The following is a 57,671-nucleotide window of genomic DNA, read 5'->3' as shown; positions in this document are numbered from 1 at the left end:
ATGCTGCTCATGGACGAGCCCACCCGCGGAATCGATATCGGCGCCAAGTCGGACATTTTCTCCACCATGGCCGAGGTGGCGGGAACCAAGGTCGGCGTCCTCTTCGCCACCTCCGAACTGTCCGAGGCGCTGGGCGCCTCCACCCGCCTGATCGTCATGGCCCGCGGACGCATCGTGGCCGACTTCGACCCGCGCACCACCACCCGCGACCAGGTCATGGCCGCGACCGGCGAACAGATCACAGCTACCGACGACGACGCCGCGAGCGCAGACAACGCCGCGACGAGTGACACAAAGGACGAGGACCAAGCATGACACCCGCATCCACCCACAAGTCCGGCCTGCGCATAGGCAATCGGAGCATCGGCGAGTTTCTGATGGCGCAGCGCGCCTTCATCGCCCTGCTCGTGCTGATCGTCATCTTCGCCTCGCTGTCCAACTCCTTCCTGACGGCCACCAACCTGGTGACCATGACCAAGCACGTGGCTTACAACGCGCTGCTCAGCCTGGGCATGCTGCTGGTCATCCTTACCGGCGGCATCGACCTGTCCATCGGATCGATCGTCGGCCTGTCCGGCGTTATCGCCGGCGTCATGCTCAAGGGCATGCACCTGTCGGTCTTTGACATCAACGCCTACCCGTCGGTGCTGGTGGTCGTCATTGTCGCCTTGGTGGTGGGCACCTTCGTCGGTGCGATCAACGGGCTGCTGATCACCAGATTCAACGTTGCCCCCTTCATCGCCACCCTGGGCACCATGTATATGGCGCGCGGCGCGGCGCTGCTCATCTCCAAGGGAGCCACCTACCCGGACCTGGCGGGCGAGGAGGCCTTCGGCAACACGGGATTCTCCTTCCTGGGGGTGTCCCGGCCGCTCGGATTGCCCACCAGCGTCTGGCTGATGATCATCTTCGCGATCGTCGTCGCCCTGGTGGTCGCCCGCGCCCCCTTCGGCCGCTGGCTCTACGCCGTGGGCGGCAATGAGCGTGCCGCCGAGCTCTCCGGTGTGCCCGTCAAGCGGGTCAAGATGCGGGTGTACATGGTCTCCGGCTGCATGGCCGCCCTGGCCGGACTCATCATCGCCTCCGAACTCACCGCCGCCGCACCGGCTGCCGGTGAGACCTATGAGATGAACGCGATCGCCGCCGTCGTCATCGGCGGGGCTTCGCTTGCGGGCGGGCGCGGGGACGTCAAGGGCGCCCTCATCGGCGCCTTCGTCATCGGCTTCCTGAACGACGGCCTGGTCCTCGTGGGCGTGTCCTCGTTCTGGCAGACCTTCCTCAAGGGCCTGGTCATCGTCCTGGCCGTGATGCTCGACCAGGGGCAGCAGCGCCTCGAGCGTTCTCGTGCCGCCGCCCAGGCCGCACAAGAAGTCAAACGGGAGGCCGCCCGCATTCAGCGGGCCGAGGTCAGTCCCGGCGACGCCTCCGCCTGATCCCGTCGAACTGTGAAACAAGCAGAGAAGAAGCGGAACCCATCATGACATCTACCATCACCTCCATCAGCTCGTCCATGAGCCCGATCCCTCGCCGCACCGTATTGCGCGCAGGCGCATTCGGAGCGCTCACGATCCCCCTCCTGCCCGGCCTGGCCGCCTGTTCCGCGGGCGGTGACTCCAACTACTTCGCGGTCATCACGCCTTCGCATGACAATCCGTTCTTCAAAACGGAGGCCGAGGCGGCCGTTGCCGCCGCTCGGAAGCTCGGCTACACCGCCGACGCCTTCTCCCACGACGACGACGTAAACAAGCAGTCCGAGCTGTTCGACTCCGCGATCTCCCGGAATGCCGCGGCGATCATCGTGGACAACGCGGGCGCCGACTCCACCGAGGGGGCGGTCCGCAAGGCCGTTGAGGCGGGCATCCCGGTCTTCTTGATCGACCGGGAGATCAATACCTCCGGCCTTGCCGCCGCACAGATCGTGGCCAACAACTCCCAGGGTGCAGCGCTCGTTGCGGAAAAGCTCGCGGACACCCTCCAGGGGGCGGGTCGCTACTACGAGCTCTTCGGACGGGAGACGGACACCAACGCCCAGGTCAGGTCCACGGCCTTCCATTCCGTGCTCGACCAATATCCGGACATGGAACTGGTCGGTACCGAGACGGCCGACTGGGACCAGCAGCTCGGTTATCAGAAGGTCGAGACGCTGCTCCAGCGCGACGCCGACGTCCAGGCGATCATCTGCGGCAACGACACCATGGCGGTGGGCGCCGTCGCCGCGGTGCAGCAGGCCGGTAAGACCGACGACATCCTGGTGATCGGCTTCGACGGCTCTCCGGATGCTGTCAAGGCGATCAAGGAGGGCACGATGCTCGCCACCGGTATGCAGCCGGCTGTGCACATCTCCGAGATGGCCGTGGAGCAGGCGGACGCTTTCATTAAGAACGGCGAGACCGGGAAGAAGGAGAAGCAGCTCGTGGACTGCATCCTGATCGACGGGTCGAACGCTGATCGCTACACGCTCTTCGAACTTGAAGAGGAGTGAGTGTCGGTAGCTCGCGCCGCGGTCAGGGGAGGTCCCGGGCCGAATCGGCTTCGGCCCGGGGCTTCCCAACCACGGCGGCACCTGCTAGGCTCACATCTAGATTCAACGAGGAATAAAAATGCCAAGCGCTGGTCGCGCTCGGCACGCAGGAAAGGAGGCGCTGCATGAGCGATGCGGCTCGACATGCGCCCGGGGGAACGGCAGGTCCCTACGTCCTCGCCCTCGACGAGGGCACTACCAACGCCAAGGCCTTCGCCATCGCCCCAGACGGCGCGATCCTGTCCTCCGGCTCGGCTCCGGTCGCCGTCTCCTACCCACGCCCCGGCTGGGTGGAGCAGGATGCGGACGCCGTATGGGCCGCCCAGTGCGCCGCCATCCGGGAGTGCCTGGCCGGGGTCGTGGGCACGCCGGTCGGCATCACCATCTCCAACCAGCGTGAGTCCGTGGTCGCCTGGGATGGCGTCACCGGCCGGGCGTTGGCCCCGATGCTCGGTTGGCAGGACTCTCGCACCGCCGAGTTCTGCGACTGGTTGCGTTCCCCGGAGCGTGAATTCGCCGTCGCCTCCACCACCGGCCTGAGCCTGGATCCCATGTTCTCGGCGCCCAAGATGCGCTACCTGCTTGATCAGGTCGGTTCGGGGCCGGTGCGCATCGGCACCGTGGATGCATGGCTGGTAAGCCGCCTGACCGGTCAGTCCGCTTACGTCATTGAGGCCGGCAACGCCTCCCGGACGCTTCTGTTGGACCTCGCCGCGCTCGACTGGTCGCCCGCCATGTGCGGGCTGTTCGGCATCGATCGTGCCGCGCTGCCCGACGTCGTCGCCTCCAACGCCGATTTCGGCGTCACCGCCGGGCTGGACTTCCTGCCCGACGGCGTGCCGATCGTGGGTGTGCTCGGGGACTCCCATGCCGCCCTGTTCGGCCACGGCTGCCGCAACACCGCCGAGGGCAAGGCCACCTATGGCACGGGCTCATCGGTGATGATTCCCTCCGGCACGGACCGCTCCGTCCGCACCGGGGTATCCACCACCTTGGCCTGGCTCACCGACGCCCCCATGTACGGGCACGAGGGCAATATCGTCGCCTCCGGCACCGCCATGGACTGGACCGCCCGCCTGCTGGGCGTGAAGCCCGGCCGCGAGTTGGATGAGCTGGCCGCCACCGTGCCCGACTCCGGCGGCGTCAGTCTGGTGCCCGCCTTTACCGGACTGGGGGCTCCTTGGTGGGACCGTCAGGCCGTTGGCATCATCTCCGGGCTCACCGCCGGCACGAGCCGTGGCCACGTCGCACGCGCCGCCCTTGAGGCCGTCGCCCACCAGATCGCCGACGTCGTGGACGCCCTGGACACCTCCGACCTGCAGGTTCTCCACGCCGACGGCGGCGCCACCGCCTCCCGCCTGCTCATGCAGTGCCAGGCGGACCTGCTCGGCCGCGACGTGGTCGTGGCCGCCAACGCGGAGGTTTCCGCCCTCGGTGCCGCCCTCATGGGCTTCACCCGACTGGGTTGGGAGCTGCCGGCGGTCGCGCAGCAGGAGGGCAGTCGCTACCGCCCGGCCTTCGAGGACGGTGCCCGCGCGGCCGCACGCTCACAATGGCGCGACGCGCTGGCTCGCTCCCGGGCCGTGTCCGCCTGACCGGCGGTCATCAACCAACCATCCGACAAGATCACCAACACCGATACACCGACACAACAACGACTGGAGTTGAACAAACAATGTCTGACACCCCCGTTTTCGGCGCAGGCCTGTGGAACTTCGCCACCTACGTGGACCGTTACGCCACCGACGGCTACGGCGACTCCCGCTCCACCATCGAGCAGATCGAACTGGCCGCCGAGGTCGGCGACATCAGCTACGTGGATCTGAACTACCCCTTCACGGCCGGCGTGAGCCTCGACGACGTCAAGGCGGCCCTGGAGCGCACCGGCCTGAGGGCCATCGGCGTCACCCCGGACATCTACCTGCGTGAGCACCAAATGGGCGCCTTCACCAACCCCGACCCGGACAAGCGGGCCTCAGCCATGGCGATCATGCAGGGCGCCGCCGACGCCGTGCGCGAACTCGGCGCCCGCTATGTCAAGATCTGGCCCGGGCAGGACGGCTTCGACTATCCCTTCCAGGTGGACTACCGGGAACTGAACCGGCTGGCCGTGGAGGGCATGCGCGATCTGGCCAAGGCCAATCCCGACCTGAAGTTCGTCATCGAGTACAAGCCCCGCGAGCCCCGCACCCACATGTTCTGGTCTTCGGCGGCCAAGACCGTGCTCGGCATCCAGCAGATGGGCGTGGACAACGTCGGCGTCCTGCTCGACTTCGGACACGCCCTGTTCGGCGGCGAGGCCCCGGCCGAGGCCGCCCAGCTGCTCATCGACCACGGCCTGCTGTGGGGCATGGATGTCAACGACAACTACCGCGGCTGGGACGACGACATGGTCGTCGGCACCGTCCACATCACCGAGATCTTCGAGTTCTTCTACACGCTGAAGAAGAACGGTTGGGAGGGGGTCTGGCAGCTCGACCAGTTCCCCTTCCGGGAGGACGTGGTGGACAACGCCCGCACCTCCATCCGCTTCCTCAAGGCCCTGCACCGCGCCCTGGACAACCTCGACGAGGCCGCCCTCGCCGACGCCCAGGCCCGCCAGGATCCGCTCGCCGCGCAGCGGGTCGTGCAGGACGCGCTGTTGACCTGCATGGCCTGAGGCTCCGGGCCGCCCCATCACGCCCAATGCTCTAGGAGTAAAGAACCATGACAGTTTCTGTTGAACTGCCCGTAGTCGGGCGCACCACGCCCGACATGAGCCGGGAGGAGGTGATCGCGCACATCAAGGAGGGAGCGCGCCTCATCCGCCGCAAGGACCTCACACTGGTGGCGAATGCTCGCATGGGCCACCTCGGCGGTGAATTCTCCATCACCGACGTACTGGCAACCCTCTACCTCCACGTCCTGAATGTGACCCCGGAGAACCTGCACGACCCCGAGCGCGACCGTCTGATCCTTTCCAAGGGACACGCGGCCTGCGCCCTGTACACCACGCTCGCCGCAGCCGGCCTGCTGGATGTGGCCGAATTGGAGACCTTCGTGCAGCCCGAGTCCCGACTCAACGGCCACCCCAACCGGCTGTACGTGGATGCCGTGGAGGCCAACACCGGGCCGCTGGGGCACGGTCTGCCGATCGCCGTCGGCCAGGCCATCGCCGCCCAGCTGGACGGCTCTCCCCGCCGTGTATTCGTCCTGACCGGTGACGGCGAGCTGCAGGAGGGCTCCAACTGGGAGGCACTCATGTTCGCCGCCCAGCGCGGCCTGGCGAACCTCTGCGTGGTCGCCGATCGCAACCACCTCCAGCAGGGCGCTACCACGGAAGACACCAACGATCTGACTCCGCTGGATGACAAGGCCCGCGCCTTCGGTATGGAGGTGGTGGATGTTGACGCGCACGACATCGGCGCCCTGCTGGATGCCTTCGCCGCCGTACCAGCCGCCTCCGGCAAACCCACCTTCATCATCGCCCACTCTCACAAGGGACACCCGATCTCCTTCATGTCCGACGCCGTCGCCTGGCACCACAAGCTGCCCACCGACGCCGAGGTGGAGCAGGCACTAGCAGAACTGGAGGCACTGGCATGACCGCCATCGCCGAAGCGAACGCCCTGTACGACTGCCGTGACGCCTTCGCCGACGTCCTGACGGAACTGGGGGAAGCGGACGAGCGCGTCGTCGCCGTCGTCAACGACTCCGTGGGCTCCTCCAAGCTCGGGGGGTTCGCCAAACGCTTCCCCGAGCGCATTATCAATGTGGGCATCGCCGAGCAGAACCAGGTGGGCGTGGCCGCGGGACTCGAGGGCGGCGGCCGGCTACCGATCGTCTCATGCGCCGGCTCCTTCCTGTCCGCCCGGGCGATGGAGCAGGTCAAGATCGACGCCGCCTACTCATACCGGCACATGGTGCTCACCGCCCAGAGCCCGGGCCTGGCCTATGGACAACTCGGCAGTACCCACCACAGTGCGGAGGACGTGGCGTGGATGCGGGTCATCCCCAACATGACGGTGATCGTTCCCGCCGATCCGGTCGAGACCGCTGCCGCCGTCCGCTGGGCGGTTACCGAGCACGACGGCCCCGTCTACATCCGCATCTCACGGATGAAGGTGCCCGCCGTACACGCCGATGACTATGTGTTCACCCCGGGACGGGCAACCACGCTGCGCGATGGTGACGACCTGACCATCATCACCAATGGCACCGTGCTGCACCGGGCACTCGCCGCTGCGGACGCACTTGCCCAGGAGGGAATCCGTGCGCGCGTGCTGTCCATGGCCTGCGTCAAGCCGCTCGATGAGGACGCGGTGCTGTCCGCCGCTCGTGAGACGGGCCGGATCATAACCGCCGAGGAGGGACTCACCGCCGGTGGGCTCGGGGGCGCGGTCGCCGAACTGGTAACCGCCAACCAGCCCGTGCCGGTGAAGCGAATCGGCATCCCAGACACCTTCGCGCCCACCGGCTCGGAGGGCTGGCTCATGGACCACTGGGGGATCAGCGCCGACGGCATCACGGCCGCCGCCAAGGAGCTGCTCGCCTAGCGGATACCCGGCGTGACCTGAACGCGGCCGGGACCAGGCGAAAAACCTGGTCCCGGCCGCAACCCTTTCCCCGAAATGCCCTTAATCGCGATAAGTTTAGGCTCTAAGCCCTGCTGCGGGGAAAGGAACCACTCCGGTGAACGATGATGCCCAACTGCGGCTGATGGCCCGCATAGCACGCATGTATCACGAGCGCGGCATCAAGCAATCAGAAATCGCGGCCGAGCTGCACGTCTCCCAACCGCGCGTCTCCCGGCTGCTGAAACGTGCCGCCGACGAGGGCATTGTGCGCACCGTTGTCACTTTGCCCGCCGGCACCTTCACCACCTTGGAGGAGGAGATCGAGGCCCGCTACGGGCTGGACGAGTGCGTGGTGGTGGACGCCGGCGAGGACGAGACCACGGTCGAGAACGCGCTCGCGGCGGCCGCAGCCACCTACCTGGAGACCACGCTCACCGGCGGCGATGTCATCGGATTGTCGTCCTGGAGCGCCACCTGGCTGGCGGCGATAGAGAGGCTGCAGCCCTTCCGAACCCAGGTTGCCTCCGCCGTCGTACAGCTATTCGGCGGAATCGGTAACCCCACCGTGCAGGTAAAGGCCACCCGCATGATCGACCTGCTCGCCCGGGCCACCGGTGCCGCGCCCGAGTTCTTCCCCTCGCCGGCCGTGCTGGGTACGCCGGCCGCGGCCGCCGAACTGCGCAACGATCCCTCCGTCATTCACATTCTCGAACTACTGCCGCGGGTCACCATTGCGCTGGTGGGCATCGGTAGCCTCGAGCCCTCCGCGCTGCTGCGCCAGTCCGGCAACATCTTCTCCGACGCCGACCATGAGGAACTGCGCGCGGCAGGCGCCGTTGGAGACGTGTGTCTGCGCTACTTCGACGCCGACGGCGCCCACGTGGACTCCGACTTTGACCGCCGCCTAGTGGGAGCCGACGCCGATCAGCTACGCGTCATCCCGCGCAGGGTGGCGGCGGCCGGCGGGAAGCGCAAACACTCCGCCATCCACGCCGCCCTACGCGGCGGCTGGGTGAACGTGCTTATCACCGACGCCGCAACGGCACGCGCACTGCTGGAGGAATGACGCGACTGACGACGGGCGGCGGGGCGAGAACACACCATCGCACCCTTCCCACACACGGGAAAGGTACAGCGCACATGTCCCGACAAACGAGCCGATTCTCGACCTACCCAGCCAGGGCAACAGCCTCTTCGATGAGATCGGGAGTCTTCTTGATGGCCACGCTCGGGTCTACCTCGAGGAGCCTGCCCGCGTCGCGCTTCTCGTCAAAGCGTTCCTCCATCTCGATGCCAACGGCAACGGCCAGGATGGCGACATCCGCCTCGTCTACCTCGTCCTGTTCAATCTCATTGTCAATGCCCATGCCCCCCTGGGTCTCGACCTTGCATTCGATGCCACGCTTGGCGCACTCCTGCTCGATGGCTTCCTGGGCCATGTAGGTGTGGGCGATGCCGGCCGTGCAAGCGCAAACTGCGACGATCTTCATGGCATAATTCCTTTCTGTTCTCGTGATTGTTCTGGAAGTTCTACGTACTGTTCTTCACTGCGTGCCCTCCAGATGGTGAGCACGTGTCATCGACTCTATTGCTGTTCCTAGGCGCCGGCCTCTGCCACGAGGCGTAGCGTCCTTCTGACCTCCTCCACGCTCTTAGATGCGATGAGACGCTCGACATACGGCCTGCTGCCGACGAGGCTGTTCATCATGCGATAGAAACTCGCCAAGCCTCGTGACTTCTTCTGTCCTATCGAAAGAAGGAAGACTAGCTGGGCGTCTTCGCCGCCCCAGTCGATCGGGTGTCTGAGGACGGCCAGGGCGAGAATGTCCTCGGCTCCCACGGCCCGAATCGGGTGCGCGATGGCAACCAGGTTGCCGAAGGCCGTCGTGCCGGCTTCCTCGCGTTCCAATACGAGCTGCTCGAAATCATCGGGCAGGTCGGCACAGTCCTTCATCTTGCGACACAGGAAGGAGATGACTGCTTCCTTGCTCTCAAAACTCCCCCAGAAGACCAGGTTGGGATTAATGAGTTCCGTCGCGAGGCGACTCATTCTTCCTTCGGAGAGTGCGCGCGTAATGTTGCTGACGTCGCGATCGGCGAGAAATGTGGAGACTTCGACGATTGGCACCGGGATCGGATGCTCGATGGTCACGGTACTGAATGCATAGTCGATATCGCTGAAGTCGACCCGGCCGAGTTCGTGTGCACTCGTCGTCCCGACGATGTTGAGATATCTGCCGAAGAGATCGCGAATCCTGTGCGCGAGCATCTCGGAGGATGCCCTTCCGCTCCCGCACACGACCAGCACGTTGTCCTTCTCATCGGTTTTGTCGCGATGACGGTCGAGAGCGACCGACAGGTACATGGCCACATAGGCGACCTCGTCCGCGGGCACGTCGTATCCCAATTCCCCCTCGAGAACGCTGCAAGCAACGGTCGCCATGCTGAATGCCAGCACATAACTGTGGCGGATCTCATCAAGTAGCGGATTCACGGAAGGCAGTCCGTACTTCATGCGCGTTCTCAGGGGTGCCAGATGCATTGCGAGGGTGGTGACCAACTCAATGTCGTAGCGCAAGTCGATTTGATAGCTCTCGCGCACTCTCTCGAGCATGCTGAACGCCAGGCGCGTATTCTCCTCGGTCACTATCGTGTTCGCCGTCGCGTCGTCGAGGCTCACGATCTGTTTGCCGGAGAGGCGTGCCAGAAAGTTATACGCCTCGCCCTGGGGAAAGCTGACGTCATATGCGTGTTCGACCTGTTCCAATATCTCGGTCGCTACGTCCATACTGCCGCCCTTGGTCTCCCGTGCCAGCTCGGAGATCATCTGCGGGTCCAGTTCGATGCGATTGCCCATGCGTACGCGTTTGATCGCGATGTACAGGTGCACGGCAAGATTCTCGACGGCAATGTCCGAGATTTGGAAATGATGGTCGGTCACTTGCCTAGTGACAATCGCGCGCAGGGCTGCTAGCTCGTCTCCTTCGGCGCTGTCGTTATTGAGGCAGACTACTCTCTTGAGGTGGGCAAGACAGTTGCGGATGCCCACTTCCTCGCCGTGGACTCTCATCCCGTGATATGCGCGGTTGTCGATGGTTAGATCGAATTCGCCCAGAAGTTGGCGTACCTCCCGCATATCCCGCTTGAGAGTGGAGCGGCTGAAATGCAGCATGTCCGCAAGGTCGTCCAGCAAGACCGGCTTCTCGACGGTCAGAAGGTACTCCGCTATCTGGCGAGTCCGTTCGTCCTGGGTTAGGTCCGACTGCTCGTACTCGGGACGATAGAGGGAATACCTCTGCCTGTTGCATACGACCAGCGTCACGCCCTTTCGCGGGGTGGAGGTTACTCTCGCTCCCCATGTGCGGAGCTCATCGTTGAGTTGTGCAATGTCGGACCGGATGGTTCGCGAGCTCACGCCCAGCACTTGGGCAAGGTGCGAGGTGGTTACGTACGAATCTTCACGTATGAGGCCGAGTAATTCCAAATAGCGCCTCACGGCTCAGTTCACCTCCTGTATTGGTCTAGTCCATGATGCGGGCGGCCTACGTCTCGACCCGTCTTTCGCTACTTCCCGTCGGTGTCCAGCTTGGGCTTGATGAGGAAGAGGATTCCGACTATGGCCAGAGCGCCGATGAGCATGTCGACCACATACCAGAGCTGTCCCTCGTAAACGCCGGGGATGGCCACGATGCCGCCAAAGGCCACGACGGATGAAATGCCGTGCACCATGCCGATGCCGCCGGCGATGGCCGTTCCGATCGCGCAAGCAATCCAGGTGCGCTTAAAGTCTTTGCCGGCAAAGGGTATGGCGCCCTCGGTTATACCGGAGGAGGAAAGGAACAGGGCGGAGATGCCCAGGTTGCGATCCGCCTTGTCATAGCGGTCGCGAAGGATAAACGAGGCGAGTGCCATGCCTAGGGGCGGGATGGCGCAGCACATGCGGAAGACGCCGTTGGGGCCATAGAATCCCTCGGCCATGAGAGCGATGGTGAAGGCAGTGGCAGCCTTGGAGCAGGGGCCGCCGAAGTCTGCTGCGGCAAGCACGCCGATGGCAATGCCCAGAGGTACAGCGCTCACCCCGTTCAGCTTGTACATGACGTCTACGATGACTTGTACGAATGCGTTCAGTGGGTAGGTGAGGCAGTAGGTGTAAACGACGCCACATATAAAGGTCGTGACCAGTGGGACGAGGAAGGTGGGCATCATGGGCTTGAGCACATCTGGGACCTTCCAGCTCTTCGTCCATTTTACGAAGTAGCCCACCATGAAACCTAAGATGAGGGCGCCGAGGAAGCCAGTGGAAATTTGGCGGGAACCGATGGGGTTGTTTGCCACGTATCCTAGGATGAAACCGGGCGCGAGTGCGGGCTTGCTGCCCACGCCGTATGCTATGTAGGCGCAGAGGACCGGTACCATCATGGAGAAGCCGGCTTGGCCCAGGTCGTAAACGTTTTGCCAGAACTGGTTGGAGGGGACAATGGCGCCGTCTTCGATGCGACCGGTGATGAGTGTTAGCGAGAACAGCATGCCGCCCGCGATAATTACGGGTAGAAAGTACGAGATGCCCGTGTTGAAGTATTTGAAGAGCTGAGCGCCCAGGCTTGCCTTCTTTTTGGTCTGTCCCAAGCTCATTTGACGATCTCCTTCTCTACGTCCTTGAGAATCTCAAAGACCTCTTCCTTTGAATCGGTGCCGAGCAGCCTGTCGCGGAAAGCTTCGCGTACGAGTCCCTTGCTAAGCTCCGCAAGTATCCTCAGGTGCAAGTTCCCCGCCGCCGCCTCCGGGACGCCGATCATGAAGACGTGGGTGGCGACCTCGCCATCCTCGCCCCAGGTGACGCCCTTCCCGAGACGCTGGTAGATGACGAACGGACTCTTTACGATGTCGGTCTTGCCGTGGGGTATGGCTACGCCGTGGTCGATGTAGGTGCAGAATGCCGCCTCGCGCTCCTTGACCGCGTTGGCAAACCCCTCGACGCTATCGACCTTGTTGGCGACGAGCTCGGCCATCCCCTCAATGACGGCGTCTTTCGACGCGTACTCGGTGTCGCTGAAGACGATGAGTTCCTTTTCGAACACTATACCAAACCTCCTTGTCTGGTCTTCGGCTGCGCCTGATGTGCTGGCTCCGGGCGCCGCTTAAATTGTTCGCGGTGACCGTGGTTGCGTCGATGCTACGTGGTCAAGCGGGAGATGAACAGCTCGAGTGTTTCCACATTGAATGTGGAAGTCGTAAGCCTGGTGTGGCGATACAGGTTCTCGGTGCTGGCCTATTGGTTCGATCCGACGGTTCTGGTGGCTGTCAGAATTTGCTGGTGTTAGCGTTATATCCGCTGAGAGGCGATACAGCTTTTCGTGCTCGAGGAGTCGCGTGGCTGCCGGTATCGCGGCGCCCGGGGCGGTTGCCGGTATCGCCGTGCCGGGAGACGGTTGCCGGTATCGCCGTGCCGGGAGACGGTTGCCATCTGCTACGTCGCTTCACCGTCTGCAACGCCACTTCGGGGTTAACAACGCCGGTTAACGGTCTACTGAAGGGCTCCGAGGTATACAGCAGACCGTTAAGTAGCGTTGTTAACGTCGGACCCGCGTAGCAGACGCCCCAGTCCACTCGCACACCCGACCCAGACTCCCGACCGGCCCGTGGACACCACACCCCTAGGCCGGCAGAGCCCGTTAGTTGGCGTGGTACTCCCGAACCGGCGTGGTGGGATGACGCCTGATCATCGCGCGCGCACCGCCTCCAGCCAATTCACCTCGCCATGCACTGTCGCCGTGATTGCGTCAAGCTCGGCCGCGTCCACGTCCCCGGCGGACTGGGGCGTTGGCGTGAGCAGAAGCGTATGGGCAACGGCTGACTCACAAGCGGGCCAAGAGGCTACGGAGCCGGTTCCCTGGCGGCCGCACGGTTCGCCGTCGGCGGCGAAGTTCGCCCAGGTCGAGCCGATCGTGCGGGATAGAGCCCGGGCCTCGTCACCTCCACCATTGAGGCCCCGAGCCGCCTCCACATTGCCGAATGCGAGTGCGACGTCTAGCTCGTGCGTAGACATATAAACGCCGTCGTCCACCGGGGTCCGCCAAGTTATGCGGTAGCGCCATGTGGGCGCACCGCCGTGTGCCTGTGCCCAGGCGACCCGTCGCTGGACCGCGGTGCGCGTGTGGACGCAGAAGGCCAGGTCGGAGGAGGCCCTCAGCGCCAGTTCGTAGGGGGACGCGCTCGGATGGGAGTCTTGCAGGGCGGCAAGGAATTTGTCCGCCACCTGCGTGCCCAATTCACCTGTCAATGCCCGATGCAGTCCGTCGAGCCCCTGGGTCGCGAGCTCGTCGTGACTTCCTGCGAGGAACAACGCCGCCTCGGTGTCGAGATCACCGATGATTGCAGGCACATGGGCGGACAATGCCAACGCGCTAGGCGCGAATGGTGCGCAGGGCAGTGTGCTTCCGTCGATGACAGGGGAGAAAGTGGTCATGGAGGTGCCCGCGGCGGCGAGCGACGCACGCATGAAGTCTTGGATCGGGAGCTTAGCCAGCTCGGTGACAGCGGCGTCCCCGGGAAGTCCGGCGCAGACACGCAGATGGCGCCCGGTCCGCAGGGCATCGTCGAGCGGACGCGCCAGCGTGGTGGCACCAGAACACAATACGGCGCGGTGAAACAGCCCGGCCGCGGACGGCATAGCCATAAGAATGGAGATTTTCATGGCCCCGCCGCTCTGACCGGCCACGGTAATCCGTGAGGGATCGCCGCCGAAGGCGGCGATGTTGTCTCGTACCCAGGCCAGCATCGCCACAATGTCGAGCATGCCGACGTTGCCGGATTCGGCATAGGGGGAGTTCGGCTCCGTCGTTGGATCAACTACCTGCGTGTAGCCGAGCGCGCCGAGTCGATGATTGAAGGTGACGACCACCAGGTTGTGCTCACGGGCAAGATGAGTGCCGTCGATGGAGGGCGAGGAGCCCGAGTTCGAGGAGTATGCGCCCGAATGTACCCAAACCAGTACTGGCCTGCCGGGGTGGTCGGGTTGGTCCGTGCGGGCGCCGTCAGTTCCGTCGCCAGAAACTGAAGCTTCCTGAGACAAGCGTGCAGGTGTCCACACGTTCAGGAATAGGCAGTCCTCGTCCTCCGGCAGATTGTCGGTGAGTCCGATCTTCTGCAGGAAGGGATTCAGGGCGCGATCGACACCGGTGTCCGGGTGATCCTGTGGGCAGGTGGGACCGAACTCGAAGGCATTGGCGACATCTGTCCAAGGCTGTGGCGGCCGGGGTGGTTGGAAGCGGTAGGTTCCGGTGTCGGCGCCGTAGCGGATGCCCTTGAACGCGGCGACGCCGTCCACCACCCGTCCACGGACCGGACCATGGACGGTGGAGATGACTATGGAGTTGTACACGCTGCCTCTTCCTTTCAGTTCTCCAGCCACTCGGCCAGGACGGCCAGGGAGTCGAACATGTCGTCGAAAAGGAGTCGGTTGTCGATGCGCTGGTAGCGGCGCATCGGCCGGACGTCTTGCGGGTAGCGGTAGGTGCCGTCCTGCGCAATGCGGGGCGTGGGGATGACGTCGTAGTAGGAGGAGGCGGCGTCGGGCTCGAAGGTGGTCTGCAGCGAGGACAGCAGCACCAGCGGCTGGTCTCCGAGCACGTAGGTGGCGCCGGGATGCGTCATGCCCGAAACCATCTCGCGCACCTGGTTCAACTCACCGAGCAGGTAGGCGCCAACCGTTCCCGCGCGAGCGCAGCCGCGGCGGATGGTCGGCATGGAGACGGTGGCGGAGCGGTAGACGTCGCGCGGAATCTGCCAGATGCGCGCCTCGGTCTCATTGAAGACGTAGCGGGCGCTCGCGGGATCGAGTGCCAGGTTGTATTCCATGTCCGTGCCGCCCTCGGGCACGTACGCCAGTCCGGCGTGTTCCCCGCCGCCGATCCAGACGAGCGTTAGGCGCTCGGCAATGGCCGGCTCCGCCTTGAAGGCCCGGGCGACGTCGCCCAGCGAGCCGCCGGCCACGAGGAACAGCGGGCGGTCGTCGTCGCGCAGCGCCTCATCAATGATGAAGCGGGAGGCAGCGGTCTGGTCGGCGTAGGCGTCGAAGCCGCGGTCGTCGCCGTCGTACAGGTCGACGCCGGTCACCCCCATGGTCGCCAGCAGCGTCTCGACGCGCTCGTGGCCTGCGCGCACGGAGGAGTCGGTGCGATTCCACGGGTCGTCCTCGCGCAGTCGGGAGATGACGACGCCGCGTACCTCGGTGCCCTCGACCAGCAGGTGGTGGGCCAGCGCGAAGAGGTCGTCGGGATCGCCGGCGAAGTCGTTATCGATGATGACGCGGGTGCGGGGAGCCACGCCGGGGAGCCGGTCGGACTCGGAAAGCCAGGGGAATGAGCCATAGGCCCAGGTCTTGGGGGCGGGGTTCATGTCTTGCTCCTTTGCAAGCGATTCTGGGTCAAGCGGCAGTGAGTTACCGGTTGGGATGGTGGCGGCACCGGACCGGCTGGGACCGATGCCGCCACCAAGTGTTTCAGACGCTACTTCACCTTCCGGACCGGGATGATGGCTGCGGCGCTAATAGCGACGGCGATTACAGCGGTAATGAAGATCGCCGAGTAGCCGCCGGTGTGGGCGACCAGCTTGCCGGCGACGAAGGGCGCCAGCATCTGGCCGATGTTGGAGGCCACGTTGGCCACGCCCAGGTCACGGCCGGCGGCGTTCGGGTCGGGCAGGACGTCGATGAACAGGGCCACGTCCACCGCCATGTACATGCCGTAGGCGGCCGCCAGCAGGATGTAGAAGAAGAAGTACATCGGGAGCGTCGGAACCAGCAGTGGCACCAGCATGTCCAGGGCAATCACCAAGGAGGCGCCGATGACGAAGGGCTTGCGCCGCTTGACCTTGTCCGAGAGCTTGCCGGCGAAGGCCAGCATGAGCAGCTGCACCGGCAGAGCCGCCGCCGACAGGGTGGCAACGATCGTGTTCGCCTCGGCCGCGGTGTGAGCGGGCCGCAGGTGGGACTGAATGATGTACAGGTTGTAGTTGCTGACGGCCGTGTAGCCGAAGAACATCATGAAGCGGGCGATCCAAACCCAGCGGAAGTCATGGTCGAACAGTGGGACGAAGAAGCCCTTGAAGAAGGCGATCCAGTCGAATTCGCGCAGCTCCAGGTCCTTGGAGGAGCGGTCCTTGGCAAAGGTGACGAAGATCAGGGCGCCGACGACGACGGCGATGGCGAACACGAAGTAGGCATCCAGCCCCATGGAGTTCATCAGAATGCCGGCCACCACGGAGCCGCCGGTGAAGCCGGCCATCATCCCGATGCCGGACAGGCCGGAGACCGTGCCGGTCTTCTCGGCGGGAACCCGGTCCGCCACCGTCGTCGACAGCGGCCCCTGCATGAAGTTCAGCGAGACCTGCGCGGTGGTCCAGAAGACGGTGAGCATGAGAATCGTGGTGGAGTAGCGCAGGCCGATCATGAAGGCGGCCCCGGCGACGGCGCCGGCCACGATCCAGAAGGCGCGCCGGCCCCAGCGGGAGCGCCAGCGGTCGGAGAGGACACCGACGATCGGCTGGGCGAACAGCGTGAAGAACGAGCCGACGATCATCATGTTGGAGATCGAGGAGGCCCGAGCGGCCTCGTACTGCTTCAGCAGGTCCAGCAGGTGCGCCTGCTCGGACGTCGCGGTGACCGTGCCGGCGTTGACGTCATTGGCCAGGTTGGTGAGCTCGGTGAGCTGGTCCAGGGTGGTGACGGTGGTGCCGGAGAAGTAGTGCTGGAACTCGATCGTCTGCACGGTGTTGGGCAGCAGGATCGCCGTCAGCGCCGAGTAGCAGGCGTACAGGAAGACGCCCGCGATGACGAAGGAGATCAGGTACTGGTAGTACGGGCGTCCGCCCAGATACTTGGCGGAGGTGCCCGGACGGGTGGGCTCCTCCAGACGGGGATCGGCGGTATTGGACATGTGGCTCCTTTGCATCGATGTCCGGGCGCTGAACGCACGCGAATCCTCCGCGAGGTTCCGACCGGTTGGTTCATTTAACGCTGAATGGATTCATCCTGTCAAGGCGCTGTCAAGGCGTCCGGTCTCAGGAGTCGTCGTCTACGACGTAGCGCCTCGGGTTGCGCAGTTCCGCCGCCTCCCGGATGCGCTGCAATCTGCGCATCCGTGCCGCCCTGCCGCCGGTTCGGCGCTCGGAGCCGCGCGAACCCAGCGATTCGACCTCGGGGCTGAGGAAGCTGACGTAAATGGCGGCCATCTCCTCCGGGGCCTGCCGGTAACCGTGGCGGATCCAGGCGTCAATGAGCCCGAACAGGGCATAGGCCTTGAAGCGGTGCAGGAAGCCGGCTCGATCGCTGGCGTCCGTGGCCCCGGCATCGGAGGCAGGGGTCGTCGCCGGGTCCGGAGCCCGGCCCTCCAGCGACTCCACAATGACTCCCAGCAGGATGCTCCCAAGCTCCGCCCCATAGACGGCGTCGTTGAGCGTACGCACCTGCAGACAGAAGTGGAACCGGGCTATGGCATTCGCGCGGTCGTCGGACTCGTCGTACCAGTGCCGGGCGGCGAAGTCCCTCCAGGCGGTTCGATACTTATAGGCGAGCACCTCCTCCTTGGAGGAGAAGTGCCGGAAATAGGTCACTCTCCCCAGGCCGGCACGCGAGGCGATCTCACTGGCGCTTATCTTTCGCAGGGGCTTTTCGTGCATGAGCTCGAGCAGGGCATCACCCATGGCGTCCTTGAGCGGCGCCGCGGAGTCCTCGAGTCGTGCCATGTTGACCTCCAGGGATTGGTCGAATCGGCAACGTGCGGGGCCCGCCTTCCGAGGTCTAAGTCGGCTGGCGGGTACCCCCATTTCGCAATATAGCGATACCGCCGGGGCGGACACGCCCACACGCCGTAGCCCACTTGGGGTGAAGTATGCCGCCCGCGTCGCGGCGGTAGCCCTGCTAAAGGGGTGGAATTCGTGTCGGTGCCGCGCGATACCGTGTATTCATGTTCGGGAGCAGGGGGAGCGAGGGTGGACCCGCCGGGACCGGTACGGCGGGCCGAGTTGCGCTTCCTGCCGCCAAGAACGGGATGCCGACGACGGCGACGGAGCCGACGACGGCGCGGGCCGCTTTGGCTGGTGACACCCCGGATCCTGGCGCCCTGGTTGATCGCCTGGCTGGGATGTCGGCGGGAGCCGGCTTGGCGGGCCTGGTTGAGGACTTATTGGCCGGGCTTCTAGTACCTGCGCGTTCCGAAGGTGAGGCAGACGGCTGTGGCGCCACCGTTGCCGACGCCGGCGGTGTTGTTGACTCCGCCGAAGTTGCAGAGGTCCTGGGCGTTCCTGAGATGGACGAGGTGCTGGGCGCGATCACCAGTCCGGCTGACCGTGACCTGGCGCAGACGGCTGCGCGGCTGGGCGTGGATTGGGGCGAGGGAACCGGTATCGACGCCCTGGCCTCCCTGGGAGGGCAGGTGCTCAGTGAGCTGGTGGCGGCTTGTCATCGGCTGGAGGCTTGGGTGTCATGGGCGGAGGCAGTCGCGGCAGCCTGCCTGGCAAGAACCGCGGAGATGAACCGTGGGGCGGCCCCGTGGGGGCCCGGTGGAGAGCCCGCGCAGCTGGTTACCGAAGAGGAATCGCGGTTCACCACCAGCAACGAGATCGCCTGCCGCCTGGGAGTGCCGCGCGCGACCGCCTCGCGGATACTTGACCGCGGGTGGGCTCTGTTGCAGCCCGAGTTCGCGCTCACGGAGGTGTTGCACCGTGCGGGCCTGGTGGATCAGTCCAAGACTGCGCTGATTGTTGCGCGGCTCGAGGGGACGGGGTCCGCGACTACCGCTGCGGTCCAGGAACGGGTGCTCGCCCGCGCTCCACGTAGAACGGCCGCGCAGCTCGGGCGGGATGTCGACCGCGCTCTGGCCGCCCTGGATCCCCAGGGAGCGAGCAGCCGCCGCACAAGGAATGTTGCCGATCGTCACGTGAGCCATCCCCGTCAGGCGGGTGAGGGCACCCATGAGATGCTGCTGCTGCCCAGCCTGGATGCCTTCCTAGTCGACGCGACCCTGGACGCCATCGCCGCCAGCGCCCGCGCCGCCGGCGATGGGCGCAGCCTGGGCCAGCTGCGGGCCGACGCTCTCACCGGTATGGCCCTGCGCACCCTTCAAGGCAGCCAACACGTCGCCTGCCGAAGCACGCGCACGAGCGATGCGTCGGATTTTGTCGACGCCGGTTGCCGTTCCGGCGGTCCAGTCGGAGAGGCCGCCGCCGAGATACCCATCGCCGCGATACCCGCCGAGATACCCGTCGCCGTGATCCCCACAGCGGAGAACTCCAGCGCCGGCGACGCGACCGGCGTAGCACATGGCACCTTCGGAGCCGGCCGCGGTGGCTGCTTGTTGCCGGATGGGGTTCCGCTGGAGGGGCTGCTCGGCGCTCTAAGCGGTTTGGTGGAGCCCTCTCGTCCCTGGTGGACGCCGTCCGGCATCGACCCGGTCTTCCCGCCACCCGGAATTGGAATCAATGTTGATGTCACGGTCCCGCTGACCCTGCTGGTACCCGATGACGACCACACCGGCGGCGCGCCGCCGGGTGGCGAAGACGGCTCACGCGGCGCGAGTGGGATGAGTCTGCCTACCGGCAGTGGGGGAAGTGCGCCCACTGCCGTCGATGGGATCGAGACGCCCGTAGTTGTCGACGGGAGCAGTGCGCCTGCAGCCCATGGGAGGAGTCAGAGCACCACCAACGGCGCAGGTCTGTACGCGGGCGGTGGGGATGCGCTGCCGCTGGGGACGGCACCGACGGCCGAGGTCGTAATCGGCCGCAATCGGGCGCCCATCCCCGCCGCCACTGCGCGTGCCCTGGCTCTGGGCGGTGTCTGGCGTCGGCTGGTCACCGATCCCCTTTCAGGCGCCGTAGTGGACGTGGGGCGGTCGCACTACCGGCCTCCGGCCGCCTTGCGTGACCTGGTGCAGGCCCGTGATCAGGCGTGCACCTTCCCCGGGTGCACGGTGCCGGCCGCGCGTTGCGACATCGACCATGTCATTTCCTGGGCGGAGGGCGGGACCACCAGCCTGAACAACCTCACCTGCCTGTGTCAGGCCCACCATCGCCTCAAGCACACTCCCGGATGGACCCTCACCCGGCAGGATGATGACGCCCTCCTGTGGACTACGCCCTCCGGGGCCCGCTACCGCAGAGCCCCGGAGGGGACCGTAACCCTCCTGCCGCGTCGCGTGGGCCCCCGCCAACTCCAGGTTTCTGCTCGAATCATCCCCGAGCGAGAGGCGCGGGCCGTCGACGGCGCGGTCGTGGAGCGGCTTCGCCGCGGTTTGGAGATGGCATCCCGCCGGGGCGGGCCCGGTCATCCGCCGCAGGTAACCAGTCGAGGACCCCGTCCCGGCCAGCCCGTCGGCGCCTTTGAAGCCCACCCCTACCCGGCGGCTCTGCATGACCTGGGTCTGGCCCCTTTGCTCGACAAGATCCCGCCCTTCTAGGGCGGGTCCTAGAGGCGGGGCTCAGAGGCGGGCCCTAGGTCGTGTTGTGTAAGTCGTTTGTGCTGGCGGGTCGGTGTTGGCGATGTGGGTGGTGGTCTGGTAGCGGATGGCGAGTTCGCCGTGTCTGCTGGCTACGGGGCCCCAGCTTGAGTGGGCTGTGTGCGCCCGTCGAAGGGGGCGAGTGGGTCTTGCACCGCCCCGGTTGGACCGCCCACGCCCCGTTGGACCGCCCACGCCCCGTTGGACCGCCCACGCCCCGTTGGACCGCCCACGCCCCGTTGGACCGCTGTAACCGGCGGCTACGGCGGTCCAACCGGGGAACAGGGGTCCAACCGGGGAACAGGGGTCCAACAGACAGGCTCAAAAACCACACACCGCCACCCAACCGCGCACCGCCACCCAAGCACTTACACAACAGGACCTAGATGCGGGCACGGAGCGGGCCGGCGACCGAGTCTCGTGCACAGACCGCGTGCGGCGGCGCGTTCCATGAGCGGCCGCAGCAGGCGAGTGGTGGCGGGAGCCGAGTGGTCGCGGGAGCCGAGTGGTCGCAGCAGGCGAGTGGTGGCGGGAGCCGAGTGGTCGCGGGAGCCGAGTCGCCGCAGCCGAGCGTGGCGGGAGTCTTGCGCCGTCGCGGCTCCGCACTCAGTTCGTCGTCGGCTCTAGTCCCAAGGACACCGTCACGTAGGCGGCACGTGGGATAACCAGTTCCAGCACGCCGTCCGCCAGCGACCAGTCCGAGAACGCAGCCGGTGATACGGCGTCGGGGGCCTCTGGCGTGTTGCAGGCGTCGAGCGCGGCCGCGGTCAGCACGCGCGCACCGTCCACCGCCGCCGCGGCACCGCGCAAGTCCAGACGGATCGTGTGGGGCGCCGCGGGGTCGAGGTTGGTTGCGGAGATGAGCGCCGTGTCGCCCTTACGGGAGGCGGAGACGGAGACCAGCGGGAAGGGACGGGCGCCGTCGTCGGCATGGGCGGGAAGATCATCCACCCAACGCATGTCGAGCCGAGTGGCGTCGTGGTGGCCCAGGTTCATCGCCAGCACGTGGTAGGTGGGAGTGAGCACCATGGCGCCGCTGGTCGGGTCGGTGAGGATCGGGGCCTGGAGCACGTTGACCGTCTGGGCCAGGTTGGCCATGATGACGCGCTCGGCGTGGCGGTGGAAGATGTCGAAGTGCAGCGAGGCGATGAGCGCGTCCCGCAGGGTGTTGTCCTGCTGCAGGAAGTGGGGGTTGGTGCCCGGCTTTGCATCCCACCAGGCGCCCCACTCGTCGACGACGAGCCCCACCTTGCGGTGGGGGTCGTAGCGGTCCATCACCGTGGAGTGCCGGGTGATCAGTTCCTCCATCCACCAGGCGTTGGCGAAGGTGGCGTACCAGTCCTCGGTGCTGAAACCGCGGGCCTGACCCTTGGCCTCGAAGGAGTCGCGGAAGGTGTAGGAGTGCAGGCTGATTGCCTGGTAGGGGCCGGGCTCGGAGCGCGGGCAGGTGTCGCAGACGAGGTCGCGCATCAGTGCGTCGGTCCACGCGTAGTCGTCGACGTTCGCCCCGCCGGCGATGCGCACCATCTCGTTCTCGCCGTGGCTGCGCACGAAGGTGGCATAGCGGCGGGCCTGGGCGGCGTAGACCGGCGCGCTCATGTTCCCGCCGCAGCCCCAGGGCTCGTTGCCGATGCCGAAGAACGGCACCCGCCACGGCTTCTCGCGGCCATTGGCCCGGCGTAGGCGCGCCATGGGGGAGTCCCCCTCGCGGGTCAGGTAGTCGACCCATTCGCTCATCTCCCGCACCGTGCCCGAGCCGACGTTGCCCGTGATGTAGGCGTCGGCCCCAAGCAACTCGCACAGTTCCATGAACTCGTGCGTGCCGAAGGAGTTGTCCTCCACAACGTCACCCCAGTTGGTGTTGACCATGGTGGGGCGTTGATCCTTGGGGCCGATCCCGTCGCGCCAGTGGTACTCGTCGGCGAAGCAGCCGCCGGGCCAGCGCAGGTTGGGGATGGCGATCGCCCTCAGCGCTTCAATGACGTCGGTGCGCAGACCGTGGACGTTGGGGATGGGGGAGTCCTCGCCCACGTAAAAGCCGCCGTAGATGCAGCGGCCCAGGTGCTCCGCGAAGTGCCCATAGATGTGACGGGAGATGGTGGGGCCGGGTACATCGAGGTCGACGACGGCGCGGGGGACAGGAGAGCTGGACATCATGGAACTTCCTTGGTCTGTGTGTCTGAGCATGCGGGAGTAAGGAGTGACGGGGCGGGTAAACCGGTCCCATGGATGTAACGTTACATGTCAGGGTGTGGTCGTTCAACCGCGGCTTGGATGGGCTCAGCGCGAGGATTCCCTCTCGATGAGCGTGTAGGCGGGGGTGAACCGGCGTCCGGGCAGTTCCGACGCGGGTGCCTCAATGCGCGTCAGGAGCATGTCGACCGCTGTGCGTGCCAGCTGGGTTATCCCAATGTCCACGGTTGACAGTGAGGGAACGGATATGGCTCCCTCGCGGATGCCGTCGAAGCCGATGATGCGCACATCCTCGGGGCAGCGAAGGTCTCGGTCGGACAGAGCGCGTATGGCTCCCAGTGCGACGGAGTCCGTCATGGCGAAGATGCCGTCGACGGGTGTGCCCACGGCCAAGGCGGAAAGCATGGCGGCGTACGCGGGCTCGCAGTCCCATGCGCAGGGGATGGGGGTCAGATCGACCTGTGGGTTGTCCTCGGCTGCACTCAAGGCGCCGGCCCAGCGCAGGTCCTGGCCATCGGCGCCGGCGCGGCCGTGAGGGGCGCTGTGTGTGCCCAAGACGGCGATGCGGCGGCAGCCCTTGGTGATGAGGTGCTCGACCGCGGCCCTCCCGCCCGCCTGATTGGGGCTGGAAATAAGGTCCAGTTGAGTGTTCTGGATGCGCTCGTCGTACAGGACGACGGCGTGGCTGCTCGCGGCGTCCTCGATTTCGCGGGCGCTTGCGCCGACCGCGGAGACGATTGTGCCGTCTACCAGGGAGGCTGTAGCTCCGCGCAGGATCTCGAGCTCCCGCTCGGGGTCGGAAAGCGTCTGCTGGACCATCACCCTGACGCCGTGTTCCTCCGCCGCTGACGTGGCGGCCGCGGCAAAGGCGGCGTTGAAGGGCATGTCGAGGCGGGGAACGCAGAGGGCGATGATGCCGCTGCGACCGGACCGCAGGCTCTTGGCGGCCATGTTGGCCCGGTAGTCGAGCTTGGTCGCGGCGGCGAGCACACGCTCGCGGATTGATGCGGAGACGTTGGGCTTACCGCGCAGCACGTTGGAGGCGCTCATAACCGACACGCCTGCCTCCTTGGCGACGTCCGCCAGAGTTGTCATTGGCTCCTCCTCGCTATGTGCCGCAGCCTACCGGGTTGCGGCGGTCGCTCTGTTGACAACTGCGGAAACTGCGCTATGGTACCGATGTAACGTTAAATCGAGCGGGCGCCGCTCGTCACGTGCAAAGGAGCACCGATCATGATCTCCAACATCGCCAGCACCGCCGTCTCTCGTCGTCAGGCCCTCGCCGGCCTCGGGATGGCCTCGATTGCGGCAACCCTCGCCGCATGCGGCGGGGGCGGGAACTCAGGCAAGACCACGATCACCTACCTGTCATGGGAGACCGAGGAGGTGGCACGGCCACTTATCGATGCCTTTGAGGACGCCAACCCAGACATCGCGATCGACTTCTCCTACTCCGCTCCCACCGCCGGCTACTTTCAGACGCTCCAGACCCGTATCGCCGGCAACCAGCAGCCCACGGTTCATCGCATCAACCCGGAGACCAAGGAGAAACTCATCGGTGAGGGCCTGGTTGCGGACCTGACCGACGAGCCGTTCATGGGTGCGATTGCGGACGCGAACCTGCGCGCGTATGAGGACGACGGCAAAATCTACGGCGCCTCGTTCGGCGCATGGGCGGCCGGCGTCGTCTACAACCGGGACCTGTTGGCCCAGGCGGGCGCGGATGACGTCCCGCAGGCCTGGGATGAGTTCCTTGACCTGTGCAAGCAGCTCAAGGGTGCGGGCGTAACCCCCTACCGCGAAAGTGTCCAGGACATTCCCTCGATGTTCCAAGCATTCCTGGGGGCCGGCTACGACCTCGCGGGCGACGAGCGGGGGGAGAAGAAGATCTTCACCGGCGAGTCCACCTTCGCCGAGGAGTGGCCGGAGCCGATGAAGCAATGGTATCGCCTCTACGACGAGGGCATCGTCGGAGCTGAGTCCGTCTCGCTGACCGGAACGCAGCTCAAGGAGGACTTCATCGCCGGCAACCTCGCCATGTTCATTACCGGCCCCTGGGACTTGGCGGACATCGCCGCGTCCGGCCTCAACTGGGGTATCTCGCCGATGCCGGCTGCACCTGGCGGCGAGCCCTTTGCAACTGGTGCCCCGGATCCGGGCTTTGCGATCTCGGCCTCCGCACAGGGGGAGGAACTCGAAGCGGCCAAGAAGTTCATCACCTTCCTGGCGTCGCAAGAAGGCCTCAGGCTCGCCAACGAGCACATCGGCACCCTGGTGAACACCTCGGACTTCACGGTTGAGGTGGCCCCGGAGTATCAGGGCCTCTACGACGATTACCTCAAGACTTCGAAGATCTACCTGCCCATGAACTACTGGGACCACGCCTCGGACGCTCTCCAACTCGAAGGCATCGCGCTGTGCCAGCAGTTGGTGCAGGGGCAGATCACCGTGGAACAAGTCGCCGCCGGGATGGACACCAAGCTGGCCTCCTTGTGAGGCGCTTTTGCAGAATCACTTAGGAGAATCTGATGTCCCGTCCGGATCGTGTCAATTCCAGGGGTAGGGCCCGACGCCCGCGTGGGCGCCAGGCCTCGGAGAGCTTGGCCAGCTCCGCATTTCTTCTGCCCGTCATCGCCGTCTTCGTCCTTTTATTCGCCGTCCCATTGGCGCAGACCTTCTACTTCAGCCTCACGAACTTCTCCGGCTACTCCACCGATGTGGAGTTCGTGGGCCTGAAAAACTACGCGACGGTGTTCTCCGACCCCTCGCTGCTTCAGGGACTGGTGTTCACCATCATGTTCGCCCTGGCCACCACGGTGCTCATCACCGTGCTCGCGATTCCGCTGGCGGTGGTGCTCAACAAGCGCTTCCTCGGGCGCAACTTGGTGCGTTCCCTGTTCTTCTTCCTGTCCGTACCCTCCATGGCCATTCTCGGACTGGTCTGGCAGTACATCCTCTCGCCCCTGGATACCGGCGTGGTCAACAGCATCCTGCACTCGTTGTTCGGTGCGGACGCGGTGGCATGGCTCGCTCAGTCGACGTCGGCACGCGTGTGCGTCATTCTGGTGGCCGTCTGGGCCGGAGTAGGCTGGCACGCCACTCTCTACCTGGCCTACCTGCAGGCGATTCCTGCCGACCTGTACGAGCAGGCCGAGCTCGACGGCGCCGGTCAGCTCCAGCAGTTCCGCCACATCACGCTGCCACAGCTGGCCCCCGGCATTGTGGTCTCCACCTTCCTGCTGATGTCCGGAGGGTTGAAGGTCTACGACCTGCCGTTCACCCTGACAAAGGGTGGCCCCGGGTTTGCCACCAACACGCTCACCCAGTCGATCATCGTCCAGGGCATTGCGCAGGGTCGCGCCGACGTCGGCTCCGCACTGGCTGTCATCTTCACCGCCGCGGTCGCGCTCATAGTGCTGGCGCAGCTCGCGGTCTCCAACCGGATCGAGAGGAACCTGTCATGAGCCCCGCCGCTCGCCGTCGCCTGTGGTACTGGATTCGGAGCGTCGTCATGATCCTCCTGGCCCTGATCGCGGCAATCCCCCTCTACTACATCGTGGTCAACACCTTTAAGACCAGCCAGGACATGGCCGTCTCGCCGCTGGGACTGCCCTCCACCCCCACGCTGGAGAATTACTCCAAGGTCTTCGCGACCACGCCGGTCCTCCGGTCGTTCCTCAACACCGTTTACGTCACGGTGGTGGGTGTTGCCGGTCAGGTGTTCATCGGGTCGCTGGCCGCCTACGGCATTGTCATGCGCAGAAGTCGGTTCACTGCGGTGGTCGGACTTGTGCTCATGATCGCCTTCGTCATCCCGGCGCAGGCCACGCTCATTCCTCTGTACCGGCTGGAGGCCCAGGCCGGTTTGGTGAATACCCTTAACGGGCTGGTGGTCATGTATCTGGCCGGGGCGGTCTTCTGCTACTTCCTGATTGTCGGCTACATGCGCAAACTCCCTTGGGAGATCATCGAGGCCGCCCGACTCGATGGCGCCGGCCCCTTCACCATCTACTGGCGTATCGTGCTGCCGCTCATCCGCCCGATCCTGGCCACGGTCATCGTCTTCCAGACCATGAGCACCTGGAACGACTTCATGACCCCGAACGTGTTCATCTCTTCCACCGCCAAGCGCACGGTAGTGCTCCAGGTCTACAACGCGGTCGGGCAGTTCGCCACCGACTGGCCGTCCTTCATGACCATGACGGTCATCGCGCTCATCCCGGTGTTCATCTTCTTCATCTTCTGCCAGCGCTGGATCGTTTCCGGATTGGCTGCAGGTAGCGTCAAGGGATGAGTGAGTCGGTGCTGCCGACGACGACTACGGGTGCGCCCAGCTACAGCGGGGCGCACCCGTGCGTTCCTCCTGGAGACCGCGACGCTGTTGATGTGGGACGCGGAGTCTCCCGGCACAGGCCTCCTCCAGCTCTACCCGGCACCCGTAGCGTCCGGGTGCTGCTGGTCTCTCACCCCAATGGAAGTGTTTCGGCTACCCCGAGCGCGTCGATGATCAGCCTTATCGCGAACCGGTCGTCCTGGTGCGCTGCGGCCCCGGGATCCGACGGCGCTCAGATGGTCCCAATCAGATGTGACAGCGCGCCGTCACGCAGAAGAACCGGGATGGAGCCGAGCGGGGCGTCAAGGTTGACCCACTGCCCGCCGTCGTGGATCTGTCCGGTGTGGGCGTGGGTCCACGACGCCCCGGCTGGGAGGTAGACCTCGCGGCTCGTCGCCCCGGGCGTCAGTACAGGGGCCACGAGGACGTCCGGGCCGAACATGTACTGATCAGCCAAGTCCCGGCAGGCGTCATCGTGGGGGAATTCGTAGAACATGCCGCGCATGACCGGCTGGCCGCCGATATGCGCCTCGCGCATGAGTGAGCGCGTGTACGGCCGTAGGTGCTCGCGCACCCAGACGAAGCGAGTGAGGATTTCTTCGACCTTCTCCCCGAAGCTCCACAGCTCGTTCGCAGCGCCGCTGTGTTCACGGGGCGTACCGTCGGCGGCGGTGACCTTCTCGAAGGGCAGGCGGTCGCCGTGCATGCGCATCACGGGGAAGAACGTGGACAGCTGGAACCACCGTACGAGCAGCTCGTGGAAGGCGGGGTCGCGGGCATCGCCGCCGTGGAAGCCGCCGATGTCGGTTGTGAACCAGGGGATGCCGGCGACGCCCATGTGCAGACCCGCGATAAGCTGGCGGCGCAGGCTTGTCCAGTTGGAGGGGATGTCCCCGGACCACACGAGGGCGCCGTAGCGTTGGGAGCCCGCCCACGCGCAGCGCACGAGATTGACGATGTCCTCCTGCCCGGCCGAGACCTGCCCCTCGTAGAAGAGCCGGGAGAACGCCTGTGGGTAGATGTTTCCGACCTCGGATACCGGTCCGGCGTGGTAGCGGTAGGCCTCGAAGTCATACGTGCCGTATTCGGGCTCCGCCTCGTCGAGCCAGAAGAGCCTGATGCCCAGGTCGTGATAGCCGCGCTTGCAGATCTTCCACACGGTGTCGCGGGTGCGCGGGTTAGTGGGGTCGAGGAACAGGGATGGGCCGCCGAAGGCCATCTGGGGCTGCAGGCCGTGGTCCGCCTGGACGAGGAGGTTCTCCTTGGCGAGCAGAGGGTAGTTCTCGCTGAGCGGGGAAACTTGCGGCCAGACGGAGACCATTAGCTCGATGCCTAGCTCGCGCAGCTCCTCAACCATGGCGCGCGGGTTGGGCCACATCTCCTCATCGAAGTGGTAGTCGCCCAGCTCGGGCCAGTGGAAGAAGTCTGCGACGATGACGTCGATCGGCAGTCCTCGGCGCGTGTGCTCGCGAGCGACCTCGAGCAACTGGCTCTGGTTCCAGTAGCGCAGCTTGCATTGCCAGTAGCCCAGCCCGAACTCGGGCATCATCGGTGCGTGCCCGGTGGCGTCCGCGTAGGCGCGGGAGATTTCCGCCGGGCTGTCTCCGACGGTCACCCAATAGTCGAGTTGGTGGGTGGCGTTCGCCACCCACTCGGTCCTGTTAAGCGCGAAAGTCGCACGACCGATGGCGGGGTTGTGCCATAGGAAGCCATAGCCGGCGCTCGACAAGACGAAGGGGACGCTGGCCTGGGAGTTACGGTGCGCGAGCTCGAAGGTCGATCCCTTGAGGTCGAGGATCTCCTGCTGGTACTGGCCCATGCCATACAAGTGCTCGTCGACGGGCGACTCGAAGGCGGCGAGGAGATGGTGGGAGCCTCCGGGCAAAGCCGTGAAGTTGCGGGCGACGAGCTTGAGCGCCCCGCCGTCGCCGAGCTCGCGCAGGAGGGTACGGCCGTTGCTGTCGCGGATCTCCAGTCGGGCCCGAAACACCTGATAGCCCGCCTGGGCGTCATAGGCGCTGTCGGCGTGCACGAGAACAGTGAGTCGGCCGTTGACCAGGCGGGCATCGGGCCCGTCGACGGTAACGGTCGTGGGCACGTCCGGCACCGGCAGGAGCGCCCAGTCGGTATCGATGAGGTCCCCGGCCGGGACGCATCGCACACGTACGGCGCTCTCGCCCCAGGACTCGACGCGCAGTGTCTGGCCGGAGCCGCGCCAGGTGATCGAGGCGGGCCCGATCTCGAAGACCGGCGTGGTGGCGGCGTGTATGGGGGACATGACGGTCCTCGGTAGTGGGAGAGCGTGACGGATTCAGGCAACCGCGGCAACGGCGCAGCCGTGGGCGGGCAGGTCCATATCCCACCAGCCGTCGACGACGGCGGCGCGCTTGCTGGTCCACAGGTCGGTGAGGTGGCGGGTCGTCTGGGGCAGCCCGAGATCGGCCAGGTGCAGGCGGCGGGTGCGGGGCTCATCGCCGAGGTTGAAGACGGCGCGGACATCCCGTTCCCCTTCCCCCCGGCCGGGCGCCGGACGCAGCGTGGAGCGCCAGACCACGAGGTCGCCGTCGCGGATGATCTCACGGCAGTCGGCGCCCCGCTCACCCAGGGCGAGCACGACGTCGTTGCCGAGCAGGGCGATGGTTTCCGGCGAGGACTCCGGCAGATGTCCGCCCATCATGAGCGGGGAGCGTGCAATGCTCCACAGCGTCAGCATGGTGCGTTGCTCGTCGAGGTTCAGGCGCGAGTGCCGCGGGTCGCCGACATGCGCGCGTAGACCAATTCGCCCCAGAGGCAGCATGTCCAGGTCCCCGACCCCGTCGTCGCTCTGTACTGCGGCCCAGCGTGCGGCCCGTTGGAACTGTTCCACGACTGCTTCCCAGTCGTCCCACAGGTCGTCCGAGACCCGCCACATCTGGGCGTGCTCGCGTAGGAAGTCGGCGTGCTCAAGCGACAGCTCGCGCCCCGGAGACAGGCTGAGCGTGATGTCGCGGCCGGAGCGCTTGATCGCGCGGTGGATCATGGCGATGTCGGGGCGGCGGATGGGCGGGTAGAGCACGTCGTCGACCTTGACGAAGTCCACACCCCAGGTGGCCAGGAGTGCGAGCAGCGAGTCGTACCAGGCCTGGGAACCGGGGTGATCCGGCTGCACACCCTCGTTGTCCGGGTTCCAGGGGCAGCGGTCGGATGGGGGAGTGGCAACGTCCCGGGCGGTGTAGGCGGTGCCGAGGATCGGGGTGTTCGCGGCGACGGCTCGGCGCGGGATGCCCCGCATGAGGTGCACGCCGAAGCGCAATCCCAGGGCGTGGATCGCCTCCGCCAGCGGTCCGAACCCGGCTCCACCCGCCGCCGAGGGAAAACGGTTCTCGGCGGGCAGCGGACGCCCGTAGGCGTCGATGACTGCCGCCGAGTGGGCGTTGTAGTCCGCGGTGCCGGGGGCCGGCTCGTACCACTGGATGTCTACCACGACGGTGTCCCAGCCATGTGCGAGCAGGTGCTCGTGGATGAAACGCGCGTTGTCTAGAACCTCGGCCTCGGTCGCCGACCCGCCGAAGCAGTCCCACGAGTTCCAGCCGCGCGGCGGGAAGGTGGCAGGTGGGGAAACTGGTGGTGTCATCATTGACTCCTAGAAGCGAAATGTAGTCCGTATCATGAAGCGGTGATGAATCGTTGTCAAGAGTGCTCGGTGGGTTCGGTGCGGAGACCGTCGCCATGCGTGGCATTGGGCTGCCGCAACCGCTGTACCCCGATACCGTGTGATCGGCGGTGGATGGAGCCGCCCCGGGAGCGAGACACGGGAGGGGAGGAGCCGATGGCTGTCACTATGCGCCAGGTAGCGGAACTGGCGGGCGTTTCGCTCAAGTCCGTCTCCCGGGTGGTCAACGGTGAGCCGAATGTGAGCGACGAGCTCAGACACAAGGTGACGACGGCCATCGACCAGCTCGGTTGGCAGCCCAACGCGCTGGCGCGAACGCTACGTACCGGCCGCACCGAGACCGTGGCCGTCATCGTTCCCGACTTGCGTTCCGGCTGGGTCGCCGCGCTGGCGCAGGCATTGGTGATCGAGGCGGACCGGCGCGGGCTCCGCACCGCCATCGAGCCGTGTGGTCGCGATCGCAATCGCGCCGTCCAAGTGCTGACCGAGCAGTCGACGTCATTCGACGGGGCGATTGTGGTGGGAGGAATCCATGGCGAGGACGTTTCCTCTGCGGGGGGAGGGCCCCTGCCGGTCTGTCGGATCGAGGCCTTCGGGGCTAACGGCACTCCGACGACCGGCGGAGGTGTCGGCTTGGATTTGGATCAGGCGGCCGACGTCGTCAGCCGGCATCTGCGGGCGCTGAGACTGACGGCTCCGGTGGTCGTCGGCCCTCGCCTGGACCGGCCAGGTGCCTTCGCTCATGCCCTGCAGCGGGCGCTGGATACTGCGGCGGTACTGGAGACGGATGCCGTGCCCAGTCGCGCGGAGGGATTCCGGCTGGCCGCACGACTGGTGGAGGACCTCGACCGCCATGACGTCGTCGTGTGTGCCGATGACGAGCTCGCCCTGGGTGTGCTTGCGGGGCTCAGAAGTCGAGGAGTGCGGGTACCGCACCAGATCGCGCTGTGTGGGTGCGGCGGTCTCGAGGATGGACGATTCTCCTCGCCGTCGCTGACCACACTCGGCTTTCCCACCGGAGAGATTGCGAGGATTGCGCTGGACGATCTCCAACGGAGGTGGGAGCCGGGTTCGCACAACAGGGCGATGACACGGGTCGGGGCCACGCTGATACGTCGCGAATCCACGCTGGGGTTCACCTCCGCGCCCCCGCTGTCGATTGGGCCGTTGTCGTCTCCCCGGGTGGAGGGGTTCTGATGCAGCGGCGGGTCAGGCTCCGCGATGTGGCTCAGGCGGCCGGCGTGTCGGTGGCCACGGCGTCGACGGCGCTATCGGGAGGCGGGAAGAGCGGGACGACGCGATTGTCCGAGCAGACCCGGAGGCGAGTCAGGCAAGCAGCGCGTACCCTCGGGTACGTGCCCTCTGAGGCCGCTCGGGGATTGGTCACCGGCGTATCCGGGCGGATCGCAATCGTGGTTCCCAACCTCTATCAGCCCTACTTCTCCCGTCTTGCGGAGATGCTTATCGACGAGCTCGCCCAGCGCGGCCTGCGCTCGACGATCCGACTGACCGAGGATGTGCCCGCGCGCGAACGCGACGCCGTCATGGGAGTGTCCACGGGGGACGCGGACGGCGTACTCATATGCCCCCACCACTTGAATGACGCGCTGTTGGCCGGTCGGCGGCCTCCCCTGCCGGTGGTGCAAATCGGTTCGACCCCGACGGCGGGTGTTGCGGGAGTCGCCATGGACGAGTTCGGTGGCGCCCTCGCTGCAGCCCGACACCTGGTCTCCGTCGGCCGTAGCCGCATCGCCTACATGGCCCAGATGGACGGCGATGGCGGGCCACGTTTGGAGGCCTACCGCTTCGCGCTGCAGGAGGCGGGTATCGATGTCGATCCGGCCCTGATCGTGCGGGGCGAGGACTGGGACCGCAGGGACACCGGCCTGGAGTCGACAATCGGCCTGCTGCGCTCGGGGATCCGCTTCGACGCGCTGATGTGCATCAATGATGCCGTGGCCATCGGTGCCCTGCGCGCTCTGCAGGCGGCCGGAGTCGCGGTCCCCCGGGATGTCGCGGTGACCGGCTTCGACAACACCGTCGAGGGCGAGTTCACCGTTCCGTCGCTCACCACCGTCGATCCGGGAACCGACACCATGGCCCGTGCCGCGGTGGAGTGCCTCGTGGCGCAGCTACAGGGTGAGGCGCCCGGGGCGCCCGCAGAGGCGCCGACCACCTTGATCGTGCGCGGCTCCAGTCGCTGAACCTTCTGCGCACCGCCGCTCCTCTGCCTGGTGCGACGCCCACATCGACGACAAGGTGTGCCCTGAATCACTTGATCGCGGTTGACAACGTTTAATCAGGCGGTCATGATGGACATGTCACAACAGCAATGAGGAGTTGACAATGGCGCCACTCGATTTGCAGCAGACCGCCTCTTCGGCCTGTCTGTGTGCTCCGGCCGCCCCGGGCCCGCACGCCCGCCCCGTCGGCCGTGCCCCGCTCGGCATCGACGCGGTCCGCATCTCCCCCGAGAGCCCTCTGGGGCGCTGGCAGGAGCGCAATGCTTCCCGCACTATTCCCCACTGCATCGAGCAGCTGGAGGTCTCCGGCGTCATGGACAACTTCCGGCGCGTGATCGGCGAGTCCGGCGCCCCCTACCGCGGTTTCGTCTTCGCCGACTCGGACCTGTACAAGGTCATCGAGGCCGTCGCCTGGGAGATCGCCCGCTCCGGCACCCACGACTTCGACGCCTGGCTCGACGAGGCCATCGCGCTGATCGCCCGCGTGCAGGAGCCGACCGGCTATCTGCACACCTGGATTCAGGGCGTTCGCCCGGACAAACGCTTCGCCGAGCTGGAGCGTAACCACGAGATGTACGTGCTCGGGCACCTGATCCAGGCGGCTGTCGCCCTGGACCGGGCGGCTGGACGGGACGAACTGCTCCGGGTCGCGATCCGTTTTGCCGCCCTGGTGGACCGCCGCTTCGGCCCGGGCCGTGAGGACGGCATCCCGGGGCACCCCGAGATCGAGACCGCACTCATCGAGCTTCACCGCCACACGGGCGAGGCCCGCTGGCTGCACCTGGCCGAGCACCTGATCAACCAGCGCGGCCACGACATCCTCCTCGATGAGGGCTTCGGACGTCGCTACTACCAGGACCACGCGCGCGTGCGTGAGGCCGTCGACCCCACCGGCCACGCGGTCCGCCAGCTGTATCTGAACGCCGGTGTCACCGACCTGTTCCTGGAAACCGGTGAGTCGGCGCTACACGACGTCATGCGAGCGCAATGGGAACGCGTCCACGAGCGCAAGATGTACCTGTCCGGTGCCTTCGGCTCCCGCCACCGCGACGAGTCCTTCGGAAACGACTACGAGCTGCCGGCCGACCGGGCCTACGCCGAGACCTGCGCCACCATCGCGGACCTGCACTGGACCTGGCGCATGCTGCTGGCCGGCGAGGACCGCCGCTACGCCGATGTCATGGAGCGCGAGCTCTACAACGCCCTGGCCGCGTCGGTGGATGAGAGCGGCACCCGCTTCTTCTACTCCAACCCCATGCAGCGACGTCCCGACCGCTTCAGTGAGGAGAACGCCCCCGCGCAGCGGCAGCCCTGGTACGCCTGCGCCTGCTGCCCGCCCAACATCGCCCGCACCATCGCCCAGGCCGGTGCGTACGTGGCCACCGTCCGGCAGGCCCCGGACGGGCCCGCGCTGGAACTGCACCAACTTCTCGCCTGCGAGATCGAACTGCCCGAATCGCTCGGCGGCGGAACGCTGACGGTCCGGACTCGTTACCCCGCCGACGGTGAGATCTCCCTGCACGTCGTGGGTGGCGCCCTACCTCCTGGAACGGCGGTGCAGGTACGCATCCCGGTCTGGGCGGACGGCATCACCCTGTGTGTGGGAGGGAAACAACGCCCGGTGTCCGAGGCCGAGCAAACCCACGGCTACATCCAGATCCCGGCCGACGACGTCGACGGCGCCGTCCTGCAGCTCCCGCTCCGTCCCCGCTGGATTGCCGCCAACCACCGTGTGGACGCCGTACGCGGTGCAGTCGTCCTCGAGCGGGGGCCGATCCTGTACTGCCTGGAGCAGGTGGACCTGCCGGAGGAAATCGCCGCCGATGACGTTTTCCTGCCCGGGCCGCCGGATGTCGCTGAGCTACCACCGACGACGACTGGTCCGGCCCCCGTACTGCGGGTGAGTCTGGCGGTGCGTGATCCCGATGATCGGCTTTACCGCCCGGCTTCATGGGTCGAGCCGGCCGAGCCCTCACGAAACGTGGAGGCGGAACTCGTGCCCTTCTCCACCTGGGGCAACCGCGGCCCCGGTGCCATGCGCGTATGGATTCCGACCATCTGACCCTGCTGAGATCCACGCCCTTCCGCATTTGTCCATCCCACAACCCTCACTCAAAGGAGAGAACCATGAACACCTGTACACGTGTGCCCGCGTTCAGCCGACGCACCATGCTGCGGAGCCTGGCAGCGGCCACCGCCGTCACCGCTGCAGGCGGCACGCTCGCCGCCTGCAGCAGCGGATCCGGATCGGGTGGCTCCAACCAGCTTCGCATCCTCGTGCTTAAGCACCCCCTCACCAAGCCCATGGCCCAGATGGCGTGGACGAAGCGGCTCGAGGACGTCGCGGGTATTCCCATCGCCTGGGAAGAGGTCTCCGCCGACTGGGATCAGAAGAAATCCACGATGCTTGCCGCAGGCGATGTGCCCGATCTGATCGTAGGCACTGGAGCCATCTCGGACTCCGACCTGGCCACCTACGGCACGCTCTTCGAGGATCTCTCCGACGATCTCGACGCCATTCCCAACGTCAAGGAAATGCTGGCGGCGAAGCCGGAACTCACGGCCCTGGCCACCCAGAGCAGCGGTGCGATCTACGCCGTCCCCGGGTACAAGCGCTTCTGGCCGCCTACCGTTCAGCACCAGTACATCAACCGCCAGTGGCTGGATGCGCTGGGTCTGGAAATGCCCACAACCTGGGACGAGCTGTATGACGTACTTGTCGCCTTCAAGGAGGGCGATCCGACCGGGACCGGGGCGAAGGTGATCCCCATGGACTGGAGCCCGGTGGGCACCACGGGCTTCGGCTACTTCCAATCCGTACAATTGCTCGGGTCCACCGGCCTGCCACTGTCCTCGGGCGGCGGCCAGGGCTACTTCCTCCAGGACGGCAAGGTCTCCAATTTCCTCATCGACGAGCGCTACCGCGACGTCATGGTCTTCCTGTCCAAGTGCTATGCGGCGGGGCTGATCTCCGAAGAGGTGCTGACCCAGGACTACTCGGCCTACCAGTCAGCCGCTCGCGGGCCGGGGGACGGTGTCGCCACGGTCGGGTTCACCTGGGGCTGGACCCGCTCCGACCGCTTCGGTCCCGAGATCTACGAGCAGTACGAGGCGATGCCCGTACTCGCACAGAAGGCCGGACAGACCGCTCCCGTGGCCTGGAGCTACGACGGATTCGGCGAGAACTTCCCCGCCAACCAAATCGTGGTCTCAGCCTCCACCCCGAACAAGGAGGCCGCCCTGAAGGTCCTCAACGCCTTCTACGACCAGGAGATGAGCCTGCAAGTGCTCTTCGGAGACATTGGCCCGAACATTGAGAAAGTCGATGAGAGCACCTATAAGGTCCTGCCGGCCGAGGACGGCACCGACCCCTCGACCTGGAAATGGACCTCCACGCTGGCGGACAACGGTCCCATGTGGATCCGTGACGACATCACCGTGGAACTGCCCACGGACCTGCAGGAGGCCATCGACGAGACCGTCCCCCTGCAGCCCGCCATCGACAACATGGATCTGGAGAAGGACGTGTACCCCACCCAGTTCATCAAGATGACCGCCGAGGACATCAGCGCCATGGCGCTGGTCAACACCACCATGCTCAACACCACCCAGACCAAGTTCGCCGATTGGATCACCAACGGCGGGGTCGAGGAGCAGTGGGACGACTACCTCGCCACCGTTAAGGCGTCGGGCATCGAGGACAACATCGCCAAGATGCAGCAGTACTACGACGACTACATGGCTTCGAAGCAATGAGTACCGCAGTAGTGAAACGCGCCGGCGCCCCGGCGGGACGTTCCGGGCATGGCCTGGCCAGACACCTCAAGCGCTATTGGCAACTGTGGGCCATGGTACTGCCGGCCACCGCCTTCGTTCTGGTCTTCGCCTACGTTCCCATGTACGGCATTCAGCTGGCCTTTCGGGAATTCGACTTCACTGCCGGCCTGACCGGCGGCAGGTTCGTGGGGTTGAAGTATTTCCAGCAGTTCTTCGATTCCCCGATGTTCGCCACCCTGATGCGCAACACCGTGCTGATCTCGATAACCACGCTTGTGCTGGGATTCATCGCGCCGATCATCCTCGCGCTGTTAATCAACCAGTTGATGCGCTCGCGCATCAAGCGCTGGGTCCAGACCATCACCTATCTGCCTCACTTCATCTCCGTGGTGGTGATCGTGGGCATGCTGCAGGTGTTCCTGTCTCCCAGCGACGGCCTGCTTACACGGCTACTGGCGTCCATTGGTATTTCCGGCACCAACTTCCTGGGAGACACGGGCAGCTTCGTCCCGGTCTATGTCCTGTCTGACATCTGGCAGCACGCCGGATGGAACTCGATTATCTATCTGGCAGCGCTCGCGGGGGTCAACACCCAGCTTTACGAGGCCGCCCGAATCGACGGCGCCAACCGGTGGCAACTCATACGCCACGTGGATATACCGGCCCTCGTGCCCACGATGATCATCCTGCTCATTCTCAACATGGGCAACGTACTCAACACCGGCTTCGAAAAGGTGTTCCTGATGCAGAACACCCTGAACCTGCCGATCTCCGAGGTCATCTCGACCTACACCTACAAGATCGGCATTCTCAGCAGCCAATTCAGCTACTCGACTGCCATCGGCCTGTTCAACACGCTCATCAATTTCACCTTCCTCGTGCTTGCCAACCGCATCGCGAAGCGGGTGTCGGATACGAGCCTGTGGTGACGAAGGAGGAGACATGACCACCACATCGCTCTCATCGGGTCGATCCCGCAGGGCACGGCGACCTCACTCTCGGCGTCGGCGCTGGTCGTCGGGGGAGAGGCTGTTCGACCTCGGCGTGCTGCTGGCATGCGCGCTTGTAGTGTTCGCGACCCTGTATCCGATCTACTTCGTCCTGATCGCGTCCATCAGTGACTCGGGTGCCGTGGCCACCGGACAAGTCGTCTTGCTTCCCAAACGCCTGAGCCTGTTCGGGTACGAACAGATACTCGGCGACGCGCGTATCTGGACCGGGTACCGTAACACGATCATGTACACGGCGGTGGGTACGGCCTTGAACCTGGCGGTCACACTGCCCGCGGCCTTCGCGCTGTCGCGCAGGGAGTTCCGACCGCGGCGCCCGCTCATGCTGTTCTTCGCCTTCACCATGTTCTTCAGCGGCGGGCTCATTCCAACGTATCTGCTCTACAAGGACCTTGGGCTGCTGGACAACTGGCTGGTGTTCATCCTGCCTTCGGCGGTCAACGTCTACAACCTGATCATCGCCCGTTCCTTCTTCGAAAACTCCCTACCCGAGGAGCTCTACGAGGCGGCGACGCTTGACGGCGCGGACTACTTCAGGTTCTTCGGCACCATCGCGCTGCCGCTGTCGAAGGCAATCATCTCGGTGATCGGGCTGTACTACCTGGTGCAGCACTGGAATGACTTCTTCACCGGGCTCATCTTCGTCCGTGACTACGCCAAGCAGCCGCTGCAGATCGTCCTGCGAGACATCCTGCTGTCCAACCAGGCCTTCTCCGGCGGGGCCGGCGGTGGCGGCGGGTCGGGAGGCGCTTACGCGCAGCGATACGCCGACCAGATCAAGTATGGGGTGATCGTGGTGTCTACCCTGCCCGTCATCGTCGTATATCCCTTCCTGCAGAAGTACTTCGAGAAGGGTGTGCTGATCGGAGCGGTGAAGGGATGAGTGGCCGGCCCGCCCCACGGGGGCGCCTTATGCCCGCCCTCGTGGGGTGGCACGTACGCATCGGCGAGCTAGTAGGACGCCTGTTCGTCCTGCACCTGGTCTGGCTGCTGGGCGTGGTCGCCGGCGGGGTCATTCTCGGTGCGGCACCGGCGACTATGGCTCTCAACGCCGTCATTCGACGGGACCTGCTCAATCAGGCCTTGGATACGCGCAATTTGGTCGTCGCCGAACGGCCCGGCCTGTGGCAGGAGTTCTGGCGGGTGTGGCGTCAAGAGTTCTGGCGTGCGCAGGCGATCGGCGGCGTGGTGCTCGTGGGTTGGGTCGTGTTCGGTCTCGACCGGCTGGTACTGCGGGGCGGCATCGGCGGGGTCACGCCTTGGTTCTCTGGGATCGTGGTGGTGCTCAGCGTGCTCTGGGCGGCGGTGACGTTCATCGTTTGGCCGGTGGCGGTTCACTTCGATGAGCCCCTGCCGCGGGTGACCAAGCTGGTGGTGGTGTTGGCGCTGTCGCGTCCGGCGCACTCGCTGACGGTGCTGGCCGTCGTGGCGGGATGGCTGTGGTTGTGGCGCGCGTGTCCTGGGCTGATCCCGGTCTTCGGCGTGGCCCTGCCCGCCTGGTGCGTCTCCTGGTTGTACTGGCATTCCGGAGTCCTCCCCCTGCCCGAGTCGGCGGTGCCTTATGACGATCCCGACGACGTCGATGCCGAGGCAGCCATCCGGGCGCTGGCGGACCATTGACTGGAACGGGAACGGACACCCCGTCCGTTGGTAATGCCTTGACACCACCGATGTGAACGTTCACTATTGGGGTGTTGAGCTGCGGTGACCGCCGCGGCCGGGTCTGTGTGGCACCCAGACGGTTGGATGTCCAGCAAGCCCTCACCAGTGCGGCAACGGTGCCGAACGGCGCCGCCGCAGACCATGACCGACCAGACGAATAACTAGGGGAAGAACATGACCGAGCGGATTGTGTTGGCTGATTTGGATGATGGTGTGCGTGGGGCGGTGGCTGATGCGCGTGAGCGGGTGGCGCGTTTGCATGGGGAGTTGATTCGGTGGGGTTTGGTGGTGTGGACGGCCGGGAATGTGTCTGAGCGGGTGAGCGTGTCTCGTCCGGATGGGAGTGTGGAGCGGACGGGGTTGTTTGTGATTAAGCCGTCGGGTGTGGCGTATGAGGAGCTGACGGCGGACAACATGGTGGTGTGCACGCTGGATGGGGACAAGATCGAGGATGGGACGCCGGAGAATCTGACGCCGTCGTCGGATACGGCGGCGCATGCGTATGTGTATCGGCATATGGACCGGGTGGGTGGGGTGGTGCATACGCATTCGACGTATGCGACGGCGTGGGCGGCGCGGCGGGAGCCGGTGCCGTGTGTGTTGACGATGATGGCGGATGAGTTTGGGGGTGAGATTCCGGTGGGTCCGTTTGCCTTGATCGGGGATGATTCGATTGGGCGGGGGATTGTGGAGACCTTGTCGGGGTCGCGGTCGCCGGCGGTGTTGATGGCGAATCACGGCCCGTTCACGATCGGGGTCGATGCGCGGGCGGCGGTGAAGGCTGCGGCGATGTGTGAGGAGGTGGCGCGTACGGTGCATATCGCGCGTCAGGGGGGTGAGCCGGTGCCGATCGAGCAGGACCTGATCGACCGCCTCAACGACCGCTACCAGAACGTCTACGGCCAACACTAACCAACCCGTCCGCCCCGAGCCGGTGCCCCGCCCCGAGTCGCCGCCCGGCACGGTGCGGGCCGCCCCTGAACCTTTTTCAACCTACTGTCTATCAACGCAATTCAAAGGAGAAGACTCATGACTGCTCTACCCAACCCCTTCGACGGCAAGGAGATCTGGTTCCTCACCGGAAGCCAGGACCTGTACGGCGAGGAGACCCTGGCTCAGGTCGCCGACCAGTCCCAACAGGTAGCCGCCTGGCTCGACGCCGCCGATGCCATTCCGGTGCGCATCATCTGGAAGCCGGTCCTGAAGGACCGCGACGCCATCCGCACCGCCATGCTCGCCGCCAACGCCGACGACGCCTGCATCGGTGTGATTGCCTGGATGCACACCTTCTCCCCGGCCAAGATGTGGATCGGTGGCATCGACGCGCTGTCCAAGCCCCTGGTTCAGTTGCACACCCAGTACTCGCAGTCCCTGCCGTGGTCCACCATCGACATGGACTACATGAACCTCAACCAGGCCGCCCACGGCGACCGCGAGTTCGGCTACATCCTGACCCGCCTGAGCCAGCCCCGCAAGGTCGTCGTCGGGCACGCCACCCAGGCGGCCACGCAGGCCAAGATCGGCACCTGGGCCCGCGCCGCCGCCGGCTGGGACGCCCTGCATGCCACGCGCCTGGTCCGCTTCGGCGACAACATGCGCAACGTCGCCGTCACCGAGGGCGACAAGACCGAGGCCGAGCTGCGCCTGGGCGCCAGCGTGAACACCTGGGGCGTAAACGACCTGGTCGAGGTCGTCGACGCCGTCACCGAGGCCGAGATCGATGCCCTCATCGAGGAGTACCTGGACGCCTACGACGTCGTCGAGGAACTGCGTCCCGGCGGCGAGCGTCACGAGTCCCTGCGCTACGGTGCTCGCATCGAGGCCGGCATGCGCCGCTTCCTCCAGGAGCGCGGTGCCACCGCCTTCACCACCAACTTCGAGGACCTCGGCGGGCTGCGCCAGCTGCCGGGCCTGGCCGTCCAGAGGCTCATGGCCGACGGCTACGGCTTCGGCGCGGAGGGCGACTGGAAGACCGCCCTGCTCGTGCGCGCTGCCAAGGTCATGGGCTACGGCCTGCCCGGCGGCGCCTCCCTCATGGAGGACTACTGCTACGAGATGACGCCCGGCAAGGAGAAGATCCTCGGCGCCCACATGCTGGAGGTCTGCCCCTCGCTCACCGAGTCCAAGCCCCGCCTGGAGATCCACCCGCTGGGCATCGGGAACCGCGAGGACCCCGTGCGCCTGGTCTTCGACGCCGACCCCGGCGCCGGACTCGTAGTCGCCATGTCCGACATGCGTGAGCGGTTCCGCCTGACCGCCAACCTCGTTGAGGTCGTCGGTCCCGACGAGCCGCTGCCCAAGCTGCCCGTCGCCCGCGCCGTATGGGAACCGGCTCCCGACTTCTACACCTCCACCGAGTGCTGGATGCAGGCCGGCGCCGCCCACCACACGGTCATGACCACGGCCACCACCCTGGAGATGTGGCAGGACCTGGCCGAGATCGCCCGGATGGAACTGGCCGTCATCGACTCCTCCACCACCACCCGCGGCTTCGTGCAGGAGCTGCGGAATAACCAGGTCTACTACCGCCTCACCCAGGGCTGAGATCAGACCTGTCCGCGGTGGGGCTCGCCCCGCCGCCCCGGGGCCGCCCCGGCGTCGTCGACCGTGGACCCACGCACCGACAACGCCGGGGTGGTCTCCACTGGCCGCGGCTCCAGCGGCCCCGGTGCGGGTGAGCCCTCGCTACCAGTCGCGTCCGCTCCGATACTGAGCAGCGACAACGCCCCCCTGGCGATGGCCGGCAGATCCAGGTCCACGCTGGTGAGCGTTGGGGTGGCGAAGGCGGCGGCGTCGGTGTTCCCGCGGCCGATCACGGCCACCTCCAGAGGTACCCGTACACCGCGTCGTCGTAGCGCGCTTACGGCGCCCGCGGCCAGCGCATCGTTGTGGCACACCACCGCGTCCACGGGGAGCCCTGTGTATGCCAACCGTGCCACCGCCTCGACTCCGCCGAGCATCCCGTCAGGAGAACCGACACGCAGGACGGCATCGTCGTCGACGCGCAATCCCGACTCCCGTAGGCCTCGCACGCAGGCGCGCGTCCAGCGGTCGGCGGCACTGGCGACGCCGACGACGGCGGGACGGATTCGTCCCAGCGACCGCAGATGGGCGGCGACCAGCGCCGCCTGGGCATCGAGCGGGCAGCTCACTCGCGGCACGCCCACGGGGCCGGAATCGGCGATGAGCGCCAGGGGTGCGGGGGATGACGCCTCACCGGCCGGCAATGACGCCGGATCCAGCGCCCGGGGCACCAACACCGCGGCATCGGAGCGCCTCGCCCATGAGCCGGCCAGGATCTCCTGCTCGTGCTCCGCCTCACCGCTCGTCAGTTCCAGAATCACGGTCGTGTCGTCGGCGGCACGCATCAATTCCTGGGCCAGTGCGGCGTACAGCGGCTGCTGCAGGGTGGGGATCGCCAAGGTGATGCTTCCCCGCCGGCCTGAGCGCAGTGCCGAAGCGCTCGGATTGAGCCGATAGTCCAGCGCCGTGACCGCTTCCAGCACGCGCCGGCGCGTAGCGGTAGAGGCGCCGGGCGCGCCGCGCAGCACGTTCGAGACGGTCTTGGTGGACACGCCCGCCCGGCGGGCGACATCGCTCATGGTCACACGCGCGGCCACGGCGTCTCACCCCCGACGGTGGAGTCCCGGGCCAGCAGTGTCACATCCTCGATGACGGTGCGGGCGGGAGTGTCCGGGACGGCTATGCGCCGTCGCAGCAGTGAAACGGCGTCCGCCGCATATGTGCTCAGGTTCGGCGAGACGGTGGTCAGCGACGGGGAGGAGTAGCGCGCCAGTTCAAGGTTGTCGATGCCGGTGACGGCCACGTCCTGCGGCACTCGCAGCCCCGCCGCCGCCAGTTCATGGAGCGCGCCGAGCGCGAGCCCATCGTTGAAGCCGATCACGGCGTCGAAGTCGACGCCGCGCTCCAGCAGCTTTCGCACGGCGGCGGCGCCGTCGACGGGACGCCACTCGGTGGAGGCGACCAGGCGATGCTCGTCGAGGTCGAGTCCGTGCTCCTCCATGGCTGTGCGCAACGCCTCGGTGCGGGTCAGGCCCGCCGCATGCGTCCACTGGCCCGGTGCGGCCACGCCCAGCGCGGCGACGCGGCCGCGTCCGAGGGCCTGCAGGTGAGAAACGACCAGATCAATGCCGCGCTCGTTGTCCATGGCGACGCGGTCGACGGCGTCGTGTCTCCGCTCCCCGAGAAGCACCAGCGGGCGCTGTGCGGCCGCGGCGGCGATCTGCTCGGGTTCCATGCCCTGCCAGTACATGACGGTGCCGTCCAGGTCGGGATGCTCCGCCAGGAACTCCGCCTCGCCCTGCCCCCGCTCGCCGGTCACCCCGAGCACCACCGCCAGGTCGTGGCGGTGCGCCTCGGCGGCAATGCGGTCGGCGATCTCGGCGAAGAACGGCTGATTCAACTCCGGCACCGCCAGCCCGATGGCTCCGGAGCGACCGGTGCGCAGCGAGCGTGCGGAGGTGTTGGGGGCATAGCCTGCGCGCGCCACGGCGTCCAGCACTCGCTCGCGGGTAGTGGGGGAGACCCCCGGCTCGCCGTTGACCACCCGCGAGACGGTCTTCGGCGAGACGCCCGCGAGGGCGGCGACGTCGAGGAGCGTGGCGGCCATGCGCGGCAGCATACAGAAACGCACGCCGACTGTGCCGCGACGCACGTTCAACGATGTCAAACGTTGTCAATTCGCCTTTGTTTCCCCGTTCGCTCCAGCTGTGCGCTGGTACGGCAGAAGAAGTCGGGTTGATATTCGTTCGTGGACGGCGCTGATGGGGATTGACAACGTTGAAGTAGAGGGTCACCATGGTGACAACGGCAGCGCGCCGGCACCGCCCGCCGGAGGCACGGCCCACAACCGACTCAAAGGAGAGGATCCCTTGACAGCACGCATCTCGGTCGACGCCGACCGCCCCATCGGCCGCATCTCGCCCCGCATGTACGGCTCCTTCGTGGAGCACATGGGGCGCTGCGTCTACACCGGCATCTTCGAGCCCGACCACCCCACCGCCGACGCCAACGGCCTACGCCAGGACGTCATGGAACTGGTGCGCGAGCTCGGTGTCACCACCGTGCGCTACCCCGGCGGCAACTTCGTGTCCAACTACCGTTGGGAGGACGGCGTCGGCCCCATCCAGGACCGGCCCCGGCGGCTCGAGCTCGCCTGGCACACCACCGAGCCCAACACCTTCGGCACCGACCAGTTCATGACCTGGTGCGACCAGGCCGGTATCGAGCCGATGCTGGCCATCAACCTCGGCACTCGCGGCGAGACCGACGCCGTCAACCTCCTCGACTACGTCAACGGCCAGGCGGACACGCAGTACGCCAACCTGCGCCGCACCAACGGGCACGAGGACCCCTACAACGTGCGCATGTGGTGCCTGGGCAACGAGATGGACGGTCCCTGGCAGGTCGGCCACAAGAACGCCGAGGACTACGCCTACCTGGCCCTGTCCACCGCCCGCGCCATGCACATGGTCGACCAGAACCTCGAACTGGTGGCCTGCGGCTCCGCCGCCTGGGAGATGCCCACCTTCGGCGACTGGGAGCGCACCATCCTCGACCTGGCCTACGACGAGGTCGACTACATCAGCCTTCACCGCTACGTCGACCCCGACGCTCAGGACCGGGCCAGCTTCCTCGCCGCCGGCGTGGACCTGGACCGCTTCATCGACGGGGTGATCGCCACCGCCGACGCCGTCGGCGCCAAGCACCGCTCGAGCAAGAAGATCATGGTCAGCGTCGACGAGTGGAACGTGTGGCGCCTGGGCGCCTGGAACTCCATCGAGCACGGCTTCGCCCCCGACGACTGGCCGGAGGCCGCCCCCCGCATCGAGGACGTCTACACCGGCGCCGACGCCCTGGTGGTCGGCGGCCTACTGATCTCCCTGCTGCGCCACGCCGACCGCGTCAAGGCCGCCTCCATGGCGCAGCTGGTCAACGTGATCGCCCCGATTATGACCGAGAAGGGCGGACGCGCCTGGCGGCAGACCACCTTCCACCCCTTCGCCATCGCCTCCCGGATCGCCCGCGGCCAGGCCTACGACGCCGTCGTCGCCAGCCCGGTCACCGGCACCGAGCGCTACGGCGAGATCGACGCCGTCGACGCCGTGGTCACCTGGGACGAGGAGACGGGAACCGGCTCGCTGCTGGCCCTGAACCGCTCACTGACCGATGCGGTCGACGTCACCGCCGCGCTGGGGGCCCTGGGCGTGAGCCGCGTCAAGGCGGCCCAGATCATCGCGCCCGACGACCTCGACGCCGTCAACACCGCCGACGACCCCGACCGCGTCCACCCCGTCCCCCATGAGGTGACGCTGGCCGACGGCGTGCTCGCCACCACGCTGCCGCCCGCCTCCTGGCTGGCGGTCGAGCTCGCCTGAAAGAAAGGAGCCCGTAGCGTCGGCGGCGGGCCGGCCCGCCCCTCTGTCGACGCCCCACCCGGGCGGCGCGTACGACTCGACAGCCCGTACGTGCCGCCCCAACGGGCGTCACTCACTCACGACTGACAAGGAGGTCACGTTGAGTCAACCATCGATTCCGTACGCGCTCCCGAGCAGACGTCGCTTTCTGACCGCGGCCATGCTTTCGGGCGCCGCACTGGCCGGAACCGGCCTGCTGGGCGGCTGCTCGTCCTCGGCATCCGCCTCCGACCGCACCAAGATCCAGCTCTGGCACCTGTTCACCGGCGGTGACGGCGGCGTCTTCCAGGCCATGATGGACACCGTCGGCCAGCAGAATCCGCAGCTTGAGATCGACCCCGTGGTGCTCACCTGGGGCGGCCCCTACTACACGAAGCTAGCGATGTCCTCGGTCGGCGGGCGCTCCCCGGACCTGGCCGTCATGCACGCCACTCGAGTGATCGGCTACGCCCCCGGCGGGCTGCTCGACACCTGGGATCTGGACCGGCTCGCGGACCACGGCATCACCCCCGAGATGTTCCCCGATCTGCTGTGGGACAAGTGCTTCGTGGACGGCCGGCTGTACGCCGTCCCGCTGGACTTCCACGCCTTCATCCTCTTCTTCAACACCGAGCTGTGCGACCAGGCCGGGTTGCTCGCCGCGGACGGCACCCTGACCGGACTGGACTCCCCCGAGGGCTTCCTCGACGCCGGCCGCCGTCTGGCGGAGGTAACCGGCGGGCAGGGCATGTCCTTCGGCTACACCGGCGACGGCGCCCAGGTCTCCCGCATGTTCTGGGGTCTGTACGCCCAGACCGGTGCGGAATGCACCCTCATTCCGGGGCAGGAGGCGCAGATCGACCGAGACGCCGCCATCAAGGTCACCTCCCTGATCAAGGACATGCTCGACGGCACCGTCGCCGAGCCGGATATGGACTACGGCGGCGCCATCGCCTCCTTCTCCACCGGCCGCACCGGCATCACCTTCATGGGCAACTGGGAGTACCAGACCTTCCTGAACGCCGGCGTGCCCCTGGACGCCATGCCGATGCCGAACATCTTCGGCACCCCGGCCACCTTCGGTGACTCCCACGTATTCGTGCTCCCGCACCAGACGAGTGTGGATGAGGCCAAGCGCGATGCGGCCTACGAGGTCGTGGCCGGCATGCTCAAGAACTCCCTCGACTGGGCGGCCGGCGGGCACACCCCCGCGAACGTGGAGGTCACCTCATCCTCCGCCTACGCCGAGCTCGTGCCCCAGTCCCACTATGCCGACGCCATCGACCAGGCCGTCTTCGAACCAGCCGCCTGGTTCACGGGATCCGGCTCCGATTTCCAGGCCCGCGTGGCGGAGGTCATGCAGTCCTGCTGGCTGTCCGGCTCCCTCACGCCGGAGCAGGCCGTGGACGGACTCATCGACCGCCTTAACCGCATGCTCGCCCAGAACCCGCCGGCCTGAGTGAAAGGAGACCCGCTATGACTGTTAGAACCGCAGCGAATACGGCAGCCGGTACGGATCCGGCTGCGGCCTCCACCACGAGGACCGGTCGCCGGGCCGGCGCGAGCCGGAGCGCACGGGACTCCTCCCGCGCGGTTAGGCGACTCGGCTCTGGCATGCCCTTCGTCATTCCCTTCCTCATCGTCGCCTTCCTGTTTCTGATCGCCCCCATCGTCTACGGGCTGTGGCTGTCTTTCACGGAGCAGTCCCTGATGGGCAACGGCGGCTGGGTGGGACTGGCCAACTATGTTGAGACCTTCGGTGACGCGACCATGTGGTCCACTCTGGGCCACACGCTCGCCTTCACGCTCATGAGCACCATCCCGCTGGTACTCGTCGCCCTGATCATGGCACTACTGGTGTACACCGGCATCCCCGGCCAGTGGTTCTGGCGGCTGTCCTTCTTCGCCCCCTATCTCCTGCCGGTCGCCGTCGTCGTGCAGATCTGGACCTGGCTGTTCAACTCCGATGTCGGCTTCATCAACTACTGGCTGGTCAGGTTCGGGCTGGACAAGGTCGGCTGGCTCACCGACGTGAACGTGGCCATGTGGTCCATGGTCATCCTGACCGTCTGGTGGACCGTGGGCTTCAACTTCCTGCTGTACCTGTCCAGCCTCCAGGCGATCCCGGACCTGCTGTACGAGGCCGCCGAGGTCGACGGCGCCGGCTTCTGGCGCAAGCTCTTATCCATCACGCTGCCGCAGCTGCGTGGCACCACCGTGCTGGTGGCCACCTTGCAGGTGATCGCCTCACTGAAGATCTTCGACCAGATGTTCATCGCCTTCGCCGGCGGATCGGGCCCCGAGGGCTCCACCCGCCCCATCCTCCAATACATCTACGACACGGGTTTCACGAACTACCGCATGGGTTACGCCTCGGCGATGTCATACATCTTCTTCATCGTCATCATTGTCATCACCGTGGCCTTCCGGTTCCTGACCCGCTCTCGGAAGGACGCCAACAATGAGCGCTGAGTCCATCGCCCCGCCGATTTCCTTGCGCGACCGGCACCGCCGCGAGCGGGCCGAGCGCAATGCGGAGATCCGCCGCACCCGCGGTCTGCTGTTGGGAGACAGCAAGGTGGCCCGCGTCGTCGCCTTCCTGATCCTGGCCCTGTTCGCCCTCACCTGGCTGTTGCCGCTCGCCTGGGCGATAGACACCTCCTTCAAGACCGAGGTACAGGCACAGTCACTGCCGCTGCAGTGGGTTCCCGACGGCGGCTTCACCCTGGAGAACTACCGCACCGTATTCGCGCGCGGCGAGGTGTTCACCTGGATGGGCAACACCTTCCTGATCGCCACCGCGGTCACCATCCTCACGGTCATCATCTGTGCGCTGGCCGGCTACGCCTTCTCCCGCACCATCTTCCGTGGGCGCAAGGCGCTGCTCGCGCTGACGATCGCCCTGATCATGGTTCCCGGGCAGATCCTGATCGTGCCGCTGTTCAAGGAGATGGTGCTGCTGAACGCGGTGGACACCTTCGCCGGTGTGATCCTGCCACAGACCATCGCGCCGATGATGGTGTACATCTTCAAGCAGTACTTCGACCAGGTTCCCCAGGAACTGGAGGATGCCGCCCGCGTGGACGGCGCCGGGAACTGGCGCCTGTTCTGGAACATCATCCTGCCGGTGTCCCGGCCGATTGTCACCGCCGTGGCTATCTTCGTGTTCATCGGTGCATGGAACAACTTCATGTGGCCGTTCATCGTCACCAACAACCCCGACCTGATGACGTTGCCGGTGGGGCTGTCCACGGTGAAGAACGCCTACGGCACCATCTACGCCCAGACCATGGCCTCCGCCATGATCGCCGCGCTGCCGCTCACGATCCTGTTCATGCTCTTCCAGCGCCAGATCATCAAGGCCGTGGCCACCACCGGCCTGGGCGGCCAGTGAGGGCGCACGAGATCTGTCTGGCCGTGCAGCGGTCGCAGCCGGTGGCGGCCTTACTGACCTTGAAGCAGGTTCCTGAGTTGACTGACCGTCTCCGCTCCTTTCATATCGACGTCGGCGAGGAGCGGATAGACGGCGTCCTCCTCCACTTCAAGAATGCCCTGGGTCGGGTGGGTGAGCGTATACAGCCCCGGTTCATCGGAGGCCGTCAAGAACAGAACCGCCTTATCGCCGCCAATTTCGGCCAGAGGCGCCTGCCCATCGGATTCCACCGGCTCTTGCCGGATGCGCACCGATGCCACGTCCAGGCCCGTCGGCGCCAGGACCTCGCTGGCATCAACGACTGCGGTACCGTCCGGATCGATCGGTACGCCATCGACGCTGCCGATGATGACGAGGTCCGAGGCCTCGGCGAGTGCCTGGACGTCTTCATAGGACTGCGGCAGGATCGGTTGGTAGGAGCCGTCTGTGATGGACTCGGCTTCGGCGTCGGGCTTACTTGGACGGTCGAGCCGAGTGACCGCAAACGATCCTACGGCTAGCACCACGGCGGCCGCAGCCGCGACGGGGATCAAGAACCGGGGCGAGCGGGTGGCCCGTTCAAGCGGTGAGGATTGCTGCGCGGGACGGCCGTGCTGGGGATCGTAGACGTGGCCGGTTATGTCGGTGAAGTCCGCTTGTGCGCGCCGCGAGAGCGAGGAGTTCCGTCCGGGGCCCCGGGGGCGGGAGTTCCTAATCCTGCGCTCAAGATCGTTCATTGACTGGTGTTCTCCTCTTGTATGCACTTGTCACTCCGGCTCCTCGAGAGCGGCGCGCAACCGCTTCTTGGCTCGTAGTAGGCGCACTCGGACAGCGACTGTCGTGATATCGAGTACGGATGCCATCTCGGATCGCGTCAGCTCCTCCCAGTACGCCATTCGTAGTATTTCGCGGTCGTCGGCGCTGAGTGACCTCATGGCCTGGCGAACCAGGATGGAGTCATCAATCGCGGTCTCGATCGACTCGTGTGCGTCTTGGGTGCCGCTCATCGAGTCGAAGTACTTCGTGTCACGCTCGTGTCTGCGGTACTGGTTGGCGATCAAGTTGCGGAGTGTCTTGTAAAGCCATGGAACGCTGACCTCTCCGCCCGATATATGGTGCTGCCAGGCTATTCGGAAGGTCTCGGCGGTAATGTCCTCCGCCACCGCCTGCTGTCCGAGGCGCTGTCTGGCGATTGCTAGCATGTGGGGCTGGTGATCGGTGTAGATCTGCTGGAATGTCTCGACGGCATCGGACCGCGTCAAGGTAATATCAGAATGGGCGGCTGCGGAGGAGGCCTGACTTGTCGGTGAGTCGGACCTCCCCCGCAGCGATGAATGAGTCTCATTCGGGGGCATCGTTGACCATGAAGTACTCGTCGTATCCGGGGCTCGGGGAGGGCGTCACGGGAGCGGACGGGAAGTAGCCTCCACCCAGCGAGACCTCCGGGCCGATGGGGATGGTGCCTCCGCTCGGCAGGCGTATCTCGGTCCCGTCAGACGTGACCTCGGTTCCCTCGGGGAAGACCATACCCACAGGCTTCGGGCCGGTCTCCGTGGCATGGTCCGCGCCGCTGCCGGCTTCCTGTATGCAACCGCTGTGCTCGTCGACTTCCAACTGCCCTTGCCAGAGCGCATCCAGATAGATTCGCTCCTCATCTTGGGCGACCTCATAGGTGAGCACGTATGGCTGCTCCGTCGGGCCGGTGTGTACGTCGTCAGCCTGGTTCCCCGCGCATCCTCCCTGGGCCATCACCGCCAGGGCGACACCTATGGCGGCGGTGCGGCGCGCGACAGTGCGGCTGGTGCTGGTCATCTGGCTCTTCTTCAACCGGCTCAATGTCGGTCGCCTCCTTGACAGCGGCACCTGCTGGGCCTCAGCAAACACGTTCCGCGGGAGTGCGGTGAACTCTTCTGGCGGAGTTTCGCGGAATACCGGCCTCGGGTCGACGTCGCTGCGGGCTGTGCGCATTTGTGCCTCCTCGGGTCGGTGGATGTTTCAGACGCCGGCGTTCCGATTCGGAACGAGATGGGTTGGCGACTGGTATATGTCTGGGCGGGCGGTCGCGTTACATCCCAACGGGGAACCGTCGACTAGCATTGCACTCAACCGGAATACAATCCGGGGCGGCGGCCCCACGAGAGTCTGGAAGCAACCATGCAACACCCTTCGCTCAATGGAGAGCTCATCGACCTGCGCGCGGGCGACTACGAAGCCCGGATCGCCACCGCAGGTGCCACTCTGGTCCACCTGCGCCGGCAGGGGCGCGACCTGGTCATCCCCTTTGATGCCGAAACCGCCCTGCCCGGCGCCTGGCAGGGCAAGACGCTGGTCCCCTGGCCCAACCGCATCGCCGACTCCCACTACACCTACCGCGGCGTGGATTACCCGGTGCCCTGCAATGAGCCCGAGACCGGGGCCGCCCTGCACGGCCTGGTCGGCTGGACGAGCTTCGCCGTCGCCGAGCCCGAAGCCGCCGGCGCTGCCACGCCGGAGGCGGCCGAGGCGGTCACCCTGGTACTCAGTCTGCCCGCCTCCTACGCCTACCCCTGGGCGCTGGAGGTCGCCGTCCGCTACGCGTTGGACGCGGGCACGGGCCTTACCGTCACCACCACAACCACCAACGCCGGCGCCGCCGTCTCCCCGGCCGCCGGCATCGTTGGCGCCCCGCTCGAGGACGGGATTCCCGCGCCCGCTCCTTACGGCGTCTCCTGCCACCCCTACCTGACCCGCTCGGTCCCGCTGGACGAATGTGTGCTGCAGGTGCCCGCCGACCGCGTGCTCGACGTCGACGCCCACATGGCGCCGGCGGGGGAGCGGGACGTGACCGGCAGCGACTGGGACTGGCGCGCCGGGCGCCTGGTGGGGAGCACCGCCACCGACAACGCCTACACCGGGCTGCCCGCAGGTGCGTGGCAGGTGCGGCTGACCGGCGGCGAGGGCGAGCACAGCGTGGTCATTAGCGCCGCGGCCCCCTGGGTGCAGGTCTACAGCGGTGAGCACCTGGGACGGCGGGGCGTCGCCGTCGAGCCCATGACCTGCCCGCCCAACGCCTTCAATACCGGACAAGACCTGGTCACTCTGGCTGCGGGCGAGTCCCACACCTTCATCTGGCGGCTCTGGGAGGAGGACTGAGCCGGGCCGCGGGTACGCCGCCCATGTCTGCGCAGGCAGTGCCCGGAACCGTGGGGCGCCGTCCGGGAATGATGGACGTCGCCCGCCTGGCCGGCGTCTCCCACCAGACCGTCTCGCGCGTCATCAACCGCCCCGAATCCGTCCGCCCCGCCACTTTGGCGAAGGTCCGGGCCGCCATCGATCAGCTCGGTTACCGGCCCAATATGGCCGCGCGCGCCCTGGTCACCGCCTCAACCCGCATGATCGGCGTGGTCACCACCGGATCCCACTTCCAGGGGCCCGCATCCACCACCGCCGCCATCGAGGTCGCCGCCCGGCAGGCCGGCTATGCCACCCTCGTCACCGCCCTTAAGCGCGAGGCCGACGACGCGGAGAAGGAGATCCGCGACGTCTTCGACTTCCTGATCGAACGCGGCGTGGACGGAATCATCGCGGTCGCCCCACAGACCTGGATCGCCACCTCTGCCGAACGGGTCGCCCGGGCGGTGCCGCTCGTCGTCGTCGCCGACGGCCTGACGCCGAGCGAGCGCATCCATGTGGTCTCGGTGGACCAGGAACTGGGCGCACGCATGGCGGTGGGACACTTGCTGGGACTAGGGCGAAAGCGCATCGCGCATCTCGCGGGACCGGCGGACTGGTACGACGCCCTCGCCCGCGCTCGCGGCTGGCGCGCCGCCCTGGAGGACGCCGGCTGCGAGATCCCGCCGATGCTGACGGGGGACTGGAGTGCCGAGCGCGGCTATGAGGTCGGCGCCGAAATGGTGGCGCGCGGTCTGCCCGACGCCGTCTTCTGCGCCAACGACCTGATGGCCCTCGGCGTGCTGGCCGCATTGCGCGACCAGGGGGTGCGCGTGCCCGAGGAGGTGGCCGTGGTCGGCTTCGACGACACTCCCGGCACGGCCTTCTTCTCCCCGCCGCTGACCACGGTGCGCCAGCCCTTCGACGAGCTCGGCGTGCTGTGCATGGAGGTGCTCCTGCGCGCGATCGACGGCGAGGCCGGCACCACCCACTCGATCTCCCCAACCCTGCGCGTGCGCCGCTCCAGCTGCTGACGCCTGAGCGGCCGACGGCCACTCGTCGGCGGCCGGTCCTGCACCGGCTCGAGGGAGACTCGTCAAAACATGGATGTTAAGGTTCACTCTACATGAGTGGGTTGTTAACCGATCTAAAAGGCGGATATTTAGCCACTTGGTCCGTGTGTGTCGGTGGTTACGGGAGATTGTTGACACGCCGAAAGTGAACGTTCACACTAGTGTTGGATCCCGCGGACGGCGTGCCGAGGCGTTGTGTCCGCGGGGCTTCCTGAAGATCTCGAAGAGGAGGCTCAACATGTCTCGACCCCAAGTCCCGACTCTTTCGCGTCGCTTAGCTCTCGCCGGTGGTGTCACCGCCGCGGTGGCGACGGCGCTGGCCGCCTGCGGTGGGCCCGGCGCGACAGGCGGAGCCGGAAACGACACCGCCGGCAAGGAGCCCGCGGAACTCAAGATCGGCGTGGCCATGCCGACCAAGTCATCTGAACGCTGGATCAAAGACGGTAACAACATCAAGCAGCAGCTCGAAGAACTCGGCTACAACGTCGATCTGCAGTTCGCCGAGGATGACATCCCCACGCAGGCCAACCAGATCGACAACATGATCACGCAGGGCGTCAATCTGCTCATCATTGCGCCCATCGACGGCACCGCGCTGTCCGGTCAACTGGACTCCGCCGGCGAGGCCGGTATTCCGGTCATCTCCTACGACCGCCTCATCCGGGACAACGAGAACGTCAGCTACTACACCAGCTTCGACAACTACGACGTCGGCACCCAGATGGGCACCTCACTGCTCATCGGCATGGGCATTCTTAACGCCGATGGCGAGGACGCAGGTGTTTCACCGGACGAGACCTACAACATCGAGCTGTTCGGTGGTTCTCCGGACGACAACAACGCCCCCTTCTTCTTCAACGGCGCCATGGACGTCATCCAGCCGTACCTCGGCAGCGGCGTCATCACCGTCAAATCCGGTCAGACCGACTTCGACACCGTGGCCACCATGCGGTGGGATGCCGCCACCGCCCAGTCCCGCATGGACAACCTGATCACCTCCACCTACTCCGACGGCAGCCGGGTGGACGGCGTCCTATCGCCGCTCGACTCCATGTCCATCGGCATCCTCGGCGCCCTCAAGGGCGCCGGGTACGGCACCGATGCGCAGCCCTACCCGACGGTGACCGGGCAGGACGCGGAAATCGCGGGCATCAAGTCGATCATGGCCGGAGAGCAGTACTCCACCATCTTCAAGGACACTCGCGAGCTCGCCGACGCCGCGGTGCAGATGGCCGTGGCGGTGCTCAGCGGCGAGGAGCCCGAGGTCAACGACACCGAGACCTACGACAACGGGGTGAAGGTCGTCCCCTCCTACCTGCTGAAGTCCGAGATCATCACCAAGGACAACGTACATAGTTCCCTCGTGGACACGGGCTACATCACCGAGGACGAACTCAAGTGACCGGAATTGCTTCGTGGTACCGGGTGCATCGGTGCCCATCCGTGACAGGAGTCGGGGCTGAACATGGCAACTGACAACATTCTTGAGATGCGTGGCATCACCAAGCGGTTTCCCGGGGTGGTGGCGTTGGATGACGTCAACTTCGCGGTGAGGCGCGGCGAGATCCATGCCATCTGCGGCGAGAACGGGGCCGGTAAGTCGACCCTGATGAAGGTGCTGTCGGGTGTGCACCCGCACGGCACCTACGAGGGGCAGATCCTGCTCGACGGCAAGGAGGTGAGTTTCTCCGACATCAAGGCGTCGGAGAGCGCGGGCATCGCCATCATCCACCAGGAACTCACGCTCAGTCCGTTCCTGTCCATCGCGGAGAACATCTTCCTGGGGAATGAACGCTCATCCCGCGGCGTCATCGACTGGCACCGCACGAACACCGAAGCCCAGAAGATCATGGCCCGCGTGGGGCTGGCGGAGAATCCGGCAACCCGGGTTCAGGACATAGGTGTGGGCAAGCAACAGCTTGTGGAGATCGCCAAGGCCCTGTCCAAGGACGTGCGCCTGCTCATCCTGGACGAGCCCACCGCCGCCCTCAACGACGACGACTCCGCCCACCTGCTCGACCTAATACGTCAACTCCAGGAGCGGGGCATCACCTGCATCATGATCTCCCACAAACTCGGAGAGATCAGGCAGATCGCCGATTCCACGACGATCATTCGCGATGGGCACACCATCGCCACGCTCGACATGCATCGCAAGGGCGGTGTCGAGGAGGACGAGATCATCCGCCTCATGGTCGGCCGCACGCTGGACCAGCGCTTCCCCGATCACGTCTCCCAAGTCGATGGAGAGGCGCTGCGACTCGAGGGCTGGACCGTGCACCATCCCGCCGACCCGTCGCGCACCGTCGTCGACGCCGCCGACCTGGTGCTCAGGCACGGTGAGATCGTCGGCCTCGCCGGCCTGATGGGGGCCGGACGCACCGAGCTGGCCATGAGCCTGTTCGGCCGCTCCTGGGGTAGCGACATTTCCGGCAGAGTCTTCAAAGACGGCCGCGAGATCCAAATCAAGGACGTGGCCTCGGCCATCGCCAACGGCATCGCCTACGTTTCGGAGGACCGCAAGCGCTACGGGCTCAACCTCATCGAGTCCATCAGGCGCAACGTCTCATCGGCATCCCCGCGCAGATTCTCCCACCGCGGCGTGCTCGATCTTCATGAGGAACGCGCCGTGGTCACCGAGCTGTGCGGTCAGATGGCTGTAAAGGCACCCACCATTGAATCCCTCGTCGGCGGACTGTCGGGAGGCAATCAGCAGAAGGTCGTGCTCGCCAAGTGGGTGGCCGCCGCGCCGGACGTGCTGATCCTCGATGAGCCCACCCGCGGGATCGACGTCGGCGCCAAATACGAGATCTACCAGATCATCAACCAGCTCGCGGACGCGGGCAAGGCCGTCCTCGTCATCTCCTCGGAGCTGCCCGAACTTCTGGGCATCTGCGATCGCATCTACACCCTTTCGGCTGGGCGCGTCACCGCCGACCTGGATCGCGGCGATGCCGACCAGGAGACGCTCATGCGCTATATGACTCAGATCAAGGAAGACTGACCAATGTCCAATACATTCTCAACGCTCAAGGGAGCCTTGCGTACAAACCTGCGGCAAGGGGGTCTGGCGATTGCACTCGTCGTCATCGTGATCTTCTTCGCGATCGTCACCAATGGCCAGATCCTCTCCTCCCAGAACGTCTCCAACATCATCGTGCAGAACGCCTATGTGTTGGTTCTGGCGATCGGCATGCTCTTCGCCATCCTGATGGCCGACATCGACCTGTCGGTCGGCTCGGTCGTGGCTCTGACCGGGGCCGTCGCGGGCGTGGTGACCGTCAACCATGGCATGCCCTGGTGGGCCGGAGTCATCGCCGCCCTGATCACCGGTCTGCTCGTCGGCGTGTGGCAGGGGTTCTGGATCGCCTTCGTCGGCATCCCCGCCTTCATCGTCACCCTCGCCGGCATGCTGATCTTCCGCGGGCTGACCATGATCGTGCTGCACAACCTGTCCATCTCCCCGTTCCCGAGCGGATTCCGGGAGATCTCGTCGGGCTACCTCAATGGATTGCTCGGCGGGTACGGGTACGACGTATTCACGCTGCTGCTTGTCGCCATCGCACTCGCCGCATATGTGTTCTCCGAGGTGCGCAACCGGAGGCGTTCCATCGCCAATGAGATTCCCGTCTCCGCCTCCGGGACCTGGATCGCGCGCATTGTGCTCGTTTGCCTGATCGCCATGGCCTTCGCCTGGAAGATCGGCACCTACAAGGGCACCCCATACGTGCTGATCATCCTGGCGGCACTGATTCTGCTCTACTCCTTCGTCGCCGGGCGCACCGTCATCGGTCGCCAGATCTACGCGATCGGCGGGAACAAGGAGGCGGCGGCCCTGTCCGGCGTCAAGGTGCAGTGGGTCCGCTTCTGGGTGTTCGTCAACAACGGGGTGCTGTGCGCCCTCGCCGGCATCATCTTCACCTCCCGGCTCAACATGGCCGGACCCAAGGCCGGCCAGGGCTTCGAGCTCGACGCCATCGCCGCCTGTTTCATCGGCGGTGCGGCCGTCACCGGCGGTGTGGGCACCGTCGTCGGCGCCATCGTCGGCGGCCTGGTCATGGCCGTGATGAACAACGGCATGTCCCTGCTGGGGGTCGGCATCGACTACCAGCAGGCCATCAAGGGCCTGGTCGTACTCGGCGCCGTCGCCTTCGACCTGCTCAACAAGCGTCGTCCCGTGACC

At 66.0% G+C, this 57,671-nt stretch carries 47 protein-coding genes and 2 pseudogenes (1 of these 49 cut by a window edge); 31 read left to right on the top strand and 18 right to left on the bottom strand.

The window, feature by feature from the left end:
* From DRB06_RS04510 to DRB06_RS04475, 8 genes are all read left to right on the top strand, one after another.
* Positions 1–315 carry the 3' portion of a sugar ABC transporter ATP-binding protein gene (locus DRB06_RS04510; RefSeq protein WP_108966058.1) on the top strand. Its footprint begins 1,281 nt before the window's first position, so only the last 315 of its 1,596 coding nucleotides appear in the window; its start codon lies off the left edge, out of view; it ends in the stop codon at positions 313–315.
* Positions 312–1,433, top strand: a complete 1,122-nt coding sequence (locus DRB06_RS04505) for an ABC transporter permease (protein ID WP_073327691.1) — start codon at positions 312–314, stop codon at positions 1,431–1,433. Before DRB06_RS04510 ends, DRB06_RS04505 begins: the two co-directional genes overlap by 4 nt.
* Before the next feature lie 44 nt (positions 1,434–1,477).
* Complete coding sequence (locus DRB06_RS04500) at positions 1,478–2,482, top strand: D-ribose ABC transporter substrate-binding protein (protein WP_199912560.1); 1,005 nt, start codon at positions 1,478–1,480, stop codon at positions 2,480–2,482.
* Positions 2,483–2,646: 164 nt separating this feature from the next.
* Positions 2,647–4,116, top strand: a complete 1,470-nt coding sequence (locus DRB06_RS04495) for a glycerol kinase (protein ID WP_111819231.1) — start codon at positions 2,647–2,649, stop codon at positions 4,114–4,116.
* 80 nt (positions 4,117–4,196) lie between these two features.
* Positions 4,197–5,180 carry a sugar phosphate isomerase/epimerase gene (locus DRB06_RS04490; RefSeq protein ID WP_111819230.1) on the top strand — a complete coding sequence of 328 codons (984 nt, stop codon included), beginning with the start codon at positions 4,197–4,199 and terminating at the stop codon, positions 5,178–5,180.
* Between the two features lie 47 nt (positions 5,181–5,227).
* Positions 5,228–6,106, top strand: a complete 879-nt coding sequence (locus tag DRB06_RS04485) for a transketolase (protein WP_111819229.1) — start codon at positions 5,228–5,230, stop codon at positions 6,104–6,106.
* A complete protein-coding gene (locus DRB06_RS04480; protein WP_073327686.1) occupies positions 6,103–7,056 on the top strand; it encodes a transketolase family protein in 954 nt (317 codons plus the stop codon). Before DRB06_RS04485 ends, DRB06_RS04480 begins: the two co-directional genes overlap by 4 nt.
* Before the next feature lie 136 nt (positions 7,057–7,192).
* Positions 7,193–8,143: a sugar-binding transcriptional regulator gene (locus DRB06_RS04475; protein ID WP_258522141.1), complete on the top strand. Its 951-nt coding sequence runs from the start codon at positions 7,193–7,195 to the stop codon at positions 8,141–8,143.
* A 103-nt stretch (positions 8,144–8,246) separates the two neighbouring features.
* Here DRB06_RS04475 and DRB06_RS04470 read toward each other — a convergent pair whose 3' ends face one another.
* The 9 genes and pseudogenes from DRB06_RS04470 to DRB06_RS04435 form a co-directional block, all read right to left on the bottom strand.
* Positions 8,247–8,567 (bottom strand): PTS fructose transporter subunit IIB, encoded by a 321-nt coding sequence (locus tag DRB06_RS04470; protein WP_073327685.1) that lies wholly within the window; start codon positions 8,565–8,567, stop codon positions 8,247–8,249.
* A gap of 107 nt (positions 8,568–8,674) precedes the next feature.
* Complete coding sequence (locus DRB06_RS04465; RefSeq protein ID WP_258522140.1) at positions 8,675–10,399, bottom strand: BglG family transcription antiterminator; 1,725 nt, start codon at positions 10,397–10,399, stop codon at positions 8,675–8,677.
* A 9-nt stretch (positions 10,400–10,408) separates the two neighbouring features.
* Positions 10,409–10,573 (bottom strand): annotated as a pseudogene (locus DRB06_RS16910) (HTH domain-containing protein); the annotation flags it as partial.
* Positions 10,574–10,641: 68 nt separating this feature from the next.
* Entirely contained in the window at positions 10,642–11,709 is a 1,068-nt protein-coding gene (locus tag DRB06_RS04460; RefSeq protein ID WP_108966066.1) for a PTS fructose transporter subunit IIC, read from the bottom strand.
* The gene (locus DRB06_RS04455) at positions 11,706–12,155 is read right to left on the bottom strand and encodes a PTS sugar transporter subunit IIA (RefSeq protein ID WP_073327680.1); all 450 of its coding nucleotides are present in this window, start codon (positions 12,153–12,155) and stop codon (positions 11,706–11,708) included. The genes DRB06_RS04460 and DRB06_RS04455 overlap by 4 nt, the downstream gene beginning before the upstream one ends.
* Positions 12,156–12,796: 641 nt before the next feature.
* The gene (locus tag DRB06_RS04450; protein ID WP_159097627.1) at positions 12,797–14,458 is read right to left on the bottom strand and encodes a carboxylesterase/lipase family protein; all 1,662 of its coding nucleotides are present in this window, start codon (positions 14,456–14,458) and stop codon (positions 12,797–12,799) included.
* Positions 14,459–14,472: 14 nt separating this feature from the next.
* The gene (locus tag DRB06_RS04445; RefSeq protein ID WP_111819227.1) at positions 14,473–15,474 is read right to left on the bottom strand and encodes a nucleoside hydrolase; all 1,002 of its coding nucleotides are present in this window, start codon (positions 15,472–15,474) and stop codon (positions 14,473–14,475) included.
* Between the two features lie 110 nt (positions 15,475–15,584).
* The gene (locus DRB06_RS04440) at positions 15,585–17,012 is read right to left on the bottom strand and encodes an MFS transporter (RefSeq protein ID WP_181575184.1); all 1,428 of its coding nucleotides are present in this window, start codon (positions 17,010–17,012) and stop codon (positions 15,585–15,587) included.
* A 124-nt stretch (positions 17,013–17,136) separates the two neighbouring features.
* On the bottom strand, positions 17,137–17,820 hold the full coding sequence (locus DRB06_RS04435; protein ID WP_073327674.1) for a TetR/AcrR family transcriptional regulator: 684 nt from the start codon (positions 17,818–17,820) through the stop codon (positions 17,137–17,139).
* Between the two features lie 221 nt (positions 17,821–18,041).
* On the opposite strand from DRB06_RS04435, the gene DRB06_RS04430 reads away from it, so the two are divergent.
* A complete protein-coding gene (locus tag DRB06_RS04430) occupies positions 18,042–20,528 on the top strand; it encodes an HNH endonuclease signature motif containing protein (RefSeq protein WP_258522139.1) in 2,487 nt (828 codons plus the stop codon).
* A gap of 645 nt (positions 20,529–21,173) precedes the next feature.
* On the opposite strand, the gene DRB06_RS04425 is transcribed toward DRB06_RS04430, so the two are convergent.
* Both DRB06_RS04425 and DRB06_RS04420 read right to left on the bottom strand, forming a co-directional pair.
* Positions 21,174–22,724 (bottom strand): alpha-N-arabinofuranosidase, encoded by a 1,551-nt coding sequence (locus DRB06_RS04425; protein ID WP_258522138.1) that lies wholly within the window; start codon positions 22,722–22,724, stop codon positions 21,174–21,176.
* Between the two features lie 123 nt (positions 22,725–22,847).
* Positions 22,848–23,855 (bottom strand): LacI family DNA-binding transcriptional regulator, encoded by a 1,008-nt coding sequence (locus DRB06_RS04420; RefSeq protein ID WP_108966081.1) that lies wholly within the window; start codon positions 23,853–23,855, stop codon positions 22,848–22,850.
* Positions 23,856–23,993: 138 nt separating this feature from the next.
* Between DRB06_RS04420 and DRB06_RS04415 the strand changes: the two genes are divergently transcribed.
* From DRB06_RS04415 to DRB06_RS04405, 3 genes are all read left to right on the top strand, one after another.
* On the top strand, positions 23,994–25,256 hold the full coding sequence (locus DRB06_RS04415) for an ABC transporter substrate-binding protein (protein WP_073327670.1): 1,263 nt from the start codon (positions 23,994–23,996) through the stop codon (positions 25,254–25,256).
* 104 nt (positions 25,257–25,360) lie between these two features.
* Positions 25,361–26,224 (top strand): carbohydrate ABC transporter permease, encoded by an 864-nt coding sequence (locus DRB06_RS04410; protein ID WP_073327668.1) that lies wholly within the window; start codon positions 25,361–25,363, stop codon positions 26,222–26,224.
* The gene (locus DRB06_RS04405; protein ID WP_092612675.1) at positions 26,221–27,054 is read left to right on the top strand and encodes a carbohydrate ABC transporter permease; all 834 of its coding nucleotides are present in this window, start codon (positions 26,221–26,223) and stop codon (positions 27,052–27,054) included. The genes DRB06_RS04410 and DRB06_RS04405 overlap by 4 nt, the downstream gene beginning before the upstream one ends.
* A gap of 271 nt (positions 27,055–27,325) precedes the next feature.
* Here the strand turns inward: DRB06_RS04405 and DRB06_RS04400 are convergent, their stop codons facing one another.
* Together DRB06_RS04400 and DRB06_RS04395 are read right to left on the bottom strand one after the other, a co-directional pair.
* Positions 27,326–29,371 (bottom strand): TIM-barrel domain-containing protein, encoded by a 2,046-nt coding sequence (locus tag DRB06_RS04400; protein WP_111819222.1) that lies wholly within the window; start codon positions 29,369–29,371, stop codon positions 27,326–27,328.
* A 33-nt stretch (positions 29,372–29,404) separates the two neighbouring features.
* Positions 29,405–30,709: a glycoside hydrolase family 27 protein gene (locus DRB06_RS04395; protein ID WP_220092970.1), complete on the bottom strand. Its 1,305-nt coding sequence runs from the start codon at positions 30,707–30,709 to the stop codon at positions 29,405–29,407.
* Between the two features lie 192 nt (positions 30,710–30,901).
* Between DRB06_RS04395 and DRB06_RS04390 the strand changes: the two genes are divergently transcribed.
* The 10 genes and pseudogenes from DRB06_RS04390 to araA all read left to right on the top strand — a co-directional run bounded on the left by DRB06_RS04390 (position 30,902) and on the right by araA (position 41,981).
* On the top strand, positions 30,902–31,942 hold the full coding sequence (locus tag DRB06_RS04390) for a LacI family DNA-binding transcriptional regulator (protein ID WP_168709500.1): 1,041 nt from the start codon (positions 30,902–30,904) through the stop codon (positions 31,940–31,942).
* A pseudogene (locus DRB06_RS16905) lies at positions 31,942–32,097 on the top strand (LacI family DNA-binding transcriptional regulator); the annotation flags it as partial. The gene DRB06_RS04390 and the pseudogene DRB06_RS16905, both read left to right, overlap by 1 nt.
* 3 nt (positions 32,098–32,100) lie before the next feature.
* Entirely contained in the window at positions 32,101–32,949 is an 849-nt protein-coding gene (locus DRB06_RS04385; protein ID WP_240038133.1) for a LacI family DNA-binding transcriptional regulator, read from the top strand.
* 142 nt (positions 32,950–33,091) lie between these two features.
* Positions 33,092–35,050, top strand: a complete 1,959-nt coding sequence (locus DRB06_RS04380) for a glycoside hydrolase family 127 protein (RefSeq protein ID WP_111819219.1) — start codon at positions 33,092–33,094, stop codon at positions 35,048–35,050.
* A gap of 65 nt (positions 35,051–35,115) precedes the next feature.
* Positions 35,116–36,744 carry an extracellular solute-binding protein gene (locus DRB06_RS04375; RefSeq protein WP_220092969.1) on the top strand — a complete coding sequence of 543 codons (1,629 nt, stop codon included), beginning with the start codon at positions 35,116–35,118 and terminating at the stop codon, positions 36,742–36,744.
* A gap of 11 nt (positions 36,745–36,755) precedes the next feature.
* Positions 36,756–37,694 (top strand): sugar ABC transporter permease, encoded by a 939-nt coding sequence (locus DRB06_RS04370; protein WP_234416072.1) that lies wholly within the window; start codon positions 36,756–36,758, stop codon positions 37,692–37,694.
* Positions 37,695–37,707: 13 nt separating this feature from the next.
* A complete protein-coding gene (locus DRB06_RS04365) occupies positions 37,708–38,658 on the top strand; it encodes a carbohydrate ABC transporter permease (RefSeq protein WP_111819218.1) in 951 nt (316 codons plus the stop codon).
* Between the two features lie 29 nt (positions 38,659–38,687).
* Positions 38,688–39,395, top strand: a complete 708-nt coding sequence (locus tag DRB06_RS04360) for a YesL family protein (protein ID WP_181575183.1) — start codon at positions 38,688–38,690, stop codon at positions 39,393–39,395.
* A 216-nt stretch (positions 39,396–39,611) separates the two neighbouring features.
* Positions 39,612–40,349, top strand: a complete 738-nt coding sequence (locus tag DRB06_RS04355) for an L-ribulose-5-phosphate 4-epimerase (protein ID WP_111819216.1) — start codon at positions 39,612–39,614, stop codon at positions 40,347–40,349.
* 117 nt (positions 40,350–40,466) lie between these two features.
* On the top strand, positions 40,467–41,981 hold the full coding sequence (araA, locus tag DRB06_RS04350; protein ID WP_111819215.1) for an L-arabinose isomerase: 1,515 nt from the start codon (positions 40,467–40,469) through the stop codon (positions 41,979–41,981).
* Between the two features lie 2 nt (positions 41,982–41,983).
* Here the strand turns inward: araA and DRB06_RS04345 are convergent, their stop codons facing one another.
* Both DRB06_RS04345 and DRB06_RS04340 read right to left on the bottom strand, forming a co-directional pair.
* Complete coding sequence (locus DRB06_RS04345; RefSeq protein WP_146750798.1) at positions 41,984–43,039, bottom strand: LacI family DNA-binding transcriptional regulator; 1,056 nt, start codon at positions 43,037–43,039, stop codon at positions 41,984–41,986.
* A 2-nt stretch (positions 43,040–43,041) separates the two neighbouring features.
* Complete coding sequence (locus DRB06_RS04340; RefSeq protein ID WP_073327856.1) at positions 43,042–44,067, bottom strand: LacI family DNA-binding transcriptional regulator; 1,026 nt, start codon at positions 44,065–44,067, stop codon at positions 43,042–43,044.
* A 262-nt stretch (positions 44,068–44,329) separates the two neighbouring features.
* Here DRB06_RS04340 and DRB06_RS04335 point away from each other — a divergent pair, with 262 nt between their 5' ends.
* From DRB06_RS04335 to DRB06_RS04320, 4 genes are all read left to right on the top strand, one after another.
* Positions 44,330–45,835 (top strand): alpha-N-arabinofuranosidase, encoded by a 1,506-nt coding sequence (locus DRB06_RS04335; RefSeq protein ID WP_258522137.1) that lies wholly within the window; start codon positions 44,330–44,332, stop codon positions 45,833–45,835.
* 139 nt (positions 45,836–45,974) lie between these two features.
* Positions 45,975–47,312 carry an extracellular solute-binding protein gene (locus DRB06_RS16820; RefSeq protein WP_220092968.1) on the top strand — a complete coding sequence of 446 codons (1,338 nt, stop codon included), beginning with the start codon at positions 45,975–45,977 and terminating at the stop codon, positions 47,310–47,312.
* Between the two features lie 17 nt (positions 47,313–47,329).
* On the top strand, positions 47,330–48,325 hold the full coding sequence (locus DRB06_RS04325; RefSeq protein ID WP_111819211.1) for a carbohydrate ABC transporter permease: 996 nt from the start codon (positions 47,330–47,332) through the stop codon (positions 48,323–48,325).
* On the top strand, positions 48,315–49,247 hold the full coding sequence (locus DRB06_RS04320) for a carbohydrate ABC transporter permease (RefSeq protein ID WP_111819210.1): 933 nt from the start codon (positions 48,315–48,317) through the stop codon (positions 49,245–49,247). Before DRB06_RS04325 ends, DRB06_RS04320 begins: the two co-directional genes overlap by 11 nt.
* Before the next feature lie 50 nt (positions 49,248–49,297).
* Here DRB06_RS04320 and DRB06_RS04315 read toward each other — a convergent pair whose 3' ends face one another.
* The 3 genes from DRB06_RS04315 to DRB06_RS04305 all read right to left on the bottom strand — a co-directional run bounded on the left by DRB06_RS04315 (position 49,298) and on the right by DRB06_RS04305 (position 51,233).
* A complete protein-coding gene (locus DRB06_RS04315) occupies positions 49,298–50,002 on the bottom strand; it encodes a hypothetical protein (RefSeq protein ID WP_108966129.1) in 705 nt (234 codons plus the stop codon).
* A 30-nt stretch (positions 50,003–50,032) separates the two neighbouring features.
* Complete coding sequence (locus DRB06_RS04310) at positions 50,033–50,527, bottom strand: RNA polymerase sigma factor (RefSeq protein ID WP_159097635.1); 495 nt, start codon at positions 50,525–50,527, stop codon at positions 50,033–50,035.
* Positions 50,528–50,606: 79 nt separating this feature from the next.
* A complete protein-coding gene (locus tag DRB06_RS04305; RefSeq protein ID WP_111819209.1) occupies positions 50,607–51,233 on the bottom strand; it encodes a hypothetical protein in 627 nt (208 codons plus the stop codon).
* A 186-nt stretch (positions 51,234–51,419) separates the two neighbouring features.
* Between DRB06_RS04305 and DRB06_RS04300 the strand changes: the two genes are divergently transcribed.
* The 5 genes from DRB06_RS04300 to mmsB form a co-directional block, all read left to right on the top strand.
* Positions 51,420–52,397 (top strand): aldose epimerase, encoded by a 978-nt coding sequence (locus DRB06_RS04300; RefSeq protein ID WP_111819208.1) that lies wholly within the window; start codon positions 51,420–51,422, stop codon positions 52,395–52,397.
* Positions 52,398–52,420: 23 nt separating this feature from the next.
* Positions 52,421–53,449 carry a LacI family DNA-binding transcriptional regulator gene (locus DRB06_RS04295; RefSeq protein ID WP_234416076.1) on the top strand — a complete coding sequence of 343 codons (1,029 nt, stop codon included), beginning with the start codon at positions 52,421–52,423 and terminating at the stop codon, positions 53,447–53,449.
* A 277-nt stretch (positions 53,450–53,726) separates the two neighbouring features.
* Positions 53,727–54,890, top strand: a complete 1,164-nt coding sequence (gene chvE / locus DRB06_RS04290) for a multiple monosaccharide ABC transporter substrate-binding protein (protein WP_111819207.1) — start codon at positions 53,727–53,729, stop codon at positions 54,888–54,890.
* Positions 54,891–54,953: 63 nt separating this feature from the next.
* The gene (gene mmsA, locus DRB06_RS04285) at positions 54,954–56,492 is read left to right on the top strand and encodes a multiple monosaccharide ABC transporter ATP-binding protein (RefSeq protein ID WP_111819206.1); all 1,539 of its coding nucleotides are present in this window, start codon (positions 54,954–54,956) and stop codon (positions 56,490–56,492) included.
* A 3-nt stretch (positions 56,493–56,495) separates the two neighbouring features.
* The coding region (mmsB, locus tag DRB06_RS04280; protein ID WP_146750800.1) for a multiple monosaccharide ABC transporter permease at positions 56,496–57,671 on the top strand (1,176 nt) is incomplete at its 3' end.

It is taken from the genome of Actinomyces sp. Z5 (genome assembly GCF_003287795.1).
GTDB classification, from domain to species: Bacteria; Actinomycetota; Actinomycetes; order Actinomycetales; family Actinomycetaceae; genus Actinomyces; species Actinomyces glycerinitolerans.
This window is presented reverse-complemented; position numbering and strand designations above follow the sequence as displayed.

Excerpts from the sequence above, each read along its gene's own strand:
- DRB06_RS04480 (WP_073327686.1), top strand. The coding sequence starts at position 6,103 with ATGACCGCCATCGCCGAAGCGAACGCCCTGTACGACTGCCGTGACGCC.
- DRB06_RS04445 (WP_111819227.1), bottom strand. The coding sequence starts at position 15,474 with ATGAACCCCGCCCCCAAGACCTGGGCCTATGGCTCATTCCCCTGGCTT.
- DRB06_RS04305 (WP_111819209.1), bottom strand. The coding sequence starts at position 51,233 with ATGCGCACAGCCCGCAGCGACGTCGACCCGAGGCCGGTATTCCGCGAA.
- DRB06_RS04440 (WP_181575184.1), bottom strand. The coding sequence starts at position 17,012 with ATGTCCAATACCGCCGATCCCCGTCTGGAGGAGCCCACCCGTCCGGGC.
- DRB06_RS04325 (WP_111819211.1), top strand. The coding sequence starts at position 47,330 with ATGACTGTTAGAACCGCAGCGAATACGGCAGCCGGTACGGATCCGGCT.
- DRB06_RS04420 (WP_108966081.1), bottom strand. The coding sequence starts at position 23,855 with ATGACAACTCTGGCGGACGTCGCCAAGGAGGCAGGCGTGTCGGTTATG.
- mmsA (WP_111819206.1), top strand. The coding sequence starts at position 54,954 with ATGGCAACTGACAACATTCTTGAGATGCGTGGCATCACCAAGCGGTTT.
- DRB06_RS04315 (WP_108966129.1), bottom strand. The coding sequence starts at position 50,002 with ATGAACGATCTTGAGCGCAGGATTAGGAACTCCCGCCCCCGGGGCCCC.
- DRB06_RS04355 (WP_111819216.1), top strand. The coding sequence starts at position 39,612 with ATGACCGAGCGGATTGTGTTGGCTGATTTGGATGATGGTGTGCGTGGG.
- DRB06_RS04365 (WP_111819218.1), top strand. The coding sequence starts at position 37,708 with ATGACCACCACATCGCTCTCATCGGGTCGATCCCGCAGGGCACGGCGA.
- chvE (WP_111819207.1), top strand. The coding sequence starts at position 53,727 with ATGTCTCGACCCCAAGTCCCGACTCTTTCGCGTCGCTTAGCTCTCGCC.
- DRB06_RS04435 (WP_073327674.1), bottom strand. The coding sequence starts at position 17,820 with ATGGCACGACTCGAGGACTCCGCGGCGCCGCTCAAGGACGCCATGGGT.
- DRB06_RS04485 (WP_111819229.1), top strand. The coding sequence starts at position 5,228 with ATGACAGTTTCTGTTGAACTGCCCGTAGTCGGGCGCACCACGCCCGAC.
- DRB06_RS04380 (WP_111819219.1), top strand. The coding sequence starts at position 33,092 with ATGGCGCCACTCGATTTGCAGCAGACCGCCTCTTCGGCCTGTCTGTGT.
- DRB06_RS04490 (WP_111819230.1), top strand. The coding sequence starts at position 4,197 with ATGTCTGACACCCCCGTTTTCGGCGCAGGCCTGTGGAACTTCGCCACC.
- araA (WP_111819215.1), top strand. The coding sequence starts at position 40,467 with ATGACTGCTCTACCCAACCCCTTCGACGGCAAGGAGATCTGGTTCCTC.
- DRB06_RS04375 (WP_220092969.1), top strand. The coding sequence starts at position 35,116 with ATGAACACCTGTACACGTGTGCCCGCGTTCAGCCGACGCACCATGCTG.
- DRB06_RS04460 (WP_108966066.1), bottom strand. The coding sequence starts at position 11,709 with ATGAGCTTGGGACAGACCAAAAAGAAGGCAAGCCTGGGCGCTCAGCTC.
- DRB06_RS04390 (WP_168709500.1), top strand. The coding sequence starts at position 30,902 with ATGGCTGTCACTATGCGCCAGGTAGCGGAACTGGCGGGCGTTTCGCTC.
- DRB06_RS04395 (WP_220092970.1), bottom strand. The coding sequence starts at position 30,709 with ATGATGACACCACCAGTTTCCCCACCTGCCACCTTCCCGCCGCGCGGC.
- DRB06_RS04400 (WP_111819222.1), bottom strand. The coding sequence starts at position 29,371 with ATGTCCCCCATACACGCCGCCACCACGCCGGTCTTCGAGATCGGGCCC.
- DRB06_RS04300 (WP_111819208.1), top strand. The coding sequence starts at position 51,420 with ATGCAACACCCTTCGCTCAATGGAGAGCTCATCGACCTGCGCGCGGGC.
- DRB06_RS04360 (WP_181575183.1), top strand. The coding sequence starts at position 38,688 with ATGCCCGCCCTCGTGGGGTGGCACGTACGCATCGGCGAGCTAGTAGGA.
- DRB06_RS04295 (WP_234416076.1), top strand. The coding sequence starts at position 52,421 with ATGTCTGCGCAGGCAGTGCCCGGAACCGTGGGGCGCCGTCCGGGAATG.
- DRB06_RS04500 (WP_199912560.1), top strand. The coding sequence starts at position 1,478 with ATGACATCTACCATCACCTCCATCAGCTCGTCCATGAGCCCGATCCCT.
- DRB06_RS04345 (WP_146750798.1), bottom strand. The coding sequence starts at position 43,039 with ATGAGCGATGTCGCCCGCCGGGCGGGCGTGTCCACCAAGACCGTCTCG.
- DRB06_RS04425 (WP_258522138.1), bottom strand. The coding sequence starts at position 22,724 with ATGATGTCCAGCTCTCCTGTCCCCCGCGCCGTCGTCGACCTCGATGTA.
- DRB06_RS04470 (WP_073327685.1), bottom strand. The coding sequence starts at position 8,567 with ATGAAGATCGTCGCAGTTTGCGCTTGCACGGCCGGCATCGCCCACACC.
- DRB06_RS04495 (WP_111819231.1), top strand. The coding sequence starts at position 2,647 with ATGAGCGATGCGGCTCGACATGCGCCCGGGGGAACGGCAGGTCCCTAC.
- DRB06_RS04320 (WP_111819210.1), top strand. The coding sequence starts at position 48,315 with ATGAGCGCTGAGTCCATCGCCCCGCCGATTTCCTTGCGCGACCGGCAC.
- DRB06_RS04430 (WP_258522139.1), top strand. The coding sequence starts at position 18,042 with ATGTTCGGGAGCAGGGGGAGCGAGGGTGGACCCGCCGGGACCGGTACG.
- DRB06_RS04505 (WP_073327691.1), top strand. The coding sequence starts at position 312 with ATGACACCCGCATCCACCCACAAGTCCGGCCTGCGCATAGGCAATCGG.
- DRB06_RS04340 (WP_073327856.1), bottom strand. The coding sequence starts at position 44,067 with ATGGCCGCCACGCTCCTCGACGTCGCCGCCCTCGCGGGCGTCTCGCCG.
- DRB06_RS04415 (WP_073327670.1), top strand. The coding sequence starts at position 23,994 with ATGATCTCCAACATCGCCAGCACCGCCGTCTCTCGTCGTCAGGCCCTC.
- DRB06_RS04405 (WP_092612675.1), top strand. The coding sequence starts at position 26,221 with ATGAGCCCCGCCGCTCGCCGTCGCCTGTGGTACTGGATTCGGAGCGTC.